Consider the following 49,580-nt stretch of genomic DNA (forward strand, 5'->3'; position numbering starts at 1 on the left):
TTTACCGGCATTAGAGAAAAATATTAAATTATTCCAAGATGGCACATCTGCATTTGATGTTCCGAACATTGTTACAAAGCCATTCTTTGATACTTTCGTATATCTTGGTGGTTCCGGAGCAACATTAGCATTCTTAGTTGTTGTATTAATTGTCGCAAAAAGCGCGCAATTACGCGGTGTATCTCGTCTGTCAATTGGACCAGGTGCATTCAATATTAACGAACCAGTTATTTTTGGTACACCAATTATTTTAAATCCAATTCTATTCGTTCCGTTTATTATTACACCAATTGTACTTGTTATTACTTCTTATACAGCTCTTTATTTTGGATGGGTACCAAAAACAGTTGCAATGATTCCATGGGCAACACCACCAGTTATTAGTGGTTATCTTGTAACAGGGGGACATATTTCTGGTGCAATTCTACAATTGTTTAACTTTGTTCTTGCGATGGTGATTTACTATCCATTCGTTGTATTATGTGATCGCTCTGTTGTACGCACTGAAAAGGCAGCAGCGCAAGGAAACGATCAATCTATACCTATGTAATCATGACTGTTCTCACAGGCTCACATAGTCTGTGAGAACAATCACTTTCTAAACAAGATAGAAAATATCTAGAAGAACATCAAAATAAGATGAAAATAATAATGTAATAGAGAGGTTCAAGCAGAAGGGATGCCAAGCTTGAACGGAATAGAGAGGGCGGTAATAAAGATGACTACAGCAGAACAAATTCCATTTCAATTAATTTTACACAGCGGGAATGCAAGAAGTTATGCAATGGAAGCATTGCAATATGCAAAACAAGGAGATTTACAAGCGGCAGATGAAGCAATGGGGAGAGCGAAAGAAGCGATTAATGAAGCACATCATTTTCAAACAGAACTCATACAATCAGAAGCAAGAGGAGAAAAAACAGAGATTAGTGTCCTTTTAATTCATGCACAAGATCATTTAATGAATGCGATTACAGTAAAAGAATTAGCAACAGAATTTATTGATCTATATAAAAAGCTGGATGCGAAAGGAGAGTAAAGTATGAAAGGGATTAAAATTGCTACAATTGGTGGTGGCTCTAGTTATACACCAGAGTTAATAGAAGGATTTATTAAAAGATATGATGAATTGCCAGTTCGTGAAATTTGGTTAGTCGATATTGAGGCTGGAAAAGAAAAATTAGAAATTGTTGGTAATTTAGCGAAACGAATGGTGAAAAAAGCCGGCTTACCAATTGATATTCATCTTACATTAGATCGCCGCGCAGCATTGAAAGATGCAGATTTTGTTACAACGCAGCTCCGCGTTGGTTTATTAGAAGCGCGTGCGAAGGATGAAGCAATTCCATTAAAATATGATGTAATCGGTCAGGAAACAAATGGCCCTGGTGGTCTATTCAAAGCGTTGAGAACGATTCCTGTTATTTTAGATATTTGTAAAGATATGGAGGAGCTTTGCCCAAATGCTTGGTTAATTAACTTTGCAAATCCAGCAGGTATGGTAACGGAAGCTGTACTTCGTTATACAAATATTGAAAAAGTAGTTGGACTATGTAACGTTCCAATCGGTATTCGTATGGGTCTTGCAAAACTTCTTGAAGTGGATGCAAGCCGCGTACAAGTTGATTTTGCAGGTTTAAATCATATGGTTTACGGATTAGATGTGTATTTAGACGGGGTAAGTGTGATGGATCGTGTGTTGGAACTTGTAACGGATCCAGAAAACCAAATTACGATGGAAAATATCGCTGCTCTTGATTGGGAGCCAGATTTTATTCGTGCGCTGCGTGCGATTCCATGTCCGTATCATCGCTATTATTATAAAACACGTGAAATGTTAGAAGAAGAGAAACAAGCTTCTTTAGAAAAAGGAACACGTGCAGAAGTAGTGAAACAATTAGAAGAAGACTTATTTGAACTATATAAAGATCCAAACTTAGATATTAAACCACCGCAATTAGAAAAAAGAGGTGGCGCGTATTACAGCGATGCAGCATGTAGTTTAATTACATCTATTTACAATAATAAAGGTGACATTCAGCCTGTAAATACGAGAAATAACGGTACTATTGCAAGCTTACCGCACGATTCTGCTGTTGAAGTAAACTGCATCATTACAAAGGATGGTCCAAAACCAGTAACGGTCGGGGACTTACCAGTTCCAGTTCGCGGTTTAGTACAGCAAATTAAATCATTTGAACGCACAACAATTGAAGCAGCTGTTACAGGAGATTATCATAAAGCACTGCTTGCAATGACAATTAACCCACTTGTACCATCAGATAAAGTGGCAAAACAAATTTTAGATGAAATGTTGGAAGCACATAAAGAACATCTTCCGCAGTTCTTTAAAAAAATAGAGAAATAAAAAGCGGCGCTTACTAAGCCCGCTTTTTTCTTGAATAAGGAGGGGAAATGATGATTCAATTAATTGTAAACGCAGATGATTTCGGTCTTTCAGAAGGTACAAATTACGGGATTATTCATGGTCATGTAAATGGGATTGTCAATTCGACAACAATGATGATGAACATGCCAGCGGTAGAACATGCGGTTCGTTTAGCAAATGAATATCCATCATTAGGAGTAGGGGTACATCTCGTTTTAACTGCTGGAAAGCCGCTCCTTACGAACGTTCCATCCCTCGTAGATGAAAAAACGGGATTGTTTCATAAACAAAGTATTGTAAGAGAAGAGGGATTTAATCCAAAAGAGGTTGAGAGAGAATGGAATGCTCAAATTGAAAAATTTTTATCATTTGGATTACGAGTCACGCATTTAGATAGTCATCATCATATACACGGTTTGCCTATTTTACATGATGTCATGAAGCGATTGGCAGCTAAATATAACGTGCCCGTTCGTCGCTGCGAAGAGGAAAAAGCGGTGTTTCCATTTTCAGATGTATTTTATTGTGACTTTTATAGCGCTGGCGTGCAGAAAGATTATTTTCTAAAACTAAAAGAACGTGTGAAGGGTGAGCAAACGGTAGAAGTTATGGTACATCCGGCCTATATTGATCCGGAGCTATTGAAGCGATCTTCTTACGTGATGGACCGCGTAAAAGAACTACAAATTTTAACAGAGACTTGCTTACCGGAAGGAATAGAGCTTGTAAAATTTTAAAAGTGAAAAAAGGCGGCTTCATAAAAGAAGTTGTCTTTTTTCAAAGGATCATCTAAAGAAAATGAAAATTTAAGCGCGTGATATAAGGGGAGTCGTTGCTTTGTAAAGTTTTTATAAATGTGTGGAATGGGGAATGAAAGGGAAAAGGTCATAATTGATTATGCCTTAGCAATAAATTAGTTACAGGAGTGTGTAAAGTAAATTTTATATAAGGAGAATGTTGCGTGTATGACAAAACATTTCTTTGCTAGGTTAAAAGGAGAGAGGGAAGTACCTCCTGTAAAGACGAACGCTTATGGTGTAGTCGAGCTTATTTTTAATAGTGATTTAACGAAAATCCATTATAGAGTAATAGTAAAGGAAATAGAGAAAGTGATATCATGTCAAATTCATCTCGGAAGAAAGAATCAAGTGGGGCCAGAAGTTTTGTTTTTATATGGGCCTGTGAAGCATGGGATAAGTGTAGATCAAGGAATTGTTAAAGGGACAGTAACGATTGAAGATTTAGAAGGGCCTTTACAACGAAAGACATTTGAGCAGCTTTTGAAAGAAATCGAACATGCAAATGCATATGTGAATGTTTATACGGAAACCTTTAAAAAAGGGGAGATACGAGGAAGAATAAGACGGATTAAGAAACGCCCGTGAAGTTTCACGGGCGTTCGTTTGTTTCATGATCTTTTTGCGGTTGATTCTTGATGAAGAAGTCCATCACATAAAATACTTCATCATCTGGAATGTTTACTGTAAATGTATTTTCAATTGGTTGCAGCGCTTTTTTTACTTTCATATACATCCAATATTCATCTTGGCGACGAGCTTCTCGGTTTGGATAAGGAAGTAGACTCTCTCCTTTTTGAAGACGATCAATCATACAACTCATATGTAAGATGACGCCCATTAGGCTATCGGGATTTAGCTGCAAGGAGATGAGCTCTTGAATTGTATTTAATGTATAACGAATCGTCTTAATCATGAGTGCTCCGTCGTCTCGTTGCATTTGTTGTCCGAGAATATCAGCCATTTTAGCGTATGTTTCTTCATACGTAATAAGTTCTTGAATTGGCTGAATGGCTTTATAGTTTACGATATCTTGGAAATGGTAAGTTAAGCATGGTACTTGCACATCGAAATTGGTTACAATACAAATGACATTTCGTTCCTTTTTTATATTCTCAAGCATCTTTGTTAAATCTTTTTGATGAACGATGCTGATGGGAATAATTTCAATTAAATTTTTATCAAAGCGCAAATAATTTTCAAGCATCTTTTGAATAGCAATCGCGCTTCCTTCGCCAGTTAGGCAGGCTGTTAAAATAACTGATTTCATTGGAGACAATGGTTTTTTCTTTTCTTCGTGTACATGTAAATAAAAAGGTGTTAAATTTTTTACGGTTTCATATAAAGCATCCAATGAATAGCCAAGCTGAGCCTTTCGAGCGGCTTCTAATACATGCGGTGTACTCGTCATAGAGAGGACGCGAACTGGAATTTGAAATTCAGTTTCTAATATATCTCCTATATAAGCGAGCGATCCCATATCTACAAGTAAGAGAAGGCCGTTTATATGTTCAAGTGTTCGCATGTAGACTTTTACACGCTCTAAAAAGTCTTTTGGCGATTCGTGTAGTGGCATATCGATGCCAGTTACTTCATGCATACCAAGAAGCTCATTGGCGACATTAGCCATTTCAGTTGCAATACCATTTCCGTGAGCTAAAATTAAGACTTTTACTTCCGCTTGTGAGGTGGGAAGTGGATCGACAACGAAAAACATTGTTAAAAATCCGGCTTCGTCAATTGGCATCGTGATTTGTAATTCGTCTTCTAAAACTTGAATGCACTTCATTGCTACAGAGAAAGCTTCTTTATATTTTGTTCGAATTTGGTTCAGCTGTGGGTGATGGATTTGTTTCCCACTTCGTATTCGTTGTAAAGTTGTCTGTACATGCAAACTTAAAGCAAGAAATACCTTTTCATCAAAAGTCTTAGCTAAGTGTTTTTCTACTAGTGAGACAATTTTTTCACATACAGAAACAATGCGATGGTCCACAATTTTAAACACATTTTCATGATTGGTTGTTTTAGACATTTGATTAAAATATTGAACGAAGAAGCTTTGAATATCATTTTCAATGAGCAGTTCTAGTTCATCTTCTTCAATCCCTCGAGCTTGAAGTTCTTCATATTTATGATCGATGTACTCATAAATAGATGTACGTTGATTGTCTAGTTTGTGCTTGCTCCACCCTTTATCACTTGTAAATAAAAACGTTTCATTTGGCACTTGGTATAAGTGACGGCTTTTTCTTTCAATAAAGAGCCCTTCTTTTATATACCATGGCAAATCGGTACTCGAGACGCGGACAGATTCTCGTTTTTTTGTTACAAAATCAGAATAGGCTTTTGCACATGCAATTTGGACGTCTGTTTTCAATTGTCCGATATTATTTGGACATTGATAAAAGACGAGGGCACGCATTGCATTTGGACTCACATGTATGTTCTTTCTGAGACGAATGGCTTCATTTGTAAAAAAAAGCTGCAAAAGTATAAATCGTTCTTCGTATGTTCGTTCTCGAAGCGGTGGCAATGTGATCGTCATTGGAATTCGCCTTGTAAATGTTTTTAATAAAAATGAATTTGGTTCCTCTGTTGTTGCTGCAATAATTAATACTTTTGCCTTACGTTCATTTTCTGTTTCACCAAGGTGACGATATACACCACGATCGATAAACGTGAAGAGCATTTCTTGTCCTTCTGGCGGAAGACGATGTACTTCATCTAAAAATAAAATGCCTTCATGGGCCTTTTCAATTAATCCTTTTTGCTCATTTGCACCAGTGTAAGCACCCTTTTTGATTCCGAAGAGTTGTCCAAGCAAGAGCTGCGGATTATTCGCATAGTCAGCACAGTTAAAAATAATAAAGGGTGCGTCTTTTTGCAGTTGATTGACTTCCATTGCGTATTCGTGCATTAAGGAGGCAAACATAGATTTTCCAACACCTGTTTCTCCAAGTAGTAATGTATGCATACCATTTGGTGGATAGAGTACGGCAGCTTTTGCCTTTTCAATTGCAATTTTAAGACTTGTGTTTTCTTTTGCGAAATCGTCAAGTGCGGTGCTACCTGTTGAAGGCGTTTCCAATAGAGGGTTTAAGTCTATATAGAAACGAACAGGTCTTGTATTTGTTTTACATAATCGTCCATCTTTCACGAGTTTATTTAAATCGCTGCTCACATTTGCGCGGTCTAGCTGTAAAAGTGTAGCCAAATCAGATGCTGTTACGCCCTCTGTGTAGTTCCCCTTCTGTATTGCATCATAGATGAGGTCAATTCGTTTCATTTTTCTTCACCTCGAAACTTCATCACTATTTAAAATTGTACACAAAAATGAGAAGGGTGGAAAGAGGAAAAACAAACAGCTTTAGCATATATACTAAAGCTGTTACAATCTTGTGTCTTTCCAAAAGTTTACCTCTACATGGGAGGAGGGATTATAAGAAAGAAGTGTATAACCCTTTGATTGAAGATAATCAATTACTTTAGGAAGGATTTGTACGGTGACGCTTGAATCGTGCATTAAAATAACTTCTACTGGTTCATCACTTTGGTTCATCACACGTTCTAGAACCGCAGAAGGATTATTGTGGCTTTTCCAATCATATGTATCAATTGTCCAATCCCACAATTTATAATGAGCAGAAACGAGTGCATCTCGATAGTTCTTTTTTAAATATGGCATGCTGCCATAGGGAACACGAACGAGACGGGAGTTTAACTTTGTTACTTGCTGGACAATTTTTTGGGCTTGCATCATTTCCGAAATTAAAATGGACGGATCTCCAGTATATAAACGTTTTGCATCATGGGACATACTATGGAGTCCGATGTAATGTCCTTCACTGATTAAGCGTTTCGTTGTTTGGGGATAACGAGATACTCTTCCACCAATAACAAAGAAGGTAGCTTTTGCATTTTTTTGTTTTAAGATGTTTAAAATTTGTGATGTATATTTGTTTGGTCCATCATCAAATGTTAAGTACGCAATTTTTTGTGGAAGTGCAGCAGTCTGGATAGTAGAACGATGTTCAACTAGAGAGTTCGTCGCTGCTTCACTATAAGATGCTGTACATATCATCATAGCTAAAAGTATTATCATACATTGACATACTCGCTTCATCATTATACTCACCCTCAGTTTCGCAATCAAAGATGCAAGAAGGAATAGAGAGGTTCTTCTCATAATCTTCTTTATATGTATATCTTTATCCAATCTATTCACTCTCAAACAAAGTATATTTTGGAAATAAAAATAGCATCCTCTCGTAAAAAGAAAGGATGCTATTTGAATATATTGTAGTAATAAAGGCAATACTACTATTATTCTTCACGTTTTTTCACTTTTTTATAAAAGGAAATAATTGGTTTATATCGTTCGTGCACAAGACCGATTATTTCAGCGACGATTTCAGTAAAGAAAATCAAAGCGAATAAAAGAATAATCGATAACCATAATGTTGCGCTAGTGAAAATAATGGCATTTACACTAAAGAAAATACCAAATGCATAAATGATGAGTACCGTTGTTCGATGTGAGAATCCCATCGCTAACAGACGGTGATGTAAATGCGATTTATCTGGCGCGGAAATTGGTTTTTTATTTACAATACGTCTAATAATCGCAAATGTCGTATCAAAAACAGGAACACCTAAAATGATAATAGGAACGATGAAACTGAATAACGTTACGCTTTTGTATAGTCCAAGTAATGATATAACAGAAATGCAATACCCTAAAAATAGTGCACCTGTATCTCCCATAAAGATTTTTGCTGGATGGAAGTTATAGAATAAAAAGCCAAGTGTACTTGCAAGTGCGATAAGCGCTAATGGCAAGATGATGACTGCCCCAGTTCCCATTGGGCTTGTAAAGGCCATATATGCCAATGTTGCAAGAACAATGGAGGAAATACCAGCTGATAATCCATCTAAACCATCAATTAAATTGATCGCATTTGTAATACCGACAATCCAAAATACGGTAATTGGGTATGCGAGTAGTCCAAGTTCTGTATCTCCTAAGAACGGAATATAAAGGACTTGTACTAACAGTTGGCTCTTTGCAATTAGTATTGCAACTAATAGTTGTCCACCGAATTTTACTTTTGCTGATAATTCATACATATCATCTAAAATCCCGATGATAACGATGATAACAGCACCTAAAGTTATTGATAGCATTCTCTGCTCATATAATCCACTAACAATAAATCCTACAGCTACACCAATGAAGATTGCCAGTCCACCGAGACGAGGCATAATTTTTTGGTGTACTTTACGTGCGTTTGGCTTATCTGTCGCTCCAATTTTAAAAGCTAATTTGATAACGAACGGAGTGACTACGAGTACAGTAATGAAAGATGCCAAAACTGCATAAATCACTTGTGAGTCCATTAATACCCCACCTTTTATAATTTAACTTAATTTCTAAATGATTTATCTGAAAATTATGATGTTTGTTTGCAGGCTCATAACATATGGTATCACAAAAAGAGTAGAATTCAATCTTTTTTTCTATTCACTGCAATTGGAAATAGATAAAATATATGACAAATATCATGCCATTGAAGTATGTTGTAAAGGTTCTGTAACACTTTCTATATAGAGAGTAAAGGGGGGCTTCTTCATCTCTCACTGATGATTAGCCTTCATAAATCAGACGTTTACGTACTCCTTCATTCTCGTCTATTTTCTTTGTTTTCTCTGCATCTTGAGATAGACTGAGCCGTTTCAACCTGTGTAGTGGAGTTTGTATCATAATTTCTTTACTATAAGTGTTACACGTTAGAATACGTACGTTTCACGTTAAAATATGGAAGTTTACATAACGTGTGACGATATATTTGTAAAAAATATAAAAAAAGAGATAGTTTTCTTTTACAAAATTTTAAAAAAAGAAAGAAAAGTCGGTTCATATAATAGAAGTAGTATCTCACTTTTCCTTTATCAAAACGGTTACTCGTATGTCGTATTTAGAAGTATCGCAATTGTGCATTTATCTGTGAAAGGAGGAAGCGCAGGGATCTTCTTATTTTTCGAAAGATACTGGAGCACTCGTTCAAATCGCTGGAAATGTTGCCCATGACTTTAAACTGTTAAAGGCTGTCATTGAAGTGAATCATAATCAACAAAGATTGTTAATTGAGAAAGCAAAACAAGTGATAGATATGAAAGGAAAACGAATAGTCGTGTTAGGAGCATCTTTCAAACCAAATACAGATGATATTTGAGAAGCTCCATCTCTTGTCGTCATACAAGAATTAATCAAGATAGGAGCGAATGTTGTTGTATACGATCCACAAGCCCTTTCTCATCTTAAAAAAGTATTTGGTGATGAAATTCAATATGAAGCGATAATGGATGAAGCAATAGTTGGAGCTCATGCAGTGTTTATCGTAACAGAATGGGAATCTATTCGTATGTATCCATTAGCAAGATATATTGCCTTTATGAAAGAGCCTATTTTATTTGATGGGAGAAATTGTTATACTGATGAGGATGTGAAGAAACATAAAATCGATTATTACTCGATAGGAAGAAAGAGTATTTGTAATCGTAATGTTTCAATTATTGTCTAATGAAGCACTTACTTTTGCTTTGCTTTATTTTTGTCTATAATCAAGTATCATAGTGACATTGTAATTCGTGAAAGAAAAGAGGCAGTGAAATGACTGAACGTTTAAAAGTAATGACGATTTTTGGAACACGTCCAGAAGCGATTAAAATGGCACCTCTTGTATTAGAGTTGCAAAAGCATCCAGATAAAATTGAATCGATTGTGACTGTAACAGCGCAACATCGTCAAATGTTGGATCAAGTATTAAACATTTTTGGAATTACACCAGACTTTGATTTGAATATTATGAAGGACCGTCAAACTTTAATTGATATTACAACACGTGGCTTAGAAGGTCTGGATCAAGTAATGAAAGAAGCAAAGCCGCATATCGTTCTTGTTCACGGTGATACAACAACGACATTTATTGCGAGTCTTGCGGCTTTTTATAATCAAATTCCTGTTGGTCACGTTGAGGCAGGACTTCGTACGTGGGATAAGTATTCTCCGTATCCAGAAGAAATGAACCGTCAATTAACAGGTGTGATGGCTGATCTGCATTTTTCTCCAACAGCAAAATCAGCAACGAATTTACAAAAAGAGAATAAAGACGAGTCTCGTATTTTTGTAACAGGAAATACGGCAATTGATGCACTAAAAACAACTGTAAAAGAAACATATAGTCATCCCGTTCTAGAGAAGCTCGGTAATGACCGTCTTGTTCTTATGACGGCGCACCGTCGCGAGAACTTAGGGGAACCAATGCGCAACATGTTCCGTGCTATTAAGCGCCTTGTTGAGAAACACGAAGATGTACAAGTTGTATATCCAGTTCATATGAATCCTGTTGTACGTGAAACAGCCAACGACATTTTAGGAGATCATAGCCGCATTCATTTAATTGAACCGCTAGATGTAATTGATTTCCATAATGTTGCAGCTCGCTCTTACTTAATGTTAACAGATTCAGGCGGTGTGCAAGAAGAGGCTCCATCTCTTGGTGTGCCAGTTCTTGTTCTGCGCGATACGACAGAGCGTCCAGAAGGAATTGAAGCAGGTACATTGAAACTAGCAGGTACAGATGAAGAAACGATCTTTACACTTGCGGATGAGTTATTATCAAATAAAGAAGCGCATGATAAAATGGCGCAGGCATCCAATCCTTACGGTGATGGTCGTGCTTCAGAACGTATTGTAGAAGCAATCTTACAACATTTTAATAAATAACGAAAAAAGAGCCGATCGAGTAGCATCGGCTCTTTTTTATTGATGATTTCGCATAATCCACTCTGCATGAGCATTTGTAGATGGTGGTGGCTCTGGTGTCTTTTTGTTTACAGTAGGTTTTTCCTCATCGTTTGCACCTGATTGTGAAGATTCATTTTGGTTTGCATCTTTATTTTGCTCTGTTGTTCCTTCGTTTGTATCAGTTGTTGATTCTGTTTGTTCATCAGCTTTTCCGATATTTTTCTTAATCGAATTACGAGTGACTTGCATGCTCATTTCATCTGGAATGAAGTAATAGATACCATCTATTTTCTTGTCTTCTCCTTCTAGTTTTAACGTTTCGATATGAGAAGGATCGAAATCAGAAAATTTCTTGTAAACAGCGAGCCCATCAAAGATTGGTATATCCGTTTTTATATATTTTCCAACTACATCTGCTAAATCTTTAATTTTAAATACGGTTGATGCAGAGTTCAATTTGTGTACAACAGCAGCAAGTACTTGACGCTGTCTTGCGGCACGACCGTAATCTCCGTTTGGATCCTGCTTTCGCATGCGAACATAAGCAAGAGCTTCCTCTCCGTTTAAATCTTGCTTTCCTTGTTTAAAGTGAATTTTTTTATCATAGTTCGTATCGGAACGTTCCCAAAAATCAAATGGGACATCGACAGTAACGCCCCCCACTGCATTGACAATTCCTTTAAATCCTTTAAAGTCAATTTTTACATAGTGATCAACAGGAACTTGTAAAAAGTTTTCAACAGTGTCGATTGCCATACTTTCTCCGCCGTAAGCATGTGCGGCATTAATTTTGTCTTTTTTATTCTTTCCTGCAATCGTTACCCGTGAGTCACGTGGAATACTCATGAGGGAGACCTTTTTAGATTTCGGATCCACAGTTGCAAACATAAGGGAATCCGTTCGACCGTTTTGCCCATCCGTTGCATAATCTTCAATCCCCATAATAAGAACGGTAAATGGAGTTTTTGTAATTTCTACATCTTCTGCACGTAACTTGGATTTATCGCGTGTAAAGCCAGTATACATTTCCATAAGAGAAGAGTAGGAATTAAGAAAGTATAGCCCTACACTGCCGAATAGGCATGCAAAAATAAGAAAGAGAACCAATTTACGTCTACGTTTCTTTTTTACTCTTCTTTTCTGGAGATGATGATAACGATCTTCCATATATAATCTCCTTTTAATGTAAGGTTATAATCTTAGCTATTCTATTTTCATAATGGAAGCTAGAATAGTCTTTTCCATTTGTCACTCAGAACAAGATTTATTGTAGAACATCTTGTTCAAGGTACAACATATCGCCTTCTTTAATTGTACATTTCCCATTTGTTAGTTCAATCATCCAATCGGTAAAGTTTTGTTTCTGATTTTCTTCTACATACGTATCAAAAGTTACATTCTCTAAGTAGTGTATATCTTTGATAGCATACTCAGAGTGGCGTAATTCATTTTCAACTTTTCCTAGTAATGTATAGTCAATTTCTGCTTTCATCACACGCATTAGTTTTCGTTCGACTATACCTACATGGTTAATTCCTTCGCTTGTACACTTTCCGTATGCGCGAATGAGACCGCCTGCCCCTAGTTTAATACCACCAAAGTAACGTGTAACGACAACGACGGTATCTTTCAAGCCGCGTTTTTTAAGTACTTCTAGCATTGGAACACCAGCTGTACCGCTTGGTTCGCCATCATCATTTGCTTTTTGAATTTGGTCTTGTTCGCCAATTAAATAAGCAGAACAGTTATGCGTCGCATTCCAATGCTGCTTTTTAATTTTTTGGATAAATTCTTGCGCCTCTTCTTCAGTTTTCGCCCGGCTAATATAACAGATAAATCTTGATTTTTGAATGACAATTTCGTGTTCACCGTAGCCTTTGATTGTTAAATATTGTAATAACAATGGTATACGCCCCTATCTTTCGGAATCACTAGTATTTACATTGTAAAAGGGAGCGTTTTTAGATTCAAACATTTTTTGAAAATATATCGTAAATTTAGACAGGAATTTAATGTTTTTGTTGTAATTTGTCGAGGTGTTTATTATAATTTTTAACCAGCATTTTCATACATTAATGCACCTTTTCTAGTTTTCGTGTAAAATTAGAAATAAAAACTTTTTTATAAGGTAGGTACGAAAATGAGAACAGCTATTGTTACTGATAGTACAGCATATATACCAAAGCATATTCGTGAAGAACTCAATATACACATGATTCCATTAAATGTTGTTTTTGGAACAACATCTTATCAAGAGGAAGAAGATATAACAGCTGATGATTTTTATGTAAAAGTACGTGAACAAGAAGAATTGCCAAAGACTTCTCAGCCAGCAATTGGAAAGTTTGTCGAGCTGTTTGAAGAATTAGCAAAAGAATATGATGCTGTTATTAGTATCCACCTTTCAAGTGGGATTAGTGGGACATATCAAACAGCAACAGCAGCTGGACAGATGGTAGAGGGTATTGATGTCTACGCATATGATTCTGAAATCAGTTGTGAAGTGCAAGGGTTTTATGTTCGTGAAGGGGCAAAAATGGCGCGTGAAGGTAAGACACCTGAAGAGATTTTAAAGCGATTTGATGAGATGAAAAAGTCGATTGATGCATATTTTGTTGTGGATGATTTACACCATTTACAACGAGGCGGTCGTTTGAATAGTGCACAAGCGTTTATTGGAAGCTTACTTCAAGTGAAGCCGGTATTATATTTTAGAGATAAAGTTATTATTCCTTTTGAAAAAATTCGTACGCGCAAAAAAGCATTAAAGCGCATTGTTGAAATTTTTGATGAGCAGGCGAGTAAAGGTCTGCCGATGGAAGCTGTTATTATTCATGCAAATCGTGAAGAGGAAGCAGAGGCATGGAAGCAAGAATTGCAAGAGAAATATCCACATGTTACAATTCGCACTAGCTATTTTGGAGCTGTTATTGGTACGCATTTAGGAGAAGGCTCAATTGGTTTAGGATGGTATACAAAATAAAAAATGTAAAAGCTCTCTTTTTTGAAGAGAGTTTTTTTACGGATTGGTATGTTACGTTAATTTTACCGTGTATTTCTATTTCAAAAGTGGAAGTTTTACTGCTTGTAGGCCCTCAATTTGAGAAGACTAGTTAGTAGTGGTGAGGAAAAAACGTGAATTCAATTCCCACTTTATTTGACAAGTAAATATTTGGGAATGATAAAATGTACATAATTTCAAATGAAGAAAGTTTTATTGCTTACTTTTTATAAGAAACTATATTATAATAGAAGAGAGGTGAAACATATGGAGCATAATTCTTGCTTATGTCCAAAGTTCGAGTCGGCCTTCACACTGCTTAGTAAGAAGTGGACGGGTTTAATTATTAAATCTTTATTAGAAGAGCCGAAGCGTTTTAGAGAAATCGCTGATATTATCCCGAATATGAGCGATCGTATGTTGTCCGAGCGTCTAAAGGAATTAGAAAGCGAAGGCATTGTTGTTCGTAATGTGTATCCAGAAGTACCTGTCCGAATTGAATACGGACTAACTGATAAAGGAAAATCACTGGAAAGTGTTATGAACGAGGTCCAAAATTGGGCTGAAAAATGGGTGAAATAAAAGTAAGTTAAGCAATGGTTTGTATACTGGAAAAAACGTAGGGAGATCCCTACGTTTTTTTTCTGTAACAAATAGATAACAATGATATAAAAAAAGCGATGTTTTTTCTTATGATTCTACAAATATATATAGAATTAGAGTTGGTTTTTGCTTGGATTTCCGAAAAAATATTACATTTATTTTACAAAAACGTAACATTGACAAAAAATCTGCCGAATTATGGTATAAATTTTAGTAGATTATATTCGGAAAAGAAAAAAGGAAAGCGGTGTAAAAACAAAATGAAAAAGCTAAAGATGGCATCTTGCGCATTGGCTGCAGGAATGATGTTTTCAATGGTAGCACCAACTGTATTTGCAGAAAAGATTGATGACGTAAAAACACAAATTAATGCACAAAATGATACTTTACATAAACAACAACAAGAACGTGATGAGCTTCAAAAGCAAATGAATGACTTAAATAAAACGATTCAAGATTTAGATAAGTCTGTTCAAGAGAATACAGCGAAGCTTGATGAAACAACAAAAAAAGTTGCTGAAACAGAGCAATTAATTGAGAAGAAAAGTAAGCATATTGCTGAATTACAAACAAAGATTTCAAAACGTGAAGAATTGCTAAGAAAACGTTTAGTAGCGCTTCAAGAACAACCAAATACGAACGTTGTAACAGAGGTTGTTGTAAACTCTAAGAACATTGCTGATTTAGTAGATCGTTTAACTTCAGTTTCTAAAATTCTTGAATCTGATGAAGATATTATGAAAACGCAACAAAGCGATCAAGAAGCTGTGAAAAAAGATGTTGAAACAGTTAAGCAAAAGCAAAAAGAACTGAAAGAAGCACAATCAAAAATTGAAACGGCAAAGAAAGAACTTGATGCTGAAAAAGCGAAAAAACAAGAAGCAGTAAATGCATTAAGTGGTAAAATGGACACTGTTGTAAAAAATATGACAAGTACAGAAGGTCAATTAAAAGAGCTTGAAAAGCAAGCGTTATATTTACAACAATTAGCTGAAAAAGAAGAACAAGAAAAACAAGAAAAAGCTGCACAAGAAGCGGCTGCTCAAACACAACAAGCAGAAGCTCAAACACAACAAGCAGCTCCGGCAAACAATGGCGGACAAGCTGCGCAAGAACAGCCTAAAAAAGAACAGCCTAAAAACGAATCGAAAAAACCAAATCCAGCTCCAGCGCCAAATCCAGCTCCAACACCAGCTCCTGGTGTAATTGGTAAAGCACAGCAATATTTAGGTATGCCATACGTTTGGGGAAGTGCATCTCCATCAAAAGGCGGTTTTGACTGCAGTGGTTTTATCTCTTATGTGTATGGTGTAGGTCGTCAAGATGTTGCTGGTTACTGGAACTCTGTTTCTAAAGTAGACAATCCACAACCAGGAGATTTAGTATTCTTCCAAGGTACTTACAAAGCAGGTCCATCTCACATTGGTATTTATGTTGGTAATGGACAAATGATTCATGCTGGTGATAAAGGTATTGCATACTCTAGCTTAAGCAGCAGCTACAATCAAAAACATTTCTTAGGTTATGGTAGATTCTAAGATTTGTAACATATAAAATATGTGTATAAAGTCGATAGCTTACTATTTTATAAGTAGGTTATCGGCTTTTTTGATTTTTTACAGTGTTATGAAAAGGAAGTAAAGTAGAGAAGGGGGTGTCTAATGATACGTAAAGGAAGACAAATGTTATTACACGAACTTTCATTGTCAAAAGAACAGTTGCACGATTTCATAAGTAGAGGGGAGATTGTATTAGAAAAAGGAATTGTTCGGAAATCTTCCGATTATATATGCCAACGTTGCGGGAATCAAGAAAAACGTCTATTTGCATCCTTTTTATGCAAAAGGTGTAATCAAGTATGTACGTATTGCCGGAAGTGTATCATGATGGGACGGGTAAGTGAATGTACGATGCTTGTTCGAAGTGTTTGCGAAGAGAAACAAGAGTGTTTTCCTCATGCCTTACAGTGGAAAGGCGTATTGTCGCCAGGGCAAAATAGAGCTGCAAAGGGAGTAGTAGAAGCGATTAAACAGAAAGGGTCCTTTTTTATTTGGGCGGTATGAATAGCCGGAAATGAATACATAAATTTTATTGACTTAAAAACGCCAAATAATATCGACGTTTTCATGGTCAATATATATTTCCTTTACAAACTTATTAACTAAAACTTGCTTATCTTTAAATTCCAAAGTATCAAATACCTTTATAGCTTTATCAATTGTCTTATCTAAAAGAGGAACCTCTTGCTCTGACTGTTCTTTTTTTAAGATAAGATTTTCTTTTTCTAAATTAAATTTTTCCATTTGTTGTTCTAGCAGTTGTCTACTTGTATTAGTATTGGTTGTAAATAAAACAAGAAGTCGCTCCATTTGTTTATCTATCTCTTTAATACGTCTATCATAGTTAATTTTATTCTCTTTCTTTTTAGTTGTTTTTCTTTTGAAAGTTAAATCTTTTATTCCGTTAATAATAATATCTTCAAGTTTTTTCCTAGACCATGTTTTATTCATACATTTTTTTTCGTATTCAGCTGGAAATCTCTTGGCTCTACAAATGTAATAATAATATCTTTTGGATTTAACATCTGTAGATTTTCCTGTACTGTATGCTACAAACTTTTCTCCACAACAAGAGCAGGTTATTAGCCCCGATAACAGGCTTTGTTTAGTTTTATGGGCATTATGTCCCTTGTGACGTTTCAAAAGATCTTGTACACGTTTGAATTGTTCTGGCGAAATGATAGGTTCATGTTGACCTTTATACGTTTTCCGTGCAAAAGTTACATTTCCTATATATAAAGTGTTAGAAAGAATATCTCTATATCTGCGAAATCTCCAAACTTGGTATCCTTCTTCTTTTAATTTTTCCTGCACCCTGGTGATTGAGAGATATTGCTCATATAAATCATAAGCTCTTTTGATGTGCATTGCTTCATCTTCCTTTATAATTAAACGCCCATTATGTCTTAAATATCCTGTTGGATCATAATCTCCCCCCATACCCCTTAAACCATTTTCAGCACGCTTTATATGCCCCATTCGCATTCTTTCTGCAATTGTTTCTCTTTCTAACTGAGCAAATACAGAAAGGATTCCAATCATAGCCTTTCCAAAAGGAGTAGAAGTATCTAGCGTTTCTGTGATGGAAACAAAGTCTACGTTATTTTTTAAAAAATGTTCTTCAATAAGCTCTAAAGTATCTTTTTGAGACCTTGATAATCTGTCTAATTTAAATACAACAACAACATCAATATTTTTTAAGTCCTTTAAGAGTCTTTGAATATCTGGGCGATTTAAATTAGCCCCAGAATAACCTCCATCAATATACTCATCATAAATATCCCAATTTTTGGCTTTACAATACGCTTTAATTCTTTCTCTTTGAACCTCTATACTATAATTTTCAACTTGCTCTTGCGTACTTACACGAATATATATAGCTGCTTTAACCAAAATAATCACCTTTGATATTTAAAATTTAACGTTAAGTGGCGCCATATACCAAACTAATTTCCCTTTTACTACAACAGGAGTATGTTCTTGAGTTTTAGAATCATAAAATTGTGTTTTGTGTTCAGGGTTATAGCTTTCTGGCTCTAAAGTTATTCCATCCTGGAATTTATAAAATCTTTTTAGTGTTGCATCGAATCCATTTACTGCAACTGCAGTGATATCTCCATTTTTAATTTCACTATCAGGATCTATCAGTGCCAATGCATTTGATGGAATTACTTTATTCATACTATCTCCAATTACTTTCACTAAAAAAGCATTAGGATAGCGATCAGCTACTTCGATTGGTATGTTAATCCATTCTTCTACTTGAATCATTTCAAGTGGTATTCCGGCCGCTATAGCACCGAGTAAAGGCACTTCCTTGCAATTACTTTTTAATTTTGGTTGATTAGGTCTAATTTGAGTAACTTTAGAATCTTGATCTTCAATAATATCACTTTTCAATATTCCAAAATGGTCAGCTATTTTTTGAATTGCGCCCATTCTTGGTTCTTTTAACCCTTTTTCCCAAGTTGATACTGCTTTATCTGAAACACCAGCTATTTCTCCGAATTCTTTTTGAGACATATTATGTTTATTCCTTAATTTTTTTATATTTTTTCCTATGCTCATTTTAGTGACCTCCGTCAACTTTATATCTATAATATTATACCTAAAGTGGAATTTATTCAATATAAAGTTAAAAAAATTCTACTTTAAAGTTTTTAAAAGGGTATAAAGGTAGATTGATATAGTTTTTTTGGTGTTGACATTCTACTTTAAGTAGATTAGTATAGATTTACAAGCGAATAGAAACGAGGTGAAAGTGATGATTCTAACTATTAAACAAGCGCGATTACTAAAAGGTTTTACTCAAAATGAAATGGCGCAACAGCTAAATGTCCATGTTCAAACATATAGGAATATGGAAAATCATCCTGACGAGATTACTGTAGGAAATGCAAAGAAAATTTGTGATTTGCTAGAAATTAGTTATGATCAAATTTTTTTTAATACAGAATCTACTTTAAGTAGAGTTGAGAATAGAGTTACTTTTGAAATGTAGAAGGTGGGCGAAATGATAATTAGAGAAGGTATTGAAGTAACCCAAGTGACTTTAGAAGGTTATGAATTGCCAATTCCAGAGGGGCTTTCTGAATTTCTACTTCAAGCTGGATTTTGGAGAGTTGATGAAGAAGTAGAGTCGTCAGTTGATGAAAAACTTTTGTCGAATTATGAAAAAAAGGTTGTTTTAAAAAAAGGTGTTTTGACTACAAGGTACATTTATAAAGGAAATAAAAAAGGAGTGAACGACAATGAACGGAGTATTATCCGCAAGTAAATTAATGAAAGCATCTGAAATTGTAAAAAGATGTGCAGAAATGAGAAAGAGTCCAGCGTTATTACTTATTACTGAAATCGAAGCAAAGTGTCAATTAAAGAATATGAACCGTAAGGTTTCATCTTGAAGGGAGGTGAGTTAATTGGCCAAACAAGAATATGCAGTTTACAAAGGTGAAAAACTTTTGTGCATGGGTACAGCTATAGAATGTGCTGAAGTGTTAAAAGTCCAGCCAGATTATATTAAATGGCTTACTACTCCAACTGCAAAACGTAGATTGGCCAAACGAAAAAATCCAGATAAATGTACAGTAGGCGTTAAGTTATAATCTGAAATTTTGAGGTGAGTTAATTGAAAGAAGTAACGATCATTTTTAAATCAGGTGCAACAGCAAGTTTTACAGTTGAGGAATTCAACACGTTTAAAAATGGATTTGGTGCTTTAGAAAAAATTGAATATAAAAATCCAATAGGTAAGGCGCCAGTTTTTCTTGATCCTGATAATTTAGATGCAATCCTTGTGGAAGAACAAAAAGAAAATAACAAGTCAGTTGTTAAGCAAGACGATCATCCGATTGAGGATGTAACTGGTGAAGAAATTTTAAGTGGTGAAACATACTTTGTATTCAATAATGATATTGTTCTTGAGCATAACTTAAAAAATATTTAATTATGAAACACAATGTGAAATGCTTTCAAGCACAATAAAAAAACCACCTGCCCCAACAGGTGATTTAAGAAAACAAATGTACAGTTATTATAGCATGAATTGATTTCATGTAAAGGAGCGTTCTGAAATGAATGATAAATCAATCGATGAATTAGTTGCAGAAAAGGTTATGGGATGGATTAAGCCACCTGAAACATCCATTCTAAAATCAATGTGGGTAGAAACTCCAATAGGTGCTGTTCGTCCACAATTACCTAAGTTTAGTACAAATATTGAGGATGCTTGGTTAGTGGTTGAAAAGTTACAAGACCAAGAACGTATTGTGAAAGTGATGGGGAAAACAGAACAAGGAAATATGTATTGCTCTATTGATGGTAGGCATGGAGCCACAGGAAGAAGCGCCCCAATGGCCATATGTATAGCAGCCTTAAAAGCTGTAGGGGAGGAATGGCAATAATGGATATTAAAGCAATTGAAAATAGTGTACAAGCTGTTTGTCTAGCTGAGGAACAAGGGATTCTGGGTGTTTATTTAGAGAATGAGGTTCATGTGAGACGTCAATTATTAGAAAAACTTTTAAATGAAGAAGGGGAATTAGAAGTAGTAAAACGGGATGATTGGGAATTTTCTTTCCAAGTTAATTTTAAAAGGAACGGTTTTATATACTTTTCTCTTTACACTGCAAAGGAATTCAAAAATACATTTGGAGGTAATATCAATGAATGCATTACAACAAAATGAATTATTAGAAGTGGACCAATTACAAGATGCGGAGCAACAGTTTGAAATTACAGATATCAATCAATTAAATTGGGCATTCCGTAAAATTTCAGCGCTTAAAGCGAAAGAAAAACAAGTTACAACGCTAGCAGATGTTGAGCGTGATCGTATTAACGAATGGGAGCAAAGCGAATTAAAGCCTATCCATGATAGTATTGGCTTCTTTGAATGGCATATTAAACGTTACCATGCGGAACAACTTGCAGCGGATCCTAAGCAGAAAACTATTAGTACACCTTATGGTAAATCCAAAACTCGTAAGAGTAAGGAAGCGCCGGAACAACAAGATAAGTCCCAGGTACTTCAATATGTTATCGAAAATGAAATGGATGATTGCTTAAAAACGGAAGTCAAATGGGCTGATCTCAAGAAGAAATTAAAAATTGTTGAGATTAGCGGTGAGAAGATTGTTGTGGATGAGGATGGACAATTAGTTCCAGGGGTTACGGTTAAGCCTGAATCTATTTCTTATAGTGTGGAAGTTTAGAAATGATTCAGTATTACAAAGGAATAAGGTTAGAACTTATTAAACGAAATTATAAAAGATATGCAGCAAAACGCTTTACATTAGGTGGAACAAATCAAAATGTATGGATTCCAAATAAACATTTAAATCCTGACGGATCCATAAAAGAAAATGAAAATATCGATTATGTATTTAGAAAAGCTCAAAGGCAACTAGAGCTTGCTGGATATACAGAAGCGATTGTTGGAATAAAAAGACGGTCGATTGTGGAGGGATAAGAATGGGTGCATACGATACGCCGACACGAGAGTGTCCTTATTGCAAATCGTACATGGAAGCCGATTGGGTAGATGTAGGGGTGGGAATGGTGCAATGTGGCCCATATCATTGTTACGAATGTGGAGCTAGTGAAATAGGTCCAGAACTATCAGATTGGTATTACAAAGATAGGGAAGGCGAAACAATCTATTTAGATGGTTGGTACCCTGTACTAAAGCTTAATCATCCTTTTTCGGAAATGGAATTGGAAACAGGATACTACGATCCTTCAAAAAATAAAGTATCACCTTATGCAAATACAGTTAATGGAGTGTTAGTAGATCATGTAACGGCCAAAGCTGCATATAACCTTGGTTTGCTAGATAAAAAGGGAGTGAATTAATTGGAAATCACAAATGCTTCTAAAATTACAATGAGTAACTCAACGTATTTGATTTATGGTAATCCTGGAATGCGTAAAACCACTACAGCGAATTATTTAGAAGGTAAGACGCTTTATATTCCAATCGATAAAACACAAGCTCCATTAGCGGGTAACTCGAATATTGATATTGTTCAATTTGATACTTATGAAGCTTGGAAGAACTGGAATGAACTTATGAAAGATTTATCCACAGCTGACTTATCAAAATACGATACGATTTTTTTCGATAACATTTCAGAGTTAACCAGATCAATGCTTGCAAACTTAGGGCGAGAAGGTAAAAACAATCGTGTTCCTTCACAAGCGAATTATCAGCAAATTGATTTTTTCATAATTGATAGTGTTCGATTTATCCAAACGTTAGGAAAGCGTATTGTATTTACAGCGTGGGAAACCACAGATAAATGGGAATTACCTAGTGGACAAGCTGTCAATCGTGCTTATCCTGATATTCGAATCAAAATTATAAACAACTTTATGGGTCTATGCCAAGTAGTTGCAAGGTCAGTTATCAATGAAGAAACAAAAAATTATGGGTTTGTTTTAGAGCCTTCACTTTATACCTTTGCAAAGAATCAACTGGATAAACGTAAGGCTTGTGCTCATGAAGATATTTTTAAAATTGGTTATGTGCCAGAAAAACAGTGATATGAATGAGTAAAAGAATCGACCCGCCAGGGACAAGAAGAGGAATGCGACTTTATAGAATTTGGTGCAATATGAAATCTCGTTGCTACAACGAAAATATACCTAACTTTAAGAATTATGGTGGTAGAGGAATTGCTGTTTGTAACGAATGGCGAAATGATTTTACATCATTTTTAAATTGGTCGTTAGAAAATGGTTATAAAAATGATTTACTTATTGACCGCATAGACAACAACGGAAACTATGAACCAACTAACTGCCGTTGGACCACAAGAAAGCAACAAAATTTAAATAGAAGAAACAACAGACTTGTGACGATTGACGGTGTAACAAGAAGTTTTTCGGAATGGGCAGATGACTTTGGAATAAGTCGTAGCACAGCTTTATGTCGTGTACAAGCTGGAAAAACAGAGCAAGAAGCATTAATAACACCAGTAATAAAAAATTAAAAACCAAAAGGAGAAATGACAAGATGAGCTTTTTTAAATTCGATGAAGAAAATGCAAGTGTAGGTTTTGAATTAGTAGAGGAAGGAAAATATGAAGCTGTTATTGTCAATGCTGTAGCAGGTAAAACACAAAATGGTAAAGATAAATTAACAGTAGATTTCGAGATTCGAAGTGATGTACCTCAAAAACATCAAGGAGCAAAAGTGCTTTATAACATGTTTACATTCGAACATGATGTTTCTGTACGAATTGTTAACTCACTATTGAAAGCATGTGGCTTCGCTAATAACCATGTCTTTACTTCAGCAGACGATATGGCCAAACAACTTATCAATAGAAATTTAAAAATTACTGTAAAACATGAAGAATATGACAAGGTTGTTGATGGCCAAAAACAAAAACGTACTGCTGCAAAAGCAAAATACTATGATGTGTCGGATGTAAATCCAATTACAAGTGGTCCAGCGGTAACAGTGGGCGATAGTGACCTTCCATTCTGAGGTAAGGACAAATGGAAGATAAAATTACTTGGTTGGATGTAGTTGGATATGAAGGGTTATATGAAGTGAGTAACACAGGACTGATTAGAACTCATTCTGAAAAAACAACTCATACAGTACACCATGGAATTAGAAAATGGAAACAACGTATCCTAAAGAACAAAACGCCAAACGGTAGAAATGTCAGAGTTAGTCTATGGAAGGATGGTAAATCGAAAGATTTCCTAGTTCACAGATTAGTAGCAGAAGCTTTTATACCAAGGGTTAAAGATAAAACATCCATTAACCATATTGATGGGGACCCAAAAAATAATCATGTTTCGAATCTGGAATGGTGTAACCATGAAGAGAATAACAATCATGCTTTTGATAATGATCTAATGTCTTCGAATAAAAAGGTCATCCTTTTCGATAAAAATACAAGTGAAACAATTGTATTTAGAAGTATGGCAAAAGCAAGTTTGTTTCTTGGTCATAAAAAGGGTTATCTATCAAGAGAAGTAAAAAAGGGACATTCCGAAATAAAAGGTTACGAAATATTTTTGAAAGCAAATTAAAAATTTCATAGAGAGGTTGGTTTTGCCGACTTCTCTTTTTTATACCCTAAAAGACTAATCGGAGGGCAAAATGAAAGAAAATCCATACAATTTTAATGAAATTCCTGCCGAGTTAAAAGCCCTTCCGCAATGGATCTTGTGGAAGTTCGAAAAGCGAAATGGTAAGCCGACAAAAGTTCCATATCAAGTCACTGGAGAAATGGCCCAGGCGAATAATAGACGAACTTGGTCCACATTTGCAACAGCAGTCAAATTCTATTTGGAAGGTGACTATGACGGAATAGGTTTCGTGTTCAGCAGGCAGGACAATTACATCGGAATAGATATTGATAAGTGTGTTGTTGATGGAAAAATAAACACTTTTGCAACAGAAATTATTGATACATTAGACAGCTATACAGAGTTTTCGCCGTCTGGGAAAGGGATCCACATCATTATCAAAGGGAACCTTCCACAATCTGTTTTAGGAACTGGCCGCAAAAATGCTAAACATGGATTAGAAATTTATTCATACGGTCGTTATTTTAGTTTCACTGGGCACCGTGAAAACTCTAATGATGTTTATGAGCGTACAGATGAACTAGCTGAGGTGTTCGAAAAATATTTTGATGATAGTGATATTGAGGGACGCGTAAACCTAGCAGAATTTGAAAAGGACGAAATTAAAATTTCAAATGAAGCCTTGTGGGAAAGAATGTTTCGAAGTAAAAACGGTGATGAGATTCGTTCGTTATACAACGGAAACTTAATAAATGACGATCATTCAGCGAGTGACCTTGCTTTATGTAATCATCTAGCATTCTGGACTGGAAAGTCAGCAACTCGAATGGATTCAATGTTTCGTGAATCAAGTCTTATGCGTGACAAATGGGACGTTATCCATTTTAGAGATACAAATGAAACATATGGTGAGAGAACAATAGCAACTGCTATTTCATCTACTTCCACAACTATTTTAGATAACAAGGAACAATTCGAAGAATTTTCTTTTGATTTCCTTAATGAAGAGGCAGCAGAAGTTGTGGAGGACAAGCCGAAAAAGAAATTCCGATTAACAGAGTTGGGAAATGCGGAACGTATCGCATATGAATATGGCCATGTAATCAAATATGTATCGGACATTGGTTGGTTTATATGGGACGGAAAACGATGGAAGTTGGACACAAAAAAAGAAATTGAACGAATAACAGCGAAAGTTCTTCGGAGCCTTTATAAGTCAGAAGATGAATCTGAAATGAAGTGGGCTCGTATGTGTGAGCGGAGAAATATTCGAATGAATAGCATCAAGGACCTTATGCCATTGGTTCCAGCAGAACGTGAGGACTTTGATAGACATAAATATTTGTTCAATGTAGAAAACGGTATTGTTGACTTGAAAACAGGTAAGCTGCAGCCGCATGATCGGAACTTACATTTAACAAAAATCACTAATATTGAGTTTGATGAAAATGCGAAATGTCCAACGTGGCTAGCGTTCTTAGAACAAATATTTTTAGGTGATAAAGAACTTATAGACTATATGCAACGATTAATTGGCTATAGTCTGACGGGTGATATTTCAGAACAAATCATGATGTTTTTAGTCGGCGGTGGTTCGAATGGTAAATCAACGTTTATCAATACCATCAAGGATCTAGTTGGTGAATATGGAAAACAAGCCAAGGCAGATACATTCATTAAGAAAAAAGATACAGGAGCCAATAATGATATTGCTAGATTAGTTGGGGCTCGCTTTGTATCTGCAATTGAGAGTGAGGAAGGTGAAAAACTTTCCGAAAGCTTTGTTAAACAAATTACAGGTGGCGAACCAGTATTAGCACGATTCTTACGACAAGAATATTTTGAGTTTATTCCAGAATTCAAAGTATTCTTCACGACGAATCATAAACCTGTCATTGGTGGACTCGATGAGGGGATTTGGCGACGAGTTAAATTAATTCCTTTTAATTTGAATTTACCAGCTCATAAGCGTGATAAAAGATTACCTGAAAAGTTATCACTAGAAATGCCTGGTATTTTGAATTGGGCGATTGAGGGTTGTATAAAATGGCAGCAAGAAGGGCTTAAAGAGCCTAAAGTGGTAGCGGAAGCAACGGGACAATATAAAGAGGATATGGATATTTTAGCTCCATTCCTTGATGAAGTTTGTTATACAGATGAACCGAAAAATGAAGCAATTCGAATTGAAGCAAAAGAATTATATAACGTTTATGATAACTGGTGTTTCAAATCTGGCGAACGAAGTTTAGGAAATAGATCATTTTATCGAATGTTAGAAACGAAAGGATTTGGAAAAACGAAAGGTTCCAAGAATAGAACATTTCTTACAGGAATTACCTTGAAAGAACGTAAGCCTGTTATTAAAGGTGTTACTGAAAATCATGAAAATAGCAAATTTAAGCTCACTCAGTAACCTTTTTGTTATTTAAATAACCCTTTTGTTTTTTTAGTAACCCTCCAAGAACCCAGTTATATCAAGGGTTTAAGGTGTATCTTATAGTTATTTTGTTATTTTGGTTATTGGGATTCTTAATTATAAAAAAATAAAAAATAAATATATAAGTATATATAGAGCCGCAAAGGAAAATGCCGATAACAATAATAACCCAATTACACCTAATCCCTTATGGCTGTAGGGTTTATAGGGGGTTATTAAAGAAAATCTTTAGTAACATTTGATGTTTTTTAAGTAACTTTTTCATTTTTTAATAACCCGAAGGGAGTTTTGTAGTTGTTTGAAAAATTTATTGAGGAAAATATAGAACGGGATATTAAAAGTTTTGAAACAAATAACATGTTGTATGAAAGATATAAAAAGTTTTGTAGATTTTATCAGATTGAAATTATGACGAAACGAAAATTTAGTATATACATGAGAAAACATAATATAGGTGTTCGACATAAAAGAATGAAAAACTATTTAATTGAAAACGGCAGGTGGGGAGTGAAACTACTTCCATGCAAGTATTAAAAATCTTATCTGCAATTTGGAAATCAGGTGCAAATATCTATCTCGATCCGAGCGATGGTCGAATTGCGATAAAAAGACAAAATTTAATTCCGGCGGAAGTTATGCAAGCTGCGGAACAAAACTACCAAGCTATTGATGATTGGTTTAAATCGTGGAAGAGTGCTAGTGCGGAAAAGGTTACAATCCTAAAAATTTTTTATGAATTTTCTGGTTGGAAACATAACAAAAAGCTACATGATTGGTTGATTGCTGATGAAGATTCATTACAAATGTTCTATGACTGGACGATTGTCCTTGCAAAGAACGGGTGGACAGACATGTATGAAGATTATAGGCCATTTGAAAATGATGAATCAAATGCAATGGCAAGAAAGATATATGAACGTGCGGTTTTATATGCGAGGAAAGGAGCTTAGACTATGCTTAAAAAAGTTGAACGAAGTATAAAGCATGCAAAGAAAAGAATTGATGCATTAAAAGAAGCTCATGGTGATAATCCTGGAAAAACTCATTCATATCATGGGGGTTGGGATTTAGGTTATTGGGAAGGTCGCCTTTCAGCTTTAGAGGATATGCATGATGAAATTGAAGGTGAAAATGAATGATTCGTTTTCATTACACAGATAAAGAAATAACTAACATTCTTAAAACACTCACAATCGTTATCGATACTCGTGAAAACGTAAATGGTCATATTCTTGATTACTTACATCAAAAGGGTGTACCAATAAAAAATCAAAAATTAGATACGGGTGATTACGGCTGCATGATTCCCAAAAATGAGGAACTTGGAATACCGCGGGATATTTATTTGGATAGCCGAGTAGAACGAAAAGCCCATATGGATGAAATTACAGGTAATCTACAAAAAGATACGCAAACAGCGTTCGAAAATGAATTGATTCGTTCGAAGGACATTCCATTCACTTTAATTGTGGAGGATCTACACGGATACGAAAAAATGATTCAAGGTAAATATCGTTCAAAATATAATCCATTAGCATTGCTTGGTAGACTCAATACTTTTAAAGCAAGATATGGTTTTGAAATCGTATATTTAGATAAAAAATTCAGTGGTAATTGGATTTACCATCATTTCTATTATCAAGCAAAACATTATCTAAAAACAGGGATGTTTTAAGGTGGTATTTATGATTAAGAAAAATTTAACAGAAGAGCAACAAAAGGATTTTTATAAATTCCAGCTGATAGAAATGGGATACTTCAAAACACCAGAAGGATTACAGCTTTATGAATTATCTTTAGAACAGCTGAAAGAAATTTATAAAGAGTTAAAAGCATAAATAAAAAATGTCGAAAGGTGTCGAATTAATATGGCATATTCTCGTGAAGAGCAAGAAACTACATTGGTTTTTGACTATAGCACAGGTGAGTGGAATGTTTACTCTACTGTTCCAAAGCACATTCGAAAACTAGCAAATTTATGCGAATTACAAACTTTAGAAGAAGAGGACGGAAGACCAATAGCGGTTAAAGGTGTTCTTCAAGAGAAACAGGTAACAATGAAAAATTTACGAGTGATGACAGAAGAGCAAAGGCAGAAAGCGGCTGAAAGACTTTCTAAGGCTAGAAATGCACTGAAATAAAAGGAAAACTTTAGTTCGAATATCAATCTAATATAAAAGGAGTCGGATACCATGACAAAGGTAAAATTGAACGTTTTATTTAAGAAAATGCAAAAGGATGATAAAAAGGAAGTTTTAATGTTTCACGTATTAAGTGATGAACTTCCACATGCTGATGAGTTGCTGAAAATGCCAGGTACTATTGTTCATCTAACTGTGGAGAAAAGTGAAGTTGAACCAATTGGTGCTGAATTTGCTTCTATCCAACGTGATAGTAAAAAAACTGCTCTGAAATTCAATGTAAAAGGTGATACGAAAGATAAAATCAATAAACTGTATCCATTCGCTGGTGAAAATGTTTCTATCATTCTTGAACCTTCACAAATGTCTATTGATGAATTTTATGAAGAACCACATGAAGGAATGGAATACAAAGTTAATTCAGATGGAACGACTGATGTTGCTCCTGGTCAATTAAAACTTGTTGATGGAGAAACTGTTGCGGAATAAATACCTGTCCTGGGCTTCGGCTCAGGATATCACTTATTAATTAAAAAGGAGCGAGTTTGTAATGACTAATGAAGTAGTAGTGGATCTAAGCGAATTATTCAAAATGCAAAAGGTACTTGATGATGATATTAAAGCAAAACATAAAGAAAACTATGCACGCTATGACATGATGTTTAATAAAGTTTACGCACTCAAGAATGAAGTTAACGAGGCTTGGAATGTCACAAATGCTTTCAAAATGTGGTCAACAAAGTTTGAACAGCCAAAAGATTCTTTTTTAGAAGAAATGATTGATATTCTTCACTTCTGGTTATCTATTGCAATGGACTTTAAGTTAGAACGTGAATTAAAAATAGTTGAAATCACAGAAAGTAAGATTCATAAATTCAATAATGCCTTCTTGCACATGGACAAGAAAGTCAATCATTTAATAGGAAAAGTAAAGTACAAAGATAAAATCGGGGCTAAACGTTCGTTGTTATGGATTATGGACTTATTCTATAAAATCATTGAATTTGCTGGGTACACATGGGATGACGTGGTTCGAATGTATAAAGAAAAGAATGAAGAAAACTTTAAACGATTAGCAAGCGGATATTAATAATCCTTGAATTGTGGAGGGTATTAAATGAGTGATAAAAAATGGATTGCACTTGTTTGGACAATGTGGCTACTGTCAATGAGTTCAATGTGGTGGTTCGAATGAAGAAAGAGGATTTTGCAGTCATAGCGATAGCGTGGTTTCTTATCACGCTCGCTATGTATCTTTTGAAATTTGGATTAGGAGTGGATTTGTAAAGGAAATACAATTTGAGTTTTGTATGAAAAGGAGAATTGTAGATGTTTATCAGATTGTTTTTAAGTAATAATTCAACGTTTGATTTCATAACAGACAAATATGTAACGGTAGAAGGATTCGCTGAAGATTTGGCTATGTCACAAACATTCGATAAAAATGGTCACGGATTTTATAAATATGGAGAATACCTTGATTTTAGTGGGATGTTTATTAAGCGTAATGATATTGTAGCGTTTAAACAAATGCCTGAATAACAACGTTATTGTATTACAATTTGAATTTTGTACAAAAAAAGGTGGATTGAGGATGGCTAAAACAGAGATTACTGTCGAGATGGAACGACAAATATATAGTGCAACTACTTGTAATCAAGGGGTATTTGGTTGTTTTGAAGTGACAATTGGTTGGTTCGGAAAAGAACGTGTGGACTACTTGACGTATGATACAAAGGGGATTTGGCGTTGCTATGAGATTAAAGTATCATTGTCCGATTTTAGAAGTAAAGCGCATAAAACCTTTGTGGGACATTTTAATTATTATGTAATGCCGGAAGAACTTTATGAAAAAGTTAAAGACGAGATACCTAAGCATATAGGTGTATATGTTGGTAAAACACTTATGAAACGGGCAAGAAAACAAAAACTCGCAGTAGATGAAGAGGTTTTGAAAGACTCTTTCATTCGTTCGCTTTACCGAGAGGCAGACAAAGTATTGCGTAGCAATAATCCATCTATTGTGGAGTCATTACAAAGGCAGTTGCGGAATGAACGGAAACAAAAAGAGGAATACCGAAGTAAATATCAAGAGGAAAGAAGAAAATATGAACCTCGAAGTAAACGGGTAATTCAGTAGACAGTTTTTTAACCAAAGCGTTATTTGAGAGAAAGGACGGACAAGCAATGGATATCAAAATTAAACTTGAGAATAAAAAAACAAAATACTTAGTGGGCGACATCATTGTTATAAATTCAGGAGAAATATTTTTCATATATAGTGACCCATCGACAGGAAAGTATTCACTGTTGAATTGCAAAATGGACACTTGGGCCTCAGGGTGCTTTGATTCAATAGATGATCTTATGGAAAATATGAAAAACTGGACGACATTTCAACACTATTCAGCAAATGAATATCAATTAGAGTTAGTGCCTACGAAAGAAAAATAATACAAAAACACAATTGAATAGAAAAGAGGGACAAAGTGAATAAATACTCTACTATGCTTATTCATAATCTAGGAATCATTTCTTTAATAGCATTTATATTCTATATGACTAATAGTTGGTGGTCCTTAATTGTATTGCTTTGTTTGGTAAAAACGTCTAAGGAATCTTAATGAAATAATTATTGGAATCTTATCGACACGTTTCGACATATAAATGACCGTCAGAATCATAGTAAATTTGGTTTATTTTTCTTTCTGAATGTAATAAGGTATCGAAAGTGTTAAAACGTCTTAAAAAGGGAAATAAATAGGTTTAACGATGTTTGTAGTTTTATTATAGAAGGCGAGAGTAAATGATGGGAAAGTTCGAATTCACGATTAATACATTAGAAACTGCATTAGAACATTATCTTAAAACAATGGAAGTCATCAATAAAAATTCAAAACGATATAAACAATTTGAAAAAAGGACTAAAGAATTAAAAGAAGCCTTGGTTATCCTAAATCGTTTTAATAGAAAGGAAGAGCAAGATGGCTAATCTTAAAAAAAGAAAATTAAGAAAGGCGATTTCTAGACGTGCAAAAGCCGTCGATAAATACCAAACTGATAAAGCCTGGCGAAATATCTTTGTTAAAGCGGGTATTTTGAAATGATTGTGGAAGGTCAAAAAAGGAAGTAGGTGAATCATCATTTTTGACTGGCTGAAAGACTATCAGAAATTAGAAGAAGAAATTGCTTATTTAGAATATAAATTAGATAAAGCGAAAGCTGAATTGAAACGCTGGGTTAGTGGTGATTTACAAGAAGTTCGTTTAACTGCTGAATCAGAAGGTGCAAAGGTAGAAGATCGAATAGCTGATATTGAATATGAGTTAGCGCATAAGATGAATGAAATGCACGATTTAAAAGAATTGATTAGTAAATTTACAAGTCTAGAAAATCTAATATTAAAAATGAAATATATTGAGTGTATGACATTAGAAGACATTGCGTATAGCTTACATTATAGCCCAGGTTATATTAGACGTAAGCACGCTGAAATAAGAAGAATGGTTAAGTTTGCTGAGACTTTCTAATGTTACTTTTTTGTAGATAACATTTAGTGTACAGAAACCATTGAAAAAATGAGTTATAGTAATAACATAAGAAATTGACGAAAGGGCAACTGGTGCACGGTTGCTCTTTTATTATTGACTAAAAATGTTATTCGCTTATTAAACATTGATTCTTCCACTAATATCCATTAATATGTTAAATGGTATATATAGAAAAGAGGGGATTAATTGGCGACGATATTTAGTTTTTTTAATCAAGGATGGGTAGGTTCTTTGATAGGGATAATAGGAATATTGATTGCAATAGTGACCTATCGGAAATCTAAAATAGGCCAGAGGTTAGTATATCAATCTAGTGCTATTAAAATAATAGGAAAGAATCGAAATACACCAGAAGAAATACAAATTTATTTTCGTGGAAATGAAGTACCTCGGGTGATTAAAACAAATTTGGTTATCTGGAATTCGGGAAATGAGACAATAAAGAGTAGTCATGTTACTAAAGAGGATCCGTTAAGAATACAAATTGAAGAATCAGAAAGCATTATTAGCTATCGTATTCTTAAAGAAACTCGACATACAAATAAAGTGAAGTTAGTTTTAGATAAACAAAATGTATTACTTTTTAATTTTGATTATCTAGATCCTAATGATGGAGTGAGAGTAGAAATACTACATACAGATGACATAAACCCAGTTGTTTTAAAAGGGACCGTTATAGGAATGAAACAAGACATAAAAAGTTGGAATACAGAGAGGGGGGTAAAGAAGAATACTGGTATATTTACTTTCATAAAAAAATCATGGGTTACTAAAATGGCATTTGCAATGACGTTTTTATCGGGAGCACTTTTAATTTTTATGCCACTTACATATTGGTTCTTTCCAGATGCATATTACGAACTAAATCGTTTGTTTAAGGGGAAATCTAGCGATATAACACGTGTTTTTTTCTTTGTATTCGGGATAGTTTATATGTCTATACCATTATATATACTTAGCTTAAAACGGAAAAGATTCCCCAAAAAATTAAAAGAGTAGTTATTATTTTGATATGAAGCATTCCTTATGGAGTGCTTTTTATAATGTAATTTTCTATATAATATTAATAAAATTTATCTATAAAAATAATGCAATTAATACTTGTCTTAAGTAAAGTGAAATGGTATAATAAGAGTATAGAAAGGAGGGGGAAATGAAAGATGATAAACAACTTAATAAGTTTTCTTCTTGAGTCTAGCAAGTGGGCTGACTACTTGAAAACTTTCACGGCACTGTTTACTACATACAAAACAGTCAAAGCAATCACAAGCCAAGTGAAAAAGAGATTCAAAAAGAAAACAAAAAAGCGTCCTAGACGTAAAGGTAAGCGAGTCCTTCCAAGACAATTACCAAAACGAATTAGACGCTAGTCACATGGGAAGCCTAGTCAAAAGGCTAGGTTTCCTAAATAAAATATATCATCTTTCGAAATATCATGTCAAAAAAATTAATTGTACTGAATGTATTATGTTTACTCTTTGCTGGGCAATTTCTGGTGACTACTGATTTTAGCGATATGCGTACCTTTGATTATATCTACGCTGGTGTTCTAGTTGTTTGGGCAATCGTAATTATTGGTTATATTGTAGTTACAAGAATTGGAAAGGAGAGGTAACATGTACAAGTTTAAAAGTGATGAAGAACTATCGAAATTCATCGCAGAGGAAATCATTAATACATCAGAGGCGATAGAAATACTTGGCTGTACTCGTCAAAATATCGCTTATTTAGTTACCAATGGAAGAATCAAACCTATTAAGGAAATGTCACGAGATAGGTTATTCTTTAAAAAAGATATTTTAAAATGGAAAGAATTAAATAGTGATTAAGAGAGTCGATCGTGGCTCTCTTTTTTTATTATGTAAAAATTACATAGGTGGTGTGTGTAAGCAATGAAGGATGAGTTATTACAAAACATCATACTAAAAAAGAAAATTAATCAATTGTCTGATGATAATCAAAAGTTACAGACAACAGTGAACGAGTTATTTCAAACTGTGGAAGGCTTAAAAGTTACGGTTGATAATTTACAGAAAGCTCTAAATGAAAAGGTAGATGGCGAAAATATTTTGGATGCTATCGTATATGCAATAGAAGAAGTAAAAGAGTTTGATTGAAGGAGGATGAATGATGGACGAAATCAATTTAAATCATAGATATTGGTGTTTTGGAATTGACCAATATTATCCTTGTGGTGGGTTTGCTGATATTCATAAAACTACTGATTCTAAACAAGAAGCAATCAAATGGCATGAAGAAGAAAAAGAACACTTCGATTTTTGTAAGGTTTGGGATTCTGTAACTCGTGAGTATGTAGATAATGAAAAAAAGGAGGATGAAAGGAATGGCTAATACCAAATTAATCATTGAGGTAACTGCGGATACAACTGAAGCATTAGAGGGAATTAAGGAAGTAACTGAAGCAGCTAATGAATGTGCAGATGCATTAGAGAAGTTGGAAAAGGTGATGCATAAATTTAAAGGTCAATCTGAAACGTCTGAAGTATCTTTCGATATAAAATCAATTGCTCAATCTACAATTGAACAGACAGCAGACTACTCCATTAAATTACAAGTAAGTAAACTAGACATAAAACGTTCAGATCAATTTTAAGTATTGTAGGCGCTACTGTAAATTATGTAGCGTCTTATTTGTTGTTGAAAAGAAAGGAAGGAGTGAAGGTAAATGGAACTAACTAAACTAGAGGTAGCGATTGCTCTTAGTGCATTCATTCAAGGATTAGATGAGGAAGAACTTGATAAAGGTAATGATTTATTAAAACAAGTAGAGAGTGAATTAGATAATATAGTCAGCAACTCAACGCTAAATCAAATGAAGGAAGCTGGTGAAAGTGTTGTAACGAAATTCATTCATAAGATATTAGAGGATGAGTAACAGTGAAGCAATACAAAACCAAACAACAGAAGCGTAAGTTCTATGACAGTGGAGCATGGAAGAGTATACGTGAGCAAGTAAAGAAGCGTGACAATTATGAGTGTCAAGAATGTAAACGTAATGGTCATGTTCGTACTGATACAAATGAATACAGCGAGAGTGCAAAGCGTAAGAAGATACAACTCGTTGTACATCATATAAAAGAACTTGAACATCATCCAGAACTTGCATTAGAAATAGACAACCTTGAAACAGTCTGTGTGGATTGCCATAATAAAGAACACGATAGAATATTTAAAAAGAAAATCAACAAATGGGAACACGATGAAAAGTGGTAAAAATAATTCAGGGACAATACCCCCCTTAAAAAATTTCACCAAAAATTGCTCTAAGGGGCACCGGTGGTGGGGGGTTAACTGTCCAATTTTTTTCAAAATTACGCACGTAAGGGGGTGGGTAGATGGCTGTTAGCATTACGAAATTAAAAGAACAGTTAATGAATAGCATTGATACAGGTGATTTAGTCCAGGTTGAAAAAGTGGAACGATACATTGACCTGGTTAGTGCATTCAGAAAAATTAACAAAACAATCAATAAAGAAGGTGAATCCGTAACAATTAAAAACGGATCTCAGGTTTTTATTAAAGCCCACCCTCTCATAAGTGAAAGAAATAAAATTAACAGTTCTTTAATTGCGCTAGGGCGCGATATACAATTTATTAATAAGCCTATTGCTGCCGATACTGGCTATAGTTCAAGTGATTTAACATGATTAGACAAAAGTATGTGGAAGAATACATTGAACTTTATCGAAGTGGGAAAATAAAGTTCAATAAAGAAAGAGAACTGTTAATTCGATACCTAGAAAAAGATGTTTTAAGCAGAGACGACTTGTATTTTGATGATGAAATGATTGAGAAGTGTATCCGTTTCGGAGAGAAATGGTATTTTCCTTTGCAAGCATTTCAGAAATTCTTAATAGCATTCGTCTTTTTATTTTATAAAAAAAACGGGCGTGTATTTTATCGTAAATTCTTGTGGATGCTAGGACGCGGTGGCGGTAAAAATGGTCTTCTATCTGTCATTATTCACTTTTTAATCAGTGAATTACATGGAATACCAGAGTATAACATTTCAGTAGTTGCGAATAGTGAAGAACAAGCGAAAACAAGTCCTGATGAAGTTAAGAAAACCATTCGGAAACGGGAAAATGAAACATTAAGAAAAGCTTTTAAAGCAACCGAAACGCAAATAACTTCAAAAGTTACTGGCAGCATATTAAAGTTCAGAACTTCTAATGGAGATACGAAAGATGGTTTGCGAGATGGTGCAGTTGCCTTTGATGAAATTCATCAATATGAAAGCAATAAAGATGTCCGCGTCCACATCAGCGGCTTAGGAAAAAAGAAAAATCCGCGTGAGTTTTATATTGGTACAGATGGATATGTACGGGATGGTTTCTTAGATAAATTAAAAGAAAAAGCAATGAAAGTTTTAAATGGAGAAGCGCGTCCTAATGCTCTTTTTCCTTTCATTTGTAAATTAAATGATGAAAAAGAAGTTGATGATCTGGATAATTGGGAAATGGCAAATCCGATGTTATCAAAGCCTTTAAGCGAATATGCGGAAGGTTTGCTTGAAACGATAAAAGAAGAATACGAGGATTTAGAAGATGACCCAAGTAATCGCGAAGAATTTATGACAAAACGTATGAATTTACCTGTTACAAATTTAGAGCGTTCTGTTGCAAAATGGTCGGAAATCGAAGCGACTAATCGGCCGTTTCCTGATTTATATGGACAGGAATGCATTGGTGCGTTAGATTTTGCGAGTATTCGAGATTTCGCAGCATGCGGGCTGTTATTTAGAAAGGATGGAAACTATATTTTTAAAACTCATTCCTTTGTTCGAAAAGAATTTGCTGATATTTATTATGGATATTCTAAAAAAGCAGGAGAGTTCAAAAAACAGAAGTTTGCTCCAATAAAAGAATGGGAAGAACAAGGTTTGTTAACAGTTGTGGACGAACCAACAATCGATCCAATCCATATTGTTCATTGGTTTGTAGAAATGAGAGAGCAATATGGAGTTAAAAAGATTATAGCTGATAATTTCCGCATGGAAGCGATACGGCCACTATTGGAAGCGGAGGGATTTGAAATCGAGGTTATTCGAAATCCAAAAGCGATTCATAGTTTACTAGCACCGCGGATTGAAATGGCATTTGCAAATCATCAAATTATTTTCGACGATAATCCATTGATGCGTTGGTACACACAAAATGTTTTAGTTGTAATTAAAAAAGATGGTAATAAAGTATATGAGAAGAAAGAGCCTGTACGTAGAAAAACAGACGGATTTCAATGTTTTGTACATGCATTGTATAGGGCTGATGAAATACAAGAAGAAACTGACTTCATACTAAGTGATATTAAATTCTAATAAAGGGGGTGATGACAATTGGATGGCTAGATAATGTATTAAACAGAAATAAAGAAATAGCTTTTATGTTTGATGTAGACATGTTTATCGATTCGGCTAACAGAGTCCACATGAAACGGTTAGCTATCGAAACCTGTATATCTTTTTTAGGAAGAACAATTAGTCAATCGGAATTTAGAATCAAGAATGGTAAAGAATTTGTGAAAGATGAATTGTATTACCGATTAAATGTTCGACCAAATAAGAACATGACGGCCAGCAGTTTTTGGGAAAAACTTATTTATAAACTTATTTATGATAATGAGTGTTTAATCATACAAGCTGACGATGGAGATTTACTTATAGCTGATAACTTCGATCATAATGAATATGCTGTATTTGAAGATACTTTTTCGAATGTCACAGTAAAAGACTATCAGTTTAAGAGAAGCTTTAAACAAAGTGAGGTTATTCATTTAAAATATCGAAACAACAGACTATCACCGCTTATTGATGGTCTTTTTTCTGATTACGGTGACTTATTCGGAAGAATATTAAACTCTCAAAAGCGTAAAAATCAAATTCGTGGAACAGTGGACATGGATATGATTGGAGCAAAAACTCAAGAGCAATTAGAAAAGTTACAAGAGTTTATAAATAATGTGTATAAAGCGGTAGATAAAAACGATTTCGCGATTGTTCCACAACAAAAAGGGATTGAGTATAAAGAAGTTTATAACGGTTCCGCTAATGGCCCAAGTGTGGAAGAAGTAAATAAAGTAACCAATGGATTCTTAAATCAAGTTGCAATGGCCATTGGTATTCCAACAGCCTTAATATATGGAGATATGGCTGATGTAGAGAAACAAACGAAAAATTACATGCTTTTCACAGTAAAACCTTTGCTAAAAAAAATAGCGGATGAAGCGAATATGAAATTCTTTGAAAAGAATGAGTATCTTGCAGGACAAAAGGTTGAAATAAAACCTGTCTCTTATCAAAGCATATTTGATCTTGCGACAAGCATTGATAAGTTAATTTCTTCTAGTGCCTTTACTGGAAATGAAATTAGATTGGAGGTAGGTTATGAAGCTTCCGAGGATTCGAACTTGGATAAACATTACATCACGAAAAACTATGCTGAAATGACAGCAGTTGAAGGAGGTGAGAAAACAAATGACGGTGAAAATTGACATTAAAGGGCCAATCATTTCAAATGATGAAGCTTGGATTTACGAATGGTTTGAAATGGATGCTACAAGTCCAGGAATGGTCGCAAAAGAACTTACAAATGCAAATGGTGAAGATTTAATTGTATCAATTAATAGCCCTGGTGGATATGTTGATGATGGATCAGAAATTTATACAGCCTTAAAAAATTATCCTGGTCATGTGGAAGTTCAGATTGTTGGTTTAGCAGCAAGTGCAGCGTCTGTAATTGCAATGGCTGGTGATAAAGTCCGAATTTCTCCAACAGCAAAAATTATGATTCATAATGCTTCTATGTGGAATGGTGGAGATCATCGTGATATGTCAAAAGCGGCTGAGATGCTGAAAACAACAGACAGAGCAATTGTAAATGCCTATGTTATTAAAAGTGGTAAATCTGAAGAAGAACTACTTAATATGATGGCTGAAGAGACTTGGATGGGTCCGCAACAAGCATTAGAAAATAACTTTGTGGATGAAATCATGTTTATGGAGAATCCAGTTAAAATGACAGCTTCAACTGCTACTGCTGCCATGCTTCCACAGAAAGTAATTGATGGCTTTAGAAATGGAACAATGAACAAGGGCCAAGGGATTACAAAAGAAGATTTAAAAGCAGCATTATCAGGATTAAAAAACGAAATCCTGAATGAATTGCAAAATAATATAGAACAACCGAAAGAGCCGAATCCGAAACCTATTAAAAATGGTGGATTGAAAAGGCTCTTTTTAAATTTATAAAAATTGGAGGAAATACGTAATGGTAATTAAATTCAACAAATCAGAAATGTTCAATGAAGCAAAAGAGAAATTGACGAATACTTTATCAAATCCTGAAAGTACAGAAAAAGAACAAGCAGAAGCATTTAAAAATTTCTTTGATGCAATGCAAACAGATGTAATTAATACAGTTCGTACACAGGTGAACGATGAAATGTTAGATCGTTCAATTCTGCAGCAACGTGGTCAAAATGTTTTAACTTCTGAAGAAACAAAATTCTTTAATGCAGTTGTACAAGATGGTGGATTTAAAGATGACTCAATCCTTCCATATACAACGCAAGAACGTGTTTTTGAGGATTTAGTTACAGAACATCCTTTACTTGCAGAAATTGGCCTTCAAGATCTGGGAGCAGTAACAAAATTTATTTATTCTGATCCAACAAAAGCGTATGCATGGGGTCCATTATTCGGTGAAATTAAAGGACAAGTTAATGCAGCATTCCGTGAAGAACAAATTGGTCAATTGAAATTAACAGCATTTGCAGCGATTCCAAACGACATGCTGGAATTAGGTCCTGTTTGGGTTGAACGTTATGTTCGAACTTTGCTAGTAGAATCTTATTCTGTAGGTCTTGAATTTGGTTTTGTTAATGGTGGCGGCGCCACAGTACATCAGCCGATTGGATTAATGAAAGATGTTAATTCTAAAACAGGTGCTATTACAGATAAGAAATCATCTGGCACATTGACGTTCGCTCCTTCTCAATTTGGTGAAATTGTAGCTGGTGAACTTTACGAAGTAGTAAAAGCTTTATCTACTGATGAAAAAGGTAAAACACGTAAAGTGTTAAACAAAATTGTGATGGTTGTAAATCCTGTGGATGCAATTGGTGTACAAGCACGTAATACAATTCAAACAACAAATGGCCAATGGGTAATGGCATTACCTTATAACATTAAAGTAGTAGAATCTGAAGAAGTTCCAGTTGGAAAATCATTATTCTTTGTGAAAGGGCAGTATCTTGCAGTAATCGCAGGTGGATATAAACTTAAAAAGTTTGACCAAACATTGGCGATTGAAGATGCAACACTTTACACAATTAAACAGTTTGCGAATGGTAAGCCGAAAGATAACAAAGCAGCACTTGTATATGATTTAAAAATCTCGTTTACGCCGCCTGAAACTCCAGCTCAAGAGACTAAATAAGGAGTGATGTGAATGGACATCACAACAATTTCAAATGAAATATTAGAAGAATTTAAGGAAAGGATGCATTTAGGTGATGATGAAGATGATAACCTTAGACGCATCCTTTCTGCGTCTAATAAAGCTCTATTAAGAGTTTGTGGAGATTATCATTTAAATACTGACGAAGAGTTCAAGGAATTAGTCTTTGAACGCTCTCGTTATGTATACAATGATGCTTTAGAGTATTTTGACAAGAATTTTTTAAGTCAGATTAATAGTTTAAGTATCGATAAAGCATTAGAAGAAATTAACTTGGACGGTGATTAATATGCGTCCGTTTCAATATAAAAAACCTTTAAATACAGGTGACTTTAGAAATCGAATTATCATTGAACAGCCTATCACAATAGAAGATGATCTTGGACAAGTGATTGAAACATCATGGACTGAATTAAAAAAAGCATGGGCGATGATAAAAACGTTAAAAGGATCGGAATATATGGAAGCATCAGCTTCACAAGCAACAAGAATCTATCGTTTTGTAATTCCTTATACAACAGGTATTACAGAATTAATGCGTATTAATATGAAAGGTCGTATCTTCGATATCATTGAGCCCCCTATGAACGATGATGAAATGAATAGAACGTTAACCATCATTGCGAAGGAGCGTGTTTGATATGAATGATTTTGCGAGCGAACTTGCTAGAGAATTACAAAGATATGCAAATACTGTGGAAGAGGATTTAATAGAATCACAAGAAGATCTGGCAGATGAAGCGATAAATAAGTTAAGGCAAGATAGCCCTAAAGATACAGGAAAGTACAGTAAGGGTTGGCGAAAAAAGAAAGATGGTAAGTCCATTATTCTTTATAATGCGTTAAAACCACAACTAACACATGTATTAGAAAAAGGGCATGCAAAGGCAAATGGTGGACGTGTTCCGGCGAAAGTCCATATTCGTCCTGTTGAAGAATATGTAATTAATGAATTGCCAAAGCGTATAGAAAGGACGATTGGGCGATGACATTACTTGAATTAAAGAAAATTCTTGAGGCTACAGGTTTTCCTGTGGCTTATTCGCATTTCACAGCAACGCCAGGTCATCCAGTGCCTTCGACACCTTATATTTGTTATCTTGTGGATGGCTCACCCAATATGCCAGCTGATAACAAAGTCTATCACAAAATAAATGATGTAAATATAGAGCTTTATACAACTAAAAAAGATTTGGTTGCAGAAGCCAAGTTAGAAAAAGCCTTAGATGATCATGAGATACATTATGAACCATTTGAGGTTTTTATTGAGTCTGAAAAACTATTTCAAAAATCTTATGAAGTGAGGTTGATTTAAATGGAAAACAAAGTATCTTACGGATTGAAAAACGTTCGTTATGCAACGTATGAAGTAAAAGATGGTTTGGTTACATTCGGAACAACAATTCCAATGCCTGGTGCAGTGGAACTAACGAATGAGCCACGCGGTGATTTAATCGAATTCTATGCAGATGACATGCTTTATTACTCAGCAGATAATAACCAAGGTTACGAAGGAACTTTAAATATCGCTACTATTCCAGAACAATTTGCAATTGATTGTTTAGGTGAGCAATTAGATGAAAAAGACGGTGTATTAAATGAATTAGCTGATGCAAAAGGAAAACCATTCGCGTTGTTATTTGAATTTGATGGAGATGTGAAAGCAACTCGACATGTTATGTATAACTGTTCAGCAAGTCGACCTAATATTTCATCAAAAACGAAAACAAATTCTGCTGAACCAAATACAAATGAATTGAAATTCGTTGCGAGCCCACTTATTTTAACACCTGGTGGAAGACCGATGGTTAAAACGAAGACTACATCTAAAACAACACCAGAAATTTATGATAGTTGGTATGATGCAGTTTATGTAAAAAAGGCTGAAGAAAAACCACCAACAACTTTAACAAAAGGAGAATAAGGAAATGGAAAAGACAATTACGGTAGATGGTAAACAAATTCGACTAAAATGTACAGGAGCCACACCAATGCGTTTTAATGCACAATTTGGTAAGGATTATTTTGCTGAAGTATTAAAAGTAGCTGTAATTGGTAAGGAAGGTTTTGCAAGTATGGATCTATCACTTTTAGCAAATTTAGAGACAGAATCGCTATACAATATTATCTATATTTTTGCTAAGACAGCAAATCCAGACATTCCAGATAAATTAAGTTGGTTGGATTCTTTTGATGAGTTTCCTGTATTTGATATTTTTATAGAAATTCAAGATATGATCATGGCCACAATGCAATCTAAAAAAAAGATGTAATTGATGAACAAGAAACAAGTATTGACGAAAGTGAGTTTACAACAGAAACTTTCCTTGCCCTATGCTACAGTTGCAAACTAACAAGAGCTGATTTAGAAGACATGACAATCGGTATGTGTCTAGATTATATAAACGAATATACAAGTATTAGGGATCCTAAAAGCAAGAAACAGTGTACTAGAAAAGCGACTCAAAGTGACATGGATAACTTTTAAAGAAAGGGCGTTACACAAATGTGTGATGCTCTTTTTTATGTTGTAAGGAGGTGGAAGGATGGATAAATCAATCAAAGGTATTACGATTAAACTTGGTGCTGATACAACAAAATTAAGTAGTGCATTGAACGATGTTACAAAAAAATCTGTAAGTCTAGCACAAGAATTAAAAAAAGTTGAAAGAGGATTAAAGCTTAATCCAGGAAACGCGGAGCTTATTGCTCAAAAACAAAAAATATTATCCGAACAAATAGCTAATACATCTGAAAAGTTGAATCGATTAAAAGCAGCTCAAGCCCAGGTCAATCAAAAGTTCGCTGAAGGTAAGATTTCACCGGAGCAATATCGTGCGTTTAATCGTGAAATTGTACTAACACAAGGACAATTAGACGGTTTAAAAGGGAAATTAAATAGTGTTTCAGCAGAACAAAAGAAAGTAGCTGACGCTACAAAACAATTACAAACTTTCTTCAGAGCAACTGGTACTAGTGTAGATCAATTCTCTAATGTGTTAGGTAGCAAGTTAACGAATGCAATAAAAAATGGTACAGCGTCATCGAAACAACTTGATGAGGCCATTGATAAAATTGGTAAGCATTCATTAGGCGCAGGCGCGGATATTGACAAAATGAGAAGAGCTCTTTCTTCTATTAACGATGGAAACTCATTAAATAATATACAAAAAGAATTGCAATCTATTTCAAGAGAAGCCAATAAAACAAAGACTTCTATTAAAGAAATGGGAGAAAAGTTAAGCGGAGTCGGAACAACAATGAGTACGCGTGTTACAGCTCCAATTGTTGCAGCAGGAACAGCAGCCACAGCAGTGTTTTCTAATTTTGATGATGGTATGCGTAAAGTTCAGGCCACAATGGGAAATAAGCTCGGTAAGACTACTAAAGAAGTAGAACAAAACATGAAGGCACTCACTGATGAAGCTAAGCGCTTAGGAAGTACAACAGCTTTTAGTGCTTCTGATGCGGCTGCTGGTATGGAAAAACTAGCACTTGCTGGTTGGGATACAAACCAAATTATGGCCGCAACAGAACCAATGCTAAATTTAGCTAGTGCTGCAGCTATGGATCTAGGTACCGCTGCTGATATTGTTTCAGACACAATGTCTGCATATGGAATGAATGCTAATGAAGCACAAAAAGCGACTGATATATTCGCAAAAACAATGAGTAGTACAAACACAGATGTGGTTATGCTTGGAGAAGCAATGAAATATGTCGGTGCAAATGCTAAAGCGAGTAATATGGATTTAGTACAAACAAATGCAATTCTTGGTACGCTAGCTAATGCAGGTATAAAGGGTTCTTCAGCTGGAACAGCTTTGTCAGCTATGTTACGTGATGTTAAGAAAAATGCAAAAGATGGTGCGATTGCGATAGGAGAAACAAAAGTTGCTGTGTATGACGCAAACGGAAATATGCGTGATATGACTAGCATTTTAGTAGATGTTGAAAAAGCTACTAAAAAAATGAATGGAGCTCAACGAGATGCTGCTCTTTCAGCAGTTTTTGGTGAAGAGGCAATACGAGGGGTAAATACTGTACTCCAAGCAGGAACGAAAAGTGTAAAAGATTTGGAAAAAGAGTTACGCAATAGTGAAGGTACTTCGAAAAGTATGAAGGAGACAATGGAAGGCGGTCTTGGTGGTGCATTTCGTTCTTTAAAATCAGCTGTGGAAGGTTTGGCAATCGCATTCGGTGATGCTTTAGCACCTGTAATTAAATCAATGGCGGAAAAACTAACAGGATTAACACAATGGTTTACATCATTAGATGATTCAACAAAAAAATATATTGTTACCGCTGCTGCAATAGCGGCAGCTATAGGTCCAGTATTGATTATATTAGGAAGTCTAGCATCTTCTATAGGAAAGATCATATCATTATTCGGCATGTTCGGTACAGCCACCGCGGCAGTAGGAACTGTTTCTGGAACAGCTGCTGTAAGTGTAGGAGGATTAGGAACTGCATTTGGTGGGGCTTTATTAGCAATTGCGCCATGGTTAGTTGCAGCAGGAGCTGTTGCCGCTGCTGGTTATGGTATATATAAAGCTCTGAATGAAGAGGCTGTTCCAGCCGTCGATTTATTCAAAGAACGCGTGAATTTAGCAGCTGACGGAACTGTGCAAAGTGTAGATAAGATTTCGGAAAGTACACAAAAAGCAGTAGGCGCTTTTATGGATATGTCACAAAAAACTGGTACTGAGTTAACGAATATGTACGCTACACAAACAGCAATCAATGAAGAAAACATGCCTGTAATTGTTGGGAAATTCGATGAGATGAAAAATCAAATCATTGCAGGTTATGAGCAACAAAAAAATGATTCTATTGCAAAAACAACTGAAATGTTTGCGACAATGGGACAAATTACAGATGAAGAGAAGTCTTCTATCTTAGAAAAAATGAATGGTTTCTATGATCAGCAGAAACAAAAAGCCCAAGATACTCAAAATCAGATTGTCCAAATTCTGAATACAGCTAAAGAACAAAAACGAGCGTTAACTACTGACGAATATAATCAGTTAATGCAATTACAGAGCAATTATCAAAGTGAAGCTGTAAAATCTCTTTCTGCTAATAAAACAGAACAAGAAGTTATTCTTCAAAATTTAAAAGATTCTAAGAGTCGTATGAATGCTGAAATGGCTTCTGATGCGATTCAAAAAATGGAAAAACAACGTTCTGAAACAGTAAAAAAAGCTCAATCAGAATACGATGATAAAGTTAGAATTATTTCTAAAATGAGAGATGAAATGAAAGTAATCTCTGCAGATCAAGCAGATAAATTAATTTCTGACGCAAAAAGACAACGAGATGAAGTAGTAAGTAAAGCTAATGAAATTAAGAGTCAAGGTGTCGATCGTTTAAAAAGTTCTTACAAGGGTCTGGAAGATCAAGTTGATACAAGCACAGGTAATATTTTAACTTATTGGGATAAGCTGAAACGTTGGTGGGATGGATGGAATCCTACTGCAAAAAAATTATCTGTTGGTGTTGTTAATGGCGCCGCTACTGCAGCAACTGGAGGAAGGGTGCAGTTCTCACCTAGATCGTTAACTACAGGTGTTGATGCTCCTAAAAATTCTAGTGTTCCAATGCTTGCAACAGGTGGACATGTACTTGGTGATGGACAATTTATTGCTGGTGAAAAAGGTCCAGAATTATTTACCAAACAAGGAAATAAAGTTTCTGTTACACCGTTATCCTCAAGAGAAAAATCACTTGGTATTACAGGAGCGATGAATCAGTTATATAGTGATATGAGTCGTGTAATGGCTAGTTCCATGAAGCAATTCGCTGGATTAAAAAATCTAATGAGTAATGTCTATGGAAGCATGGCTAGTAGCAGACAAGCTATGACAAGTAGCATATCAAATCAAGTGTTTAATTATTCGGCTGGTTCATCTGGTGGTGGAGTGATTCCAATGCTTGGTGGCGATTTAGTTGTGGAAGTACCAGTTATTTTAGAAGGTAAAGATGTAGCACGTGGTACGTATCGATATACAACCGAATATCAGGAAAGAGAAGCAAAAAGAAACTCAGCCTTTTAGGTTTGGGTTTCTTTCATTTTATAAAGAAATGAGGTGTCAACATGAGTTCTTTTACATTTAATAACGAACGAAAAGACTTTATTCAAATCGCAAAAGGGTGGAAAAGACCTACTTGGGCGCCATTAAAAAGGAATTTTCTAAGTGTGCCAGGATATCCAGGCGCAAGGTTATTAAATACACAAACGGAAATGCGTGTTTTGTCTATCCCTGTAGGAATTATTGTTCCAGATGATTCAGATTTAGAAAATATCAAAGAAGAAATGGCAAATTGGTTAATTACAGACCAACCAGCAGAACTTGTTTTTGATGTTGAACCAGACCGAACCTATTTAGCTGTTGTGGATGATAGTTTTGATCCGGATGAGTTTGTAACTCTTGGTATGGGAACTATTAAATTCATTTGCCCGATGCCCTACAAACTGGGTAAGGTACAGACTCACAAATTCGAAAGAAACTGGACCACAGAAATCACATCATATTTTAAAAATAAAGGTAGCGTAGAGGCGCCAGCATTAATTGAGATTGATGTAGAAAATCCAAGCACTTTTCTTGATGTCTGGTTCGGAGAATATCCCAATAATCGTAATTATTTCCGCATTGGTTATCCATTGCAAATGAATCAACTTCCAGTAGAGCGGAATCAACGTGTGTTGTGGGATGAAATGACAACTACGGTCGGATGGGGAAAAGTCACTGAGATGGAAGATGGAGAGCCTGTCGGAGAGATGAAAACAGATAGTTATCAATTTTATTGTTCTGATTATGGTACAGGAAAAGGATGGCATGGCGCAGCTCTTAAAAAGAGCATACCGCAAGGTCCTTTGCAGGATTTTATTATGCAAGCGTATGTTACTTGTAAAAGTAAAACAATCAATGAAATGGGAAGGGTAGAAATAGCGATACTGGATGAAAACAGTAAAGTCATTTCTAAGATAGCGATGAACGATGTTTTTTGGCAAGCCGAGCAAAATGTAGGAACGATGGTAATTGGATATGATGGCCATCCACACAGGACAACCCTTATTCATGAAAGTGGAGATCACCCTAATACTTGGAATCAATATAATGGTCGATTGTGGATAGCAAGAACAGGCAACGTGTGGGAGGCATATATTTCTAAGTTTCTACCTGGTACAGAGAGAGATGATTCAGAACGCTTTGTGCGATGGATTGACGAAAATAACTATCATATGTCCAAAGCAGCACAAATACAAGTGAGTATTATGCAATGGAAAGATGTACCACCTGTAGAAGCTTTGACAGTAAGTGACCTAAAAATATGGAAAGTAAACATGAATACACAAAATAACCCGCCTTACATTTTTGATAAAGGCGATAAAGTGGTTATTGATACCGAACGAAGCCTTGTAACGATAAATGGTATAAAAGCAGTGAATATCAAAGACTTTTTCAGTGATTTTCCAGTTGTAATACGCGGCGACAATCGCATTGATATTATGCCAGGTGACGTTGGAAAAGCAAGTGTATCATTTAGGGAGCGATATAGATGAGAACACCAAGTGGAATTTTACATGTTGTTGATTTCAAAACAGGGCAAATTGTATCAGCTATCCAGCCTAAAGATTATTGGGGAGATAAACGTCATTGGGAAATTAAAAATAATGTTGATACATTAGAATTCAAAGTTTTTGATCATACAGACCATGCGGCAACTCTTATGCAGCAGAACTTAGTATTAAAAGAAGTTCGCGATGGTCGAATTGTTCCTTATGTCATTATTGAAGCAGAGAAAGATTCTAAAGATAGATCCGTTACAATCCATGCTCAAGGGGCATGGGTTCTTTTAAAAGATGCTGAAGTGATTAAACCTCAAACAATTGAATCTAAAACTGTAAATGAATTTATCGATATGGCACTTAAAGGAACCGAATGGAAAAGAGGAAAAACAGAATATGCAAGCTTTCATTCTATGACTATCGATACATTTATTGACCCTTTGACATTTTTAAAGAAAATTGCTTCGTTATTTGAATTAGAAATCGTTTATCGTGCTGAAGTGGTTGGCTCACAGATAGTGGGCTTGTATGTTGATATGGTCAAAAAACGTGGTACAAATACAGAAAAAGAGGTTGAATTGGGGAAAGACTTGCTTGGTATTAACCGTATTGAAAACTCTCAAAATATCTGTACCGCACTTGTTGGATTCGTACGAGGCGAAGGAAACGAAATTATCACGGTCGAGGGTATTAATAATGGTCTTCCTTATGTAGTTGATAATGATGCCTTCCAACGTTGGAATAAGAAAGGAAAACATAGATTTGGATTCTATAGTCCTGAAACAGACAATCAAGATATGACACCTGAACGCCTCATGACTCTTATGAAAACAGAGCTGAAAAAGCGAGTAAATACCTCAGTTACTTATGAAGTTGAGGCGGCATCAATTGGTCGTGTGTTCGGAATGGCACATGAGTTAATTAATGAAGGCGATACAATTCTAATTAAAGATACGGGATTTACGCCGAAATTATACCTTGAAGCACGTGTGATCGCTGGTGATGAATCTTTTATTGATCCTACACAGGATAAATACGTATTTGGTGACTATCGTGAGATTATGGACCCGAACGAAGAATTAAGGAAAATGTACAATAGAATCCTTTCTACATTAGGAAGTAAAGCGAACAAAGAACTATTAGAACAGTTAGAAAAGCTCGTACAAGAAACCGATGAGAAAGTTGAAATTGTACAA

65 protein-coding genes and 3 pseudogenes (1 of these 68 cut by a window edge) are annotated in these 49,580 nt (G+C 35.1%); 61 read left to right on the plus strand and 7 right to left on the minus strand.

Features of this window, described 5'->3' with window-relative positions:
• From celB to MR058_RS15730, 5 genes are all read left to right on the plus strand, one after another.
• Positions 1-550, plus strand: the 3' end of a protein-coding gene (gene celB / locus MR058_RS15710; RefSeq protein ID WP_242144886.1) for a PTS cellobiose transporter subunit IIC. It extends 758 nt beyond the left edge of the window; only the last 550 of its 1,308 coding nucleotides appear in the window; its start codon lies beyond the left edge, outside the window; the stop codon is at positions 548-550.
• A gap of 168 nt (positions 551-718) precedes the next feature.
• The gene (locus MR058_RS15715) at positions 719-1,039 is read left to right on the plus strand and encodes a PTS lactose/cellobiose transporter subunit IIA (RefSeq protein ID WP_242144887.1); all 321 of its coding nucleotides are present in this window, start codon (positions 719-721) and stop codon (positions 1,037-1,039) included.
• Positions 1,040-1,042: 3 nt separating this feature from the next.
• Positions 1,043-2,368 (plus strand): 6-phospho-beta-glucosidase, encoded by a 1,326-nt coding sequence (gene celF / locus MR058_RS15720; protein ID WP_242144888.1) that lies wholly within the window; start codon positions 1,043-1,045, stop codon positions 2,366-2,368.
• A gap of 50 nt (positions 2,369-2,418) precedes the next feature.
• Positions 2,419-3,126 (plus strand): chitin disaccharide deacetylase, encoded by a 708-nt coding sequence (gene chbG, locus MR058_RS15725; RefSeq protein WP_242144889.1) that lies wholly within the window; start codon positions 2,419-2,421, stop codon positions 3,124-3,126.
• 228 nt (positions 3,127-3,354) lie between these two features.
• Positions 3,355-3,774, plus strand: a complete 420-nt coding sequence (locus MR058_RS15730) for a CHRD domain-containing protein (RefSeq protein WP_242144890.1) — start codon at positions 3,355-3,357, stop codon at positions 3,772-3,774.
• Positions 3,775-3,778: 4 nt separating this feature from the next.
• On the opposite strand, the gene MR058_RS15735 is transcribed toward MR058_RS15730, so the two are convergent.
• From MR058_RS15735 to MR058_RS15745, 3 genes are all read right to left on the minus strand, one after another.
• The gene (locus tag MR058_RS15735; RefSeq protein WP_242144891.1) at positions 3,779-6,472 is read right to left on the minus strand and encodes a sigma-54-dependent transcriptional regulator; all 2,694 of its coding nucleotides are present in this window, start codon (positions 6,470-6,472) and stop codon (positions 3,779-3,781) included.
• 102 nt (positions 6,473-6,574) lie between these two features.
• Entirely contained in the window at positions 6,575-7,312 is a 738-nt protein-coding gene (locus MR058_RS15740) for a polysaccharide deacetylase family protein (protein ID WP_242144892.1), read from the minus strand.
• A 197-nt stretch (positions 7,313-7,509) separates the two neighbouring features.
• Complete coding sequence (locus tag MR058_RS15745; RefSeq protein WP_242144893.1) at positions 7,510-8,583, minus strand: glycosyltransferase family 4 protein; 1,074 nt, start codon at positions 8,581-8,583, stop codon at positions 7,510-7,512.
• A gap of 626 nt (positions 8,584-9,209) precedes the next feature.
• Here MR058_RS15745 and MR058_RS15750 point away from each other — a divergent pair.
• Positions 9,210-9,767 (plus strand): annotated as a pseudogene (locus MR058_RS15750) (UDP binding domain-containing protein); the annotation flags it as partial.
• 89 nt (positions 9,768-9,856) lie between these two features.
• Positions 9,857-10,972 carry a non-hydrolyzing UDP-N-acetylglucosamine 2-epimerase gene (gene wecB / locus MR058_RS15755; RefSeq protein WP_242144894.1) on the plus strand — a complete coding sequence of 372 codons (1,116 nt, stop codon included), beginning with the start codon at positions 9,857-9,859 and terminating at the stop codon, positions 10,970-10,972.
• Between the two features lie 36 nt (positions 10,973-11,008).
• Here the strand turns inward: wecB and MR058_RS15760 are convergent, their stop codons facing one another.
• Positions 11,009-12,160, minus strand: a complete 1,152-nt coding sequence (locus MR058_RS15760) for an LCP family protein (RefSeq protein WP_242144895.1) — start codon at positions 12,158-12,160, stop codon at positions 11,009-11,011.
• 97 nt (positions 12,161-12,257) lie between these two features.
• Positions 12,258-12,896, minus strand: a complete 639-nt coding sequence (locus MR058_RS15765; protein WP_242144896.1) for a YigZ family protein — start codon at positions 12,894-12,896, stop codon at positions 12,258-12,260.
• A 237-nt stretch (positions 12,897-13,133) separates the two neighbouring features.
• Here MR058_RS15765 and MR058_RS15770 point away from each other — a divergent pair, with 237 nt between their 5' ends.
• The 4 genes and pseudogenes from MR058_RS15770 to MR058_RS15785 all read left to right on the plus strand — a co-directional run.
• On the plus strand, positions 13,134-13,976 hold the full coding sequence (locus MR058_RS15770; RefSeq protein WP_242144897.1) for a DegV family protein: 843 nt from the start codon (positions 13,134-13,136) through the stop codon (positions 13,974-13,976).
• Between the two features lie 285 nt (positions 13,977-14,261).
• Entirely contained in the window at positions 14,262-14,576 is a 315-nt protein-coding gene (locus MR058_RS15775) for a winged helix-turn-helix transcriptional regulator (RefSeq protein ID WP_242144964.1), read from the plus strand.
• Positions 14,577-14,857: 281 nt separating this feature from the next.
• Complete coding sequence (locus MR058_RS15780; RefSeq protein ID WP_242144898.1) at positions 14,858-16,135, plus strand: C40 family peptidase; 1,278 nt, start codon at positions 14,858-14,860, stop codon at positions 16,133-16,135.
• A gap of 126 nt (positions 16,136-16,261) precedes the next feature.
• A pseudogene (locus MR058_RS15785) lies at positions 16,262-16,657 on the plus strand (DNA/RNA helicase); the annotation flags it as partial.
• Positions 16,658-16,693: 36 nt separating this feature from the next.
• On the opposite strand, the gene MR058_RS15790 reads toward MR058_RS15785, so the two are convergent.
• Both MR058_RS15790 and MR058_RS15795 read right to left on the minus strand, forming a co-directional pair.
• Entirely contained in the window at positions 16,694-18,049 is a 1,356-nt protein-coding gene (locus MR058_RS15790; protein WP_087099795.1) for a recombinase family protein, read from the minus strand.
• 18 nt (positions 18,050-18,067) lie between these two features.
• Positions 18,068-18,724 carry a LexA family protein gene (locus MR058_RS15795; protein WP_087099796.1) on the minus strand — a complete coding sequence of 219 codons (657 nt, stop codon included), beginning with the start codon at positions 18,722-18,724 and terminating at the stop codon, positions 18,068-18,070.
• A gap of 196 nt (positions 18,725-18,920) precedes the next feature.
• Between MR058_RS15795 and MR058_RS15800 the strand changes: the two genes are divergently transcribed.
• From MR058_RS15800 to MR058_RS16050, 50 genes and pseudogenes are all read left to right on the plus strand, one after another.
• Positions 18,921-19,157, plus strand: a complete 237-nt coding sequence (locus MR058_RS15800; protein WP_087099798.1) for a helix-turn-helix transcriptional regulator — start codon at positions 18,921-18,923, stop codon at positions 19,155-19,157.
• A gap of 12 nt (positions 19,158-19,169) precedes the next feature.
• Entirely contained in the window at positions 19,170-19,433 is a 264-nt protein-coding gene (locus MR058_RS15805) for a hypothetical protein (RefSeq protein ID WP_087099800.1), read from the plus strand.
• A complete protein-coding gene (locus MR058_RS15810; RefSeq protein WP_176371971.1) occupies positions 19,408-19,560 on the plus strand; it encodes a hypothetical protein in 153 nt (50 codons plus the stop codon). The genes MR058_RS15805 and MR058_RS15810 overlap by 26 nt, the downstream gene beginning before the upstream one ends.
• A gap of 15 nt (positions 19,561-19,575) precedes the next feature.
• Entirely contained in the window at positions 19,576-19,761 is a 186-nt protein-coding gene (locus MR058_RS15815) for a hypothetical protein (RefSeq protein WP_087099802.1), read from the plus strand.
• A 23-nt stretch (positions 19,762-19,784) separates the two neighbouring features.
• Positions 19,785-20,140, plus strand: a pseudogene (locus MR058_RS15820) (hypothetical protein).
• Positions 20,141-20,229: 89 nt separating this feature from the next.
• Complete coding sequence (locus tag MR058_RS15825) at positions 20,230-20,559, plus strand: BC1872 family protein (RefSeq protein WP_087099803.1); 330 nt, start codon at positions 20,230-20,232, stop codon at positions 20,557-20,559.
• Complete coding sequence (locus MR058_RS15830; RefSeq protein ID WP_087099805.1) at positions 20,559-20,843, plus strand: hypothetical protein; 285 nt, start codon at positions 20,559-20,561, stop codon at positions 20,841-20,843. The genes MR058_RS15825 and MR058_RS15830 overlap by 1 nt, the downstream gene beginning before the upstream one ends.
• The gene (locus tag MR058_RS15835) at positions 20,821-21,369 is read left to right on the plus strand and encodes a host-nuclease inhibitor Gam family protein (RefSeq protein ID WP_242144900.1); all 549 of its coding nucleotides are present in this window, start codon (positions 20,821-20,823) and stop codon (positions 21,367-21,369) included. Before MR058_RS15830 ends, MR058_RS15835 begins: the two co-directional genes overlap by 23 nt.
• A gap of 2 nt (positions 21,370-21,371) precedes the next feature.
• Entirely contained in the window at positions 21,372-21,626 is a 255-nt protein-coding gene (locus MR058_RS15840) for a hypothetical protein (protein ID WP_087099809.1), read from the plus strand.
• A 2-nt stretch (positions 21,627-21,628) separates the two neighbouring features.
• Complete coding sequence (locus MR058_RS15845) at positions 21,629-22,009, plus strand: hypothetical protein (protein ID WP_087099811.1); 381 nt, start codon at positions 21,629-21,631, stop codon at positions 22,007-22,009.
• On the plus strand, positions 22,010-22,699 hold the full coding sequence (locus MR058_RS15850) for an AAA family ATPase (protein WP_242144905.1): 690 nt from the start codon (positions 22,010-22,012) through the stop codon (positions 22,697-22,699).
• Positions 22,700-22,770: 71 nt separating this feature from the next.
• Positions 22,771-23,148, plus strand: coding sequence for a hypothetical protein (locus tag MR058_RS15855; RefSeq protein ID WP_087099814.1), 378 nt, complete (start codon positions 22,771-22,773; stop codon positions 23,146-23,148).
• Between the two features lie 23 nt (positions 23,149-23,171).
• A complete protein-coding gene (locus MR058_RS15860; protein WP_242144907.1) occupies positions 23,172-23,648 on the plus strand; it encodes a DUF669 domain-containing protein in 477 nt (158 codons plus the stop codon).
• 11 nt (positions 23,649-23,659) lie between these two features.
• A complete protein-coding gene (locus tag MR058_RS15865; protein WP_242144909.1) occupies positions 23,660-24,205 on the plus strand; it encodes an NUMOD4 motif-containing HNH endonuclease in 546 nt (181 codons plus the stop codon).
• 70 nt (positions 24,206-24,275) lie between these two features.
• Complete coding sequence (locus tag MR058_RS15870; RefSeq protein WP_242144910.1) at positions 24,276-26,618, plus strand: phage/plasmid primase, P4 family; 2,343 nt, start codon at positions 24,276-24,278, stop codon at positions 26,616-26,618.
• Positions 26,619-27,163: 545 nt separating this feature from the next.
• On the plus strand, positions 27,164-27,592 hold the full coding sequence (locus MR058_RS15875) for a hypothetical protein (RefSeq protein WP_242144912.1): 429 nt from the start codon (positions 27,164-27,166) through the stop codon (positions 27,590-27,592).
• 3 nt (positions 27,593-27,595) lie between these two features.
• Entirely contained in the window at positions 27,596-27,781 is a 186-nt protein-coding gene (locus tag MR058_RS15880) for a hypothetical protein (protein ID WP_242144914.1), read from the plus strand.
• Positions 27,778-28,317, plus strand: a complete 540-nt coding sequence (locus MR058_RS15885) for an ERCC4 domain-containing protein (RefSeq protein ID WP_242144916.1) — start codon at positions 27,778-27,780, stop codon at positions 28,315-28,317. The genes MR058_RS15880 and MR058_RS15885 overlap by 4 nt, the downstream gene beginning before the upstream one ends.
• A 10-nt stretch (positions 28,318-28,327) precedes the next feature.
• Positions 28,328-28,480: a Fur-regulated basic protein FbpA gene (fbpA, locus tag MR058_RS15890; RefSeq protein ID WP_242136671.1), complete on the plus strand. Its 153-nt coding sequence runs from the start codon at positions 28,328-28,330 to the stop codon at positions 28,478-28,480.
• Between the two features lie 30 nt (positions 28,481-28,510).
• Positions 28,511-28,783: a hypothetical protein gene (locus tag MR058_RS15895; protein ID WP_242144917.1), complete on the plus strand. Its 273-nt coding sequence runs from the start codon at positions 28,511-28,513 to the stop codon at positions 28,781-28,783.
• Positions 28,784-28,834: 51 nt separating this feature from the next.
• Positions 28,835-29,272 (plus strand): hypothetical protein, encoded by a 438-nt coding sequence (locus MR058_RS15900; RefSeq protein ID WP_242144919.1) that lies wholly within the window; start codon positions 28,835-28,837, stop codon positions 29,270-29,272.
• A 61-nt stretch (positions 29,273-29,333) separates the two neighbouring features.
• Positions 29,334-29,873: a dUTP diphosphatase gene (locus MR058_RS15905; protein ID WP_242144924.1), complete on the plus strand. Its 540-nt coding sequence runs from the start codon at positions 29,334-29,336 to the stop codon at positions 29,871-29,873.
• A 239-nt stretch (positions 29,874-30,112) separates the two neighbouring features.
• The gene (locus MR058_RS15910) at positions 30,113-30,325 is read left to right on the plus strand and encodes a hypothetical protein (RefSeq protein ID WP_242136667.1); all 213 of its coding nucleotides are present in this window, start codon (positions 30,113-30,115) and stop codon (positions 30,323-30,325) included.
• Positions 30,326-30,377: 52 nt separating this feature from the next.
• Complete coding sequence (locus MR058_RS15915; RefSeq protein ID WP_012095049.1) at positions 30,378-30,923, plus strand: BAR domain-containing protein; 546 nt, start codon at positions 30,378-30,380, stop codon at positions 30,921-30,923.
• Between the two features lie 47 nt (positions 30,924-30,970).
• The gene (locus MR058_RS15920) at positions 30,971-31,237 is read left to right on the plus strand and encodes a hypothetical protein (RefSeq protein ID WP_242136726.1); all 267 of its coding nucleotides are present in this window, start codon (positions 30,971-30,973) and stop codon (positions 31,235-31,237) included.
• Positions 31,238-31,592: 355 nt separating this feature from the next.
• Positions 31,593-31,775, plus strand: coding sequence for a hypothetical protein (locus MR058_RS15925; RefSeq protein WP_242144927.1), 183 nt, complete (start codon positions 31,593-31,595; stop codon positions 31,773-31,775).
• On the plus strand, positions 31,768-31,890 hold the full coding sequence (locus MR058_RS15930) for a DUF3983 domain-containing protein (RefSeq protein ID WP_242136724.1): 123 nt from the start codon (positions 31,768-31,770) through the stop codon (positions 31,888-31,890). Before MR058_RS15925 ends, MR058_RS15930 begins: the two co-directional genes overlap by 8 nt.
• Before the next feature lie 36 nt (positions 31,891-31,926).
• On the plus strand, positions 31,927-32,313 hold the full coding sequence (locus MR058_RS15935; protein WP_242136728.1) for an RNA polymerase sigma factor sigma-70 region 4 domain-containing protein: 387 nt from the start codon (positions 31,927-31,929) through the stop codon (positions 32,311-32,313).
• Between the two features lie 207 nt (positions 32,314-32,520).
• Positions 32,521-33,333: a hypothetical protein gene (locus MR058_RS15940; protein ID WP_242144929.1), complete on the plus strand. Its 813-nt coding sequence runs from the start codon at positions 32,521-32,523 to the stop codon at positions 33,331-33,333.
• 161 nt (positions 33,334-33,494) lie between these two features.
• Positions 33,495-33,704: a hypothetical protein gene (locus MR058_RS15945; RefSeq protein ID WP_242144930.1), complete on the plus strand. Its 210-nt coding sequence runs from the start codon at positions 33,495-33,497 to the stop codon at positions 33,702-33,704.
• Positions 33,705-33,950: 246 nt separating this feature from the next.
• Complete coding sequence (locus tag MR058_RS15950) at positions 33,951-34,163, plus strand: helix-turn-helix domain-containing protein (protein ID WP_242144932.1); 213 nt, start codon at positions 33,951-33,953, stop codon at positions 34,161-34,163.
• 63 nt (positions 34,164-34,226) lie between these two features.
• Positions 34,227-34,451, plus strand: coding sequence for a hypothetical protein (locus tag MR058_RS15955; protein ID WP_242136729.1), 225 nt, complete (start codon positions 34,227-34,229; stop codon positions 34,449-34,451).
• A gap of 13 nt (positions 34,452-34,464) precedes the next feature.
• A complete protein-coding gene (locus MR058_RS15960; protein WP_242144933.1) occupies positions 34,465-34,686 on the plus strand; it encodes a hypothetical protein in 222 nt (73 codons plus the stop codon).
• The gene (locus MR058_RS15965) at positions 34,679-34,948 is read left to right on the plus strand and encodes a hypothetical protein (protein ID WP_210351362.1); all 270 of its coding nucleotides are present in this window, start codon (positions 34,679-34,681) and stop codon (positions 34,946-34,948) included. The genes MR058_RS15960 and MR058_RS15965 overlap by 8 nt, the downstream gene beginning before the upstream one ends.
• Before the next feature lie 72 nt (positions 34,949-35,020).
• Complete coding sequence (locus MR058_RS15970; protein WP_087099177.1) at positions 35,021-35,230, plus strand: hypothetical protein; 210 nt, start codon at positions 35,021-35,023, stop codon at positions 35,228-35,230.
• A 2-nt stretch (positions 35,231-35,232) separates the two neighbouring features.
• Positions 35,233-35,568, plus strand: a complete 336-nt coding sequence (locus tag MR058_RS15975; protein WP_242136701.1) for an HNH endonuclease — start codon at positions 35,233-35,235, stop codon at positions 35,566-35,568.
• Positions 35,569-35,690: 122 nt separating this feature from the next.
• A complete protein-coding gene (locus tag MR058_RS15980) occupies positions 35,691-36,002 on the plus strand; it encodes a P27 family phage terminase small subunit (protein WP_087099173.1) in 312 nt (103 codons plus the stop codon).
• Complete coding sequence (locus tag MR058_RS15985) at positions 35,999-37,672, plus strand: terminase TerL endonuclease subunit (RefSeq protein ID WP_087099171.1); 1,674 nt, start codon at positions 35,999-36,001, stop codon at positions 37,670-37,672. The genes MR058_RS15980 and MR058_RS15985 overlap by 4 nt, the downstream gene beginning before the upstream one ends.
• An 8-nt stretch (positions 37,673-37,680) precedes the next feature.
• Positions 37,681-38,844: a phage portal protein gene (locus MR058_RS15990; protein ID WP_424924262.1), complete on the plus strand. Its 1,164-nt coding sequence runs from the start codon at positions 37,681-37,683 to the stop codon at positions 38,842-38,844.
• Positions 38,828-39,601, plus strand: a complete 774-nt coding sequence (locus MR058_RS15995) for a head maturation protease, ClpP-related (protein ID WP_087099167.1) — start codon at positions 38,828-38,830, stop codon at positions 39,599-39,601. Before MR058_RS15990 ends, MR058_RS15995 begins: the two co-directional genes overlap by 17 nt.
• A gap of 19 nt (positions 39,602-39,620) precedes the next feature.
• Complete coding sequence (locus MR058_RS16000) at positions 39,621-40,790, plus strand: phage major capsid protein (protein ID WP_242144934.1); 1,170 nt, start codon at positions 39,621-39,623, stop codon at positions 40,788-40,790.
• 12 nt (positions 40,791-40,802) lie between these two features.
• The gene (locus tag MR058_RS16005; RefSeq protein WP_087099163.1) at positions 40,803-41,099 is read left to right on the plus strand and encodes a hypothetical protein; all 297 of its coding nucleotides are present in this window, start codon (positions 40,803-40,805) and stop codon (positions 41,097-41,099) included.
• A 1-nt stretch (position 41,100) separates the two neighbouring features.
• On the plus strand, positions 41,101-41,451 hold the full coding sequence (locus tag MR058_RS16010) for a phage head closure protein (RefSeq protein WP_087099161.1): 351 nt from the start codon (positions 41,101-41,103) through the stop codon (positions 41,449-41,451).
• 1 nt (position 41,452) lies between these two features.
• Positions 41,453-41,800: an HK97 gp10 family phage protein gene (locus MR058_RS16015; protein ID WP_242144935.1), complete on the plus strand. Its 348-nt coding sequence runs from the start codon at positions 41,453-41,455 to the stop codon at positions 41,798-41,800.
• Positions 41,797-42,126 carry a hypothetical protein gene (locus tag MR058_RS16020; RefSeq protein WP_087099157.1) on the plus strand — a complete coding sequence of 110 codons (330 nt, stop codon included), beginning with the start codon at positions 41,797-41,799 and terminating at the stop codon, positions 42,124-42,126. The genes MR058_RS16015 and MR058_RS16020 overlap by 4 nt, the downstream gene beginning before the upstream one ends.
• Entirely contained in the window at positions 42,127-42,735 is a 609-nt protein-coding gene (locus MR058_RS16025) for a major tail protein (RefSeq protein WP_242144936.1), read from the plus strand.
• 4 nt (positions 42,736-42,739) lie between these two features.
• A complete protein-coding gene (locus MR058_RS16030; RefSeq protein ID WP_242136713.1) occupies positions 42,740-43,084 on the plus strand; it encodes a hypothetical protein in 345 nt (114 codons plus the stop codon).
• Positions 43,085-43,357: 273 nt separating this feature from the next.
• The gene (locus MR058_RS16040; protein WP_242144951.1) at positions 43,358-46,867 is read left to right on the plus strand and encodes a phage tail tape measure protein; all 3,510 of its coding nucleotides are present in this window, start codon (positions 43,358-43,360) and stop codon (positions 46,865-46,867) included.
• A gap of 41 nt (positions 46,868-46,908) precedes the next feature.
• Positions 46,909-48,378: a distal tail protein Dit gene (locus MR058_RS16045; RefSeq protein WP_242144952.1), complete on the plus strand. Its 1,470-nt coding sequence runs from the start codon at positions 46,909-46,911 to the stop codon at positions 48,376-48,378.
• Positions 48,375-49,580: phage tail spike protein (locus MR058_RS16050; RefSeq protein ID WP_242144954.1), on the plus strand; the 1,206-nt coding region annotated here is incomplete at its 3' end. The genes MR058_RS16045 and MR058_RS16050, both read left to right, overlap by 4 nt.

Source organism: Bacillus cereus group sp. BfR-BA-01430, assembly GCF_022663115.1.
In the GTDB taxonomy this organism is placed as follows: domain Bacteria; phylum Bacillota; class Bacilli; order Bacillales; family Bacillaceae_G; genus Bacillus_A; species Bacillus_A cereus_BD.

Bases quoted from the DNA above. Each gene is read 5' to 3' on its own strand.
- MR058_RS15860 (WP_242144907.1), top strand. From the start codon at position 23,172: ATGAGCTTTTTTAAATTCGATGAAGAAAATGCAAGTGTAGGTTTTGAA.
- MR058_RS15780 (WP_242144898.1), top strand. From the start codon at position 14,858: ATGAAAAAGCTAAAGATGGCATCTTGCGCATTGGCTGCAGGAATGATG.
- MR058_RS15845 (WP_087099811.1), top strand. From the start codon at position 21,629: ATGGGTGCATACGATACGCCGACACGAGAGTGTCCTTATTGCAAATCG.
- MR058_RS15920 (WP_242136726.1), top strand. From the start codon at position 30,971: ATGGATATCAAAATTAAACTTGAGAATAAAAAAACAAAATACTTAGTG.
- MR058_RS15930 (WP_242136724.1), top strand. From the start codon at position 31,768: ATGGCTAATCTTAAAAAAAGAAAATTAAGAAAGGCGATTTCTAGACGT.
- MR058_RS15740 (WP_242144892.1), bottom strand. From the start codon at position 7,312: ATGATGAAGCGAGTATGTCAATGTATGATAATACTTTTAGCTATGATG.
- MR058_RS16030 (WP_242136713.1), top strand. From the start codon at position 42,740: ATGGAAAAGACAATTACGGTAGATGGTAAACAAATTCGACTAAAATGT.
- MR058_RS15980 (WP_087099173.1), top strand. From the start codon at position 35,691: ATGGCTGTTAGCATTACGAAATTAAAAGAACAGTTAATGAATAGCATT.
- MR058_RS15730 (WP_242144890.1), top strand. From the start codon at position 3,355: ATGACAAAACATTTCTTTGCTAGGTTAAAAGGAGAGAGGGAAGTACCT.
- MR058_RS15965 (WP_210351362.1), top strand. From the start codon at position 34,679: ATGGCTAATACCAAATTAATCATTGAGGTAACTGCGGATACAACTGAA.
- MR058_RS15770 (WP_242144897.1), top strand. From the start codon at position 13,134: ATGAGAACAGCTATTGTTACTGATAGTACAGCATATATACCAAAGCAT.
- MR058_RS15825 (WP_087099803.1), top strand. From the start codon at position 20,230: ATGAATGATAAATCAATCGATGAATTAGTTGCAGAAAAGGTTATGGGA.
- wecB (WP_242144894.1), top strand. From the start codon at position 9,857: ATGACTGAACGTTTAAAAGTAATGACGATTTTTGGAACACGTCCAGAA.
- MR058_RS16025 (WP_242144936.1), top strand. From the start codon at position 42,127: ATGGAAAACAAAGTATCTTACGGATTGAAAAACGTTCGTTATGCAACG.
- MR058_RS15985 (WP_087099171.1), top strand. From the start codon at position 35,999: ATGATTAGACAAAAGTATGTGGAAGAATACATTGAACTTTATCGAAGT.
- MR058_RS15745 (WP_242144893.1), bottom strand. From the start codon at position 8,583: ATGGACTCACAAGTGATTTATGCAGTTTTGGCATCTTTCATTACTGTA.
- MR058_RS15900 (WP_242144919.1), top strand. From the start codon at position 28,835: ATGACAAAGGTAAAATTGAACGTTTTATTTAAGAAAATGCAAAAGGAT.
- celF (WP_242144888.1), top strand. From the start codon at position 1,043: ATGAAAGGGATTAAAATTGCTACAATTGGTGGTGGCTCTAGTTATACA.
- MR058_RS15895 (WP_242144917.1), top strand. From the start codon at position 28,511: ATGGCATATTCTCGTGAAGAGCAAGAAACTACATTGGTTTTTGACTAT.
- MR058_RS15955 (WP_242136729.1), top strand. From the start codon at position 34,227: ATGAAGGATGAGTTATTACAAAACATCATACTAAAAAAGAAAATTAAT.
- MR058_RS15970 (WP_087099177.1), top strand. From the start codon at position 35,021: ATGGAACTAACTAAACTAGAGGTAGCGATTGCTCTTAGTGCATTCATT.
- MR058_RS15910 (WP_242136667.1), top strand. From the start codon at position 30,113: ATGTTTATCAGATTGTTTTTAAGTAATAATTCAACGTTTGATTTCATA.
- MR058_RS16020 (WP_087099157.1), top strand. From the start codon at position 41,797: ATGACATTACTTGAATTAAAGAAAATTCTTGAGGCTACAGGTTTTCCT.
- MR058_RS15880 (WP_242144914.1), top strand. From the start codon at position 27,596: ATGCTTAAAAAAGTTGAACGAAGTATAAAGCATGCAAAGAAAAGAATT.
- MR058_RS16010 (WP_087099161.1), top strand. From the start codon at position 41,101: ATGCGTCCGTTTCAATATAAAAAACCTTTAAATACAGGTGACTTTAGA.
- MR058_RS15995 (WP_087099167.1), top strand. From the start codon at position 38,828: ATGACGGTGAAAATTGACATTAAAGGGCCAATCATTTCAAATGATGAA.
- chbG (WP_242144889.1), top strand. From the start codon at position 2,419: ATGATTCAATTAATTGTAAACGCAGATGATTTCGGTCTTTCAGAAGGT.
- MR058_RS15870 (WP_242144910.1), top strand. From the start codon at position 24,276: ATGAAAGAAAATCCATACAATTTTAATGAAATTCCTGCCGAGTTAAAA.
- MR058_RS15945 (WP_242144930.1), top strand. From the start codon at position 33,495: ATGATAAACAACTTAATAAGTTTTCTTCTTGAGTCTAGCAAGTGGGCT.
- MR058_RS15960 (WP_242144933.1), top strand. From the start codon at position 34,465: ATGGACGAAATCAATTTAAATCATAGATATTGGTGTTTTGGAATTGAC.
- MR058_RS15810 (WP_176371971.1), top strand. From the start codon at position 19,408: ATGAACGGAGTATTATCCGCAAGTAAATTAATGAAAGCATCTGAAATT.
- MR058_RS15795 (WP_087099796.1), bottom strand. From the start codon at position 18,724: ATGAGCATAGGAAAAAATATAAAAAAATTAAGGAATAAACATAATATG.
- MR058_RS16045 (WP_242144952.1), top strand. From the start codon at position 46,909: ATGAGTTCTTTTACATTTAATAACGAACGAAAAGACTTTATTCAAATC.
- MR058_RS15735 (WP_242144891.1), bottom strand. From the start codon at position 6,472: ATGAAACGAATTGACCTCATCTATGATGCAATACAGAAGGGGAACTAC.
- MR058_RS16000 (WP_242144934.1), top strand. From the start codon at position 39,621: ATGGTAATTAAATTCAACAAATCAGAAATGTTCAATGAAGCAAAAGAG.
- MR058_RS16005 (WP_087099163.1), top strand. From the start codon at position 40,803: ATGGACATCACAACAATTTCAAATGAAATATTAGAAGAATTTAAGGAA.
- MR058_RS15885 (WP_242144916.1), top strand. From the start codon at position 27,778: ATGATTCGTTTTCATTACACAGATAAAGAAATAACTAACATTCTTAAA.
- MR058_RS15840 (WP_087099809.1), top strand. From the start codon at position 21,372: ATGATTCAGTATTACAAAGGAATAAGGTTAGAACTTATTAAACGAAAT.
- fbpA (WP_242136671.1), top strand. From the start codon at position 28,328: ATGATTAAGAAAAATTTAACAGAAGAGCAACAAAAGGATTTTTATAAA.
- MR058_RS15915 (WP_012095049.1), top strand. From the start codon at position 30,378: ATGGCTAAAACAGAGATTACTGTCGAGATGGAACGACAAATATATAGT.
- MR058_RS15905 (WP_242144924.1), top strand. From the start codon at position 29,334: ATGACTAATGAAGTAGTAGTGGATCTAAGCGAATTATTCAAAATGCAA.
- MR058_RS16040 (WP_242144951.1), top strand. From the start codon at position 43,358: ATGGATAAATCAATCAAAGGTATTACGATTAAACTTGGTGCTGATACA.
- MR058_RS15835 (WP_242144900.1), top strand. From the start codon at position 20,821: ATGAATGCATTACAACAAAATGAATTATTAGAAGTGGACCAATTACAA.
- MR058_RS15925 (WP_242144927.1), top strand. From the start codon at position 31,593: ATGGGAAAGTTCGAATTCACGATTAATACATTAGAAACTGCATTAGAA.
- MR058_RS15875 (WP_242144912.1), top strand. From the start codon at position 27,164: ATGCAAGTATTAAAAATCTTATCTGCAATTTGGAAATCAGGTGCAAAT.
- MR058_RS15855 (WP_087099814.1), top strand. From the start codon at position 22,771: ATGAAATCTCGTTGCTACAACGAAAATATACCTAACTTTAAGAATTAT.
- MR058_RS15760 (WP_242144895.1), bottom strand. From the start codon at position 12,160: ATGGAAGATCGTTATCATCATCTCCAGAAAAGAAGAGTAAAAAAGAAA.
- MR058_RS15775 (WP_242144964.1), top strand. From the start codon at position 14,262: ATGGAGCATAATTCTTGCTTATGTCCAAAGTTCGAGTCGGCCTTCACA.
- MR058_RS15865 (WP_242144909.1), top strand. From the start codon at position 23,660: ATGGAAGATAAAATTACTTGGTTGGATGTAGTTGGATATGAAGGGTTA.
- MR058_RS15805 (WP_087099800.1), top strand. From the start codon at position 19,170: ATGATAATTAGAGAAGGTATTGAAGTAACCCAAGTGACTTTAGAAGGT.
- MR058_RS15830 (WP_087099805.1), top strand. From the start codon at position 20,559: ATGGATATTAAAGCAATTGAAAATAGTGTACAAGCTGTTTGTCTAGCT.
- MR058_RS16015 (WP_242144935.1), top strand. From the start codon at position 41,453: ATGAATGATTTTGCGAGCGAACTTGCTAGAGAATTACAAAGATATGCA.
- MR058_RS15950 (WP_242144932.1), top strand. From the start codon at position 33,951: ATGTACAAGTTTAAAAGTGATGAAGAACTATCGAAATTCATCGCAGAG.
- MR058_RS15715 (WP_242144887.1), top strand. From the start codon at position 719: ATGACTACAGCAGAACAAATTCCATTTCAATTAATTTTACACAGCGGG.
- MR058_RS15800 (WP_087099798.1), top strand. From the start codon at position 18,921: ATGATTCTAACTATTAAACAAGCGCGATTACTAAAAGGTTTTACTCAA.